The organism is Longimicrobiaceae bacterium, assembly GCA_036375715.1.
Taxonomy (GTDB): domain Bacteria; phylum Gemmatimonadota; class Gemmatimonadetes; order Longimicrobiales; family Longimicrobiaceae; genus DASVBS01.
In genome coordinates, this window is the sequence record DASVBS010000076.1 from 57,672 (window position 1) to 108,736 (window position 51,065).

Genomic DNA, 51,065 nt, shown 5'->3' on the forward strand with positions numbered 1-51,065 from the left:
AGCACCATCACCAGCCCGTGCGGCTCGAACACCTCGGCACCACGGCGGAGCACCTCGATCACGTTCGCGGTCTGGATGCCGATGGGGATGCGTCGGTCGAAGTTGCCGGGCACCACCGTCATCCACTTCGCCCCGGTCCGCTTCGCGACCTCGACGGCCTCCCGGCAGGTGGCAACGAAGTGCTCGGTGTGCTGCGGGTCACCCGTGACCGCCCAGACGTCGCTGTTCCGGTAGGCCGACACCACGAAGACGCCCATCCGCATCCCCAGGCGCGCCAGCTCGTTGCCGATGCGCTCCTGCAGCGCGGGGTCGCGGCCCATCATCCCGTTGTCCTCGATCGCACGAAATCCGACTTCGTGCATGTACCGGATCTGGTCGATCGGATCGTTCCCGGCGCTGTGCCGGAACATGCCGAAGTGGGGCGCATAGTTGAGCTTGAACGGCTCTCCCGGCCGGACCGGATCGGTGCCGGTCGCGCTCGCCACGCCGGGAACGGCCATTCCGGCGGCTCCCGCCAGGCCCGCTCGAACGAAATCTCGCCGTCGCATCGTCAACCCGCCTGCGAGGTGGCCTCGTGAGAGTGGCCGTACATCGGCCGTTCCAGCTTGGTCACCCCCGGCATCGCCACCGGCGCCATGGGCAGGTCGCCGAAGGCGACCTGGTCAGGCACGAGCTTGAGATTGGCGTTGAGGACCTGATCCCAGGTGAGGTCCTGACCGGTGTAGGCTGCCTCGCGCGCCATGATGGCGGTGAGCACACTCTCGGCAACCTGTCGGCCCTCGTTGAGCGGCTGCCCGGCGCGGATGCTCGCGATCAGGTCCGCGTGCTCCTGCTGATAGGGGTTCACCTCCTCACCGGAGTACTTCCAGGCCGTCGCTCCGCGGATCGTGTCGGCGGCGTTGGACGTGCCCCTGGTTCCGATGAAGAACTCGCCCACGTAGCCGGCCGTCCCGTCCTGCTGACGGCACATGCTCGTGATGCGCGCCCCGTTGGGGTACTCGAACTCCACGCAGAAGTGATCGTAGATGTGGCCGTATTCCGGGCCGGTGCGGACCTGGCGACCACCAACGCCGTTGGCGCGGATGGGATGGCCGCCCAGCACCCAGTTGGCCACATCGATGTTGTGCACGTGCTGCTCGACCACGTGGTCGCCGGAGAGCCAGGTGAAGTACAGCCAGTTCCGGATCTGCCACTCCGTGTCACTCATCTCCGGCTTGCGCTCGGCCGTCCACAGCCCGCCCTGGTTCCAGTAGACGTTGCCGGCCACGATGTCGCCGATCGCGCCGTCGTGGATGCGCTGGATGGTCTCGCGGTACTTGGGATCGTGCCGCCGCTGCGTCCCCGCGACGATCGCCAGGTTCTTGCTCTTGGCCAGATCCGAGGTCTCGAAGACGGAGCGCACCCCGACCGGGTCGACTGCCACCGGCTTCTCCGTGAAGACGTGCTTGCCCGCGTCGATGGCGGCCCGCAGGTGCAGGGGACGGAAGCCCGGAGGCGTGGCCAGGATGACCAGGTCGACATCGGTCGCCAGCACCTGCTTGTAGGCGTCGAAGCCCACGAAGCTGGTCTCGCCGGTGACCTTGAACTTGTCCCCGATCGCCCGGGTGAGCTGATTCTTGGAGCGCTCCAACCGGTCGGGGAAGAGATCTCCCATCGCCACCAGCTCCACCCCTTCGGAGGAGGTGACGCAGTCACGTGCTGCGCCCGTGCCCCGTCCACCGCAGCCGATCAGGCCTACGCGGATGGTTTCCGCCTGCCCAGCATAGGCGGCGGCGTAACCCGGCGACCACTGGGTCGCCAGCCCCGCCGTGGCCACCGCCGATACGCGGAGGAAATCGCGGCGGGTCAGGCTGGACAAGAAATCCTTACGATTCACGAGATGGGCTCCTGTCTGGAGGGTAGGGAGGAACGATCCCACTAGGGCTCGCGCACCAAGCGCAGGCCCACGAAAGGCGCATCTGCCAGCCACCATTCGCTCTTGGGCAGCTGGGGATCGGTGGCATTCCAGGCCGGCGTCTGCTTCTTCCCGGCGTCACAGCGGACCTGGTCGGCGGTATCGTCGTAGGAGCCGCCCATCAGGATGGGCTCGCCGTCCGCGCCGATGGCCCATTCCCCGACGTTACCGAGCATGTCGGCGAGGCCGAAGGCGTTGGCTTCCTTGCTGCCACCCGGGTGCGTCCGGTCGTTGGCGTTCTGGAAGTACCAGGCGACGGCCTCCAGATCGGCCGGCTCTTCCTGGTTGGCACGGCAGGCGTAGATCCACTCGGCCTGGGTCGGGAGGCGGTAAGTGTGGCCGGTCTTCTCCGAAAGCCAGTTGGCGAACACGGTGGCGGCGTGCGGGGTCATGGCCAGGGCCGGCATCCCGTCGTGTCCCCAGTTGCGCCCCGGCAGCACGTAAGGGCGACTCGGCCGCGATACGGCCTCCTCGCCCTTGCCCGTGGCCACCTGGGTGCCTTCATCCAGCGCGAAGACCCAGACGTCGAAGACGTCCCAGGGCACCTCCACACGGCTCATGTAGAAGGGAGCGATCTCGACCCGCTGCGTACCTCGCGGGGTCTCTACCTCGACCGTCCCACCCGGAATCGGTACCATCTCGAGACCCACGGTGGTGCCCGGGACCGATTCGGTGTACGGTTGTCCCGACCATTGCGAGTTCGCGTCGTTCGGTGGGGGAGCACCTGCATCCCCCTGCGCTCCGGCGCCGCTCGACGCGCACCCGATCGAAATCAAAGCCAGCACCAGCGCCGTCGCGATCCTGCTCATCCCCATCATGCAAAAGGTCCGTTGTCTGAGCGCGTTGTGGAGTTTGATGCTGCTGTCGTGCGTGTCCTTCGCGGCCTCGCCACGCCGTTTCGAGTACCGGCAGATCCACATGGGGGTGGAGGCTCGCCTGGTCTTCTATACCGCTGACAGCACGCGGGCGTTGAGCGCGGCCCGGGCCGCATTCGAGCGGATTGCGGAGCTCGACGCGATCATGAGCGACTACCGCGACGACAGCGAGCTCATGCGTCTTGTGGGACAACCCGCCGGAAGCTGGGTCCCCGTGAGCGAGCCGCTCTGGCGCGTGCTACAGGTCGCGCAGGAGCTGGCTCGCCAATCCGACGGGGCCTTCGACGTCACCGTCGGACCGCTGATCCAGCTCTGGCGCGAGGCCCGACGCGCGCGGGTCCTCCCCACCGCGAGCGAGCTCGAGGAGGCGCGACGCCGCACCGGCTGGCACCTTCTCGAACTGGACCCCGAGCGTCGCGCCGTGCGGCTGGCACGACCAGGCATGCGCCTCGACCTCGGCGGCATTGCCAAGGGGTACGCGGCAGACGAGGCGCTCGCCGTCCTGCGGGAGCACGGCATCGAAAGAGCCCTGGTGGAGTTCGGCGGCGACATCGTCGTTGGCGCACCCCCTCCGGGCGAACGAGCCTGGACGATCCGGCTCGACGATCCCGCGGGCGCACCTCCCGTCGTGCCGCTCGCCCACGGCGCGATCTCCACCTCCGGTGACGCGGTGCAGTACGTGGAGATCGGCGGGGTCCGCTACTCACACGTGATCGACCCACGCACCGGAACGCCGCTTCGCGGTCATTCGGCCGCTACTGTGATCACCCGAAGCGGCCTGTACTCCGACCCCCTGTCCACCCTCGCCGGCGTACTCGGAGAGGAGGCAGGGGGAGCCTTCCTGCAGCGGAATTATCCGGAGGTAACCTTCTACATCCGCCGTCTCGGGCCCACCGCCGATTTGCGTTAGCGCGGGATTATACGCCATCGCTACCGGGGTTGGCCAGAGACGGCGGCTCAACCGGCTCGACTGGCCTCGAACCGGCTCCGATCAGCCTAGAGGCTCCAGCCCTGGCGGTACTCCCGCTTCAGGTACTGGTTGGCCTCCGGCTTGTTCGTGACGGACATCGAGGCGGCATCGTATTCGATCTTGACGCCCTGCCCGGTGCGCAGCGCCACGAGCCCCAACAGCATGGTCTCCGTCAGCCGGGCAGCGTAGTCGAACGGCGAGGTAGCCTCACCGTTCCCCATCGCCGCGTTGGCCCAGTTCATCTCGTGGCTCATGCCGACGCGCGGATAGGTCTCAGGCACCCGATCCGCCTCCTCACGCAGGCTCAGCGGGAAGATCTGCGGGTTTTCGCCGTACGTCTCGTGCATGAGGATGCCGCGCTCGCCAACGAAGATGACGCCGCCACCCCGCTCCAGCGGAACGTCCTCGGGCAGCACCTCGGGACGCGGCGGCATGAGCCCACCGTCGTACCAGGTCATCTTCACCGGCGGCTGATCGCCGCGCGCCGCGAACTCGTAGTGTACCAGCGTCGCCAGCGGATAGGTCGCCGGCGTGTCGTCGACGTCGGGCCCCCAAGGGGTGGAGGTCGCCTCGATGGTGGTCGGCAGATCCAGCTTGAGCGCCCAGAACGGATGATCGATCAGGTGCGCACCCATGTCGCCGAGCGCGCCGACCCCCCAGTCCACCCAGCCACGCCAGTTGAACGGATGGTAGACCGGGTGATACTCCACGAAGGGCGATGGCCCGATGAAGACGTCCCAGTCCAGCCCTTCCGGCATCGGGAAGCTGCCCGCCATGGCCGCGGCGAACTGCGGGTTGAGATTGCGCGCGCCCCAGTTGCCCAGGTCCTCGCCGGCGAGCTCGCGCGTCGGACGGGGAACACCCTGTGGCCAGATGGGCCGGTTGGTCCAGACATGAACCTCCCGAACGGGCCCCAGCACACCGGCTTCGATCCACTCGTTCACCCGTCGAGCCGTATCCGAGGAGTGACCCTGGTTGCCCATCTGGGTGACGACACCGGTGCGACGGGCGGTTTCTTGAAGCACCCGCGCCTCGTGCACCGTGTAAGTGAGCGGCTTCTGCACGTAGACGTGCTTGCCGAGCTGCATGGCCGCGTTCGCGGCGACTGCGTGGAAATGGTCGGGGGTGGCGACGACCACGGCGTCGATGGCGTCGCCCTGCTCCTCCAGCATGCGACGGAAGTCGCTGTACTTCTTCGCCTTCTCGTACGCCGCCTTCAACTTCGCACCGACCTCGTTCACCGTGCCGTCGCGGTTCTGGGCGCGGCCGACGACGTCACGCATCACCCGGTTCATGTCGACGTCCGCCAGGGCGACGATGTTCTGCCCTCCGGCGACCAGGTTGTAAGCGTTGCTCATCCCCATTCCGCCCGCGCCGATCATGGCGACGTTGAGTGTGTCGCTCGGCGCTACGAAGCCGGGTCCACCCAGCACGTGTCGCGGGACGATGGTGAAGCCCAGGGCAGTCTTCGCCATCCCCGACACGAACGAGCGACGCGTCATCGGGTCGTTTTGCATTTTGCGCTTCTCCGCTGTGATTGAGGGAGCCCCCACCGGCTTGCAGCCTCCGTCGATCGCCGGAGTGCGGCGGACGGGCGAGGGCGGTGAGAATCACTGACCGAAGTTCGAACGGCGCTGTCACCTCCGGCGGAGCGCCGCAGCGCGACATCTTGATCGCTCCGCATGACCGCCTGGAAGTAAAGGGCTGGAACTAGGAGGAGCGCCCCGCTCACCGCTCGCCGCGACGAACGGGGCAGCCGTCACAGTATACAATGCAGAGTCCCCTGCCGGCCAGTGCGCCGGCAGGGAACGATTCCGCGATGAGCTTGCTCAATAGCCGGGGTTCTGCTCGAGCGCGGGGTTCCTCTCGATCTCCGCGCGGGGGATCGGCAGGAACTTGCGGAACTCCGAGACATCACCGCGCTGCGCAGTCTCCGGGTCGTGCTCGATCAGGGAGTTGGCCCAGTATCCGGGCTCCATCGCGTCACGCCGCACGAGGTCCCACCAGCGCTTCCCTTCGTGCGCCAGCTCCCAACCGCGCTCCATGTAGATGTCGTCCCGGGTCACCGTGGGGAGGTCGGCCGGCGCGCTCCGCGATTCGCTGCCCGTCCCCTTCCGGGCGCGAGCACGAACCATGTTCACGTACCGGGTGGCCTCCTCTACATTCCCCATCTCATACTGAGCCTCGGCGTACATCAACAGTGCCTCGGCGTAGCGGTAGAGAGGGAAATCCACGTCGGTCGGACCGCCGATGCCCCGGTTGGTAGGCCGGTACTTGTAGACGTTTGGCCAGGAGAGCTTGACGAAACCATTGTCGCCGAGGTCGGTGTTGGTGCTCCAACCCTCGGTGCGGTAGTTGACCTCGTGCCGGTAATCCCCTTCCGGGTAGCTGTTGTAGAACCACTCGGTGGGCTGTCCCAGCACCTCGCACCCACCGCCGCTGCCGAAGCCAAGCTCACGCGGCAGCCAGTTGCAGCCCACGTTGGTGCTGGTGCGTCCCTCGACGCCGGACGAAGCGACCATCCAGATGACCTCCTGGTTCCCCTTGGTCTCGGGGAGGAAGACGTCGAGATAGTCGTCCATCAGCCCCCAGTTCGGGTCGTCGATCACCTTCTTGGAGTACTCCGCCAGCTTGTCCCACTGGTCGGTACCTAGCGCGCTCGAACGCCACTGATAGAGATCGGCGAGGACCATCCGAGCGGCCGCCTTGCTGGCCCGTCCGTGCTGCTCCGGCGTGTCGGGAAGCCCCGCCTCGGCGGCGAGCAGATCCTCTTCGATCTGCGCGTGCACCTCGTCGACCGGGCTACGCGCCACCTCGTAGTTCCGGTGGTCCTCCTCGCTCACCAGCAGCGGCACGTCGCCGTACATCTTGGTGAGGAGCAGATAGGCGTAGCCCCGGATGAACTTCGCCTCGGCAGCCAGCGCTTCCTTCTCGGCGGGGTCGGGGAACTCGACCTCCTCCATCTTGGCCAGCGCCAGGTTTGCCCGGTAGATGCTGGTGTAGAGGCCGTTCCACGGCGCCTCCGCGCTCGAGGTCGTCGGCTCCCAGAGTAGCAGGCCCGGGTGGTAGGTGCCGTAGTTGGGCTCGTCCGGGTGGATGCGGACGTGGTCGGACGCCAGCTCCACGTCGATGACGAGCTGCCACTCCCAGACGTCGCCCCGGGTGATCGGTTGATAGGCGGAAAGGACCGCCGTCTCGATCTGATCGGGAGTCTTGTAATAGCTGTCGTCCGTAAGGAAATCCTTCGGATTTTCCGTCAGCATGTCGTCGCACGCACCAACGGTGAGCGCCAGCGCCACCGGGGCGGCCATCAACCATTTATTCATAGCCGGTTCGATCTCAATTCGTGAACGAGGACGCCCGCGGACCAGCGGCATTCGCCGCCGTCCGGACCGCCCCACGGATCAGAAGGTGATGTTGGCGCCGATGTTCCACGTGCGGGCACGCGGGTAAGCGCCGGAGTCGACGCCCCGCAGCCGCGAATCGCCGCCGATGCTGTTCACCTCGGGATCGAAGCCCGTGTAATCCGTGAGCACGAAGAGGTTCTGACCGGTCAGATAGAGCTCCGCGCTGCTCACCCCCGGCAGCAGCCGCTCGGGGAGCTGATAGCCCAACGTCAGATTCGACAGCCGCAGGTACGACCCGTCCTCGATGTAGGCCCCGTAGAGACGACGCGGACGGGCGTTGTTGGCGCGCGGAATGTCGGTGTCGGTGTTCTCCGGCGTCCAGCGATCGAGCACCCGCTCCGACTCGTTCAGGAACCCGGTCGCGCTCTCCGTGAAGACGCGCGAGACGTTGGCGACCTCGTTGCCGTACGAGAAGGTGAAGAACGCGTCCAGGCGCACCGGCCCCCAGGTGAAGTTGTTGGAAAACCCGCCGTAGAAGTCCGGATCGGCGTAACCCAGGATGGTGCGATCGTCGGCGTTGATCACGCCGTCGCCGTTCTGGTCCACCAACTTGTACTCACCCGGCGTGCACTCGTCCGAGTTGTTGAGATAGCATTCGTCACCCTCCTGCCACAGACCGTCGGTCTCGTAGCCGTAGAAGGTGCCAAGCGGCTCCCCGACCTTCACGATGTGGCTCTGCCCGCCGTCCAGGAACCAGCCGTAGCGCGAGCCACCGGGGTAGATGTAGTCCACCCCGCCGAGGTCGGTGACCTCGTTGCGGTTCACCGAGACGTTCAGCGTGCTGCGCCAGTTGAAGCTGGGCGTGGTCACGTTGACCGTGCTCAGGCCCACCTCGAAGCCCCGGTTCTCGACCTCACCGAGGTTGCGAAGCTGGTTGACATAGCCCGATGTCCGCGGCAGGTCGACCCAGAGGAGCAGGTCGCTCGTGGTAGAGCGATACGCGTCCAGGGTCAGGGCGATGCGGTTGTCCAGGAATGCCATGTCCAGACCCACGTTGAACTGCTGCTGCTTCTCCCACTTCAGGTCCGGATTCGGCGCCGAGCTGGAGGGGCGCAGCGTGACCACCTCGTCGTTGATGCCGATGCCGACGAACTCGGTGGACAGGCGAGACAGCGACTGATACTGCGCGACGGCCTGGCTGCCCGTGACGCCGTAGCTGAGACGCAGCTTCAGCTCGTCGAAAAGGGTCTGATCCTGCATGAAGGGCTCGTCCACGATCCGCCAGGCGAAAGCGGCGGAGGGGAAGAAGGCCCACTTGTTGTTCGCGCCGAAGCGGCTGGAACCGTCACGCCGCCCGGTGAGGGTGAAGAGGTAGCGGTCGAGGAGATTGTAGTTGATGCGGCCCAGCGTCGAGATCAGGGTCCAGTCGCTGTAGCCAGTGTCGACGCCGCGGTTCCCGGCTCCCGCGCCGAGGTCGTGCCAGGCGATCTCGTCGGTCGGGAAGCCCTGCCCCTCGGACCACGAGGACTCACTCTGGTACGTCTGGACGGAGAAGCCGCCCAGCACCTCCAGCGAGCCCGCTCCGACCTCACGCCGGTAGGTCGCGGTGTTCTCGCTGGTGAGCTGCCGGTCGTATCCGTCTCCCATCGCGGCCACACCGTTCGCCCCGTCACCGGGGGCGATGGTGCTGGGCGCGAAGTACGGGTTGCGCCAGAAGTGCGCGTTGATGCCCGCAGTGGTCTTCAGTACGAGGTTGTCGAGCAGGTCGTACTCAGCGTAGACGTTTCCGATGCCGCGGTACTCGTTCCGGACGTCCACGATTTCCATCATGTTCGCCAGCGGATTTTCCAGCTGCTCGCCGAGTACCGCCCGCTTGTTCCAGTTGCCGTCTTCGTCCTTCGGGGCCAGCGAGGGGTCGAAGTTGATCGCCGCCAGGATTCCGCGGGCGCTCGCCCCGATACCGCCGTTCTCCGACCGGTTGATCGCCTGGTGCACCCGGGCGAAGCTCAGGCTCGTGCCGGTGCGGAAGCGGCTGCTCATGTTCCGATCGAGGTTGAACCGCAGGCCGTAGCGCTCGAACCCGGTGTTGACGAGAATTCCCTCCTGGTCGACGTAGTTCCCGGAGATCAGGTAGCGGGTACGCTCATCGCCGCCCGTAAGGGTGATGGAGTGGCTCTGCTGTGGCGCCCGCTGCGTCATCAGATCGACGTAGTTGTACGTCTGCGCCGAAGCGATCTGCTCCTGCGTATAGCGGGGTTCCCGCCCGATGTTGGTGTACGCCTCGTTCACCAGCTCCATGTACTGCGGAGCCGTGAGCGGGTTGATCGTCTTACTGATCTCCTGCCACCCGTAGCTCGTCTCGACCCGCACCTGGTCGGCGCCGGACTGCCCGCGCTTGGTGGTGATCAGGATCACGCCGTTGGCGGCTCGCGAGCCGTAGATCGCGGTGGCGCTCGCGTCCTTCAGGATCTGGATCGACTCGATGTCGTTCGGGTTGATCTCGTTGAGCGGGTTGTAGGTGGGGTCCTCCGAGTTAGTCCCCTGCACGGCCGGGATGCCGTCGATGACGTAGAGCGGCTCGCTGTTGGCGCTGATCGAGTTCGTGCCTCGGATCCGCACGCTCGAGCCCGCGCCCGGCACGCCGGAGTTCGTCACCACCTGCACGCCGGGAGCCTTCCCCTGCAGCGCGTTGGAGACCGCCGTAACCGGGGTGGCTTCGGTCAGCACGTCCTCGCCCGACACGGAAGCGACCGCCCCGGTAAGGTTGCGCTGGCTGGTCGTGCCGTACCCGATCGCCACGATCCCTTCCAGCTCCACCGCGGCAGCCGACAGCGTCAGGTTGGCCGTAGCGGTCGCGCCGGCTTGCACGGTCACCGTCTGCGTCGCCTCACCGTACCCGAGCATGGTGGCTCGCACGGTGTGCGTTCCGGCCGGCACGCCCTCGAGTGTGTACCGGCCGTCAGGTCCCGTCAGCGCTGCGGCTCCCGTCCCGACGACGGTCACACTGGCCCCACTGAGCGGGGCCCCCGCATCGCTGCTCACGGTACCGCTGATCGCACCTGTCGCCTGCGACCAGCCTGCTCGGGGTAGCCCGAGCAGTACTGCGCACAACAGAACTGAGGTCCATCTCATGCTGCGCTCTCCGGATGGATGGCAATTGCGGCAGCCCCCGATGTGGGACTGCCCTGAGCGGGCCGCCGGTCGGAGCGAGTCGGAGGGTGACCCGGCGGGGCCCGCCAGAAATCGGCGTGAAATAGAGTGTTATCTGACTATTAGACGCACATCGTGCAGCGGGGTCACGAGCAGACCCCAAGTAGCCCACGGCCTTACCAGTAGACGTTCTTCCCTGTTGTGTCAAATACTGCAGCGCAGGCTTCTTCGTAGATGTCGATACAACGAATAAGCGCGGCGATCGATGACCGCCGCGCTCTCAAAGGAACGGGGCCCGCGAGAGAGACGGGCCCCGTTTGCCTCAGCTATGCTGGAACGATGCTCGGGAACTATGCCTGGGAACGGTATTCGGGAGTGAGCTCCTCCCGGACCCGCTCGAGCAGGCGTTTAGTGGCGAGGATCCCCTCCTCTTCGGGGATTTCCCCTTCGTACTCGATGCCGACGAAGCCGCGGTAGCCGGCATCCAGGACGATGCGCAGCATCCGGCGGTAGTCGATCTCGACCTCGTTCCCTTCCGCGTCGAACGCGTGTGACTTCGCGGACACTCCCTTGGCGTACGGCATCAGCTCCTGGACGCCCTGGTAGCGGTCGTACCACTCCTCCGGCTGTCCGTTTCCGCCGGAGAGGCGGAAGTTACCGAAGTCGGGGAGGGTGCCCACCGTCGGCATGTCCACCCGCTGGATCACCGCCGCCAGCCACTTGCCGTTGCTGGAGAGCCCCCCGTGGTTTTCGACGATCACGTTGATCCCCTGCTCCGCCCCGTACTCGCCGAGCCGGCGCAGACCGTCGGCCGCGAGCGCCAGCTGCTCGTCGTAGCTGCCGCGACTGGCGGCGTTCACGCGGATGGAGTGACACCCCAGGAAGCGCGCGGCATCGACCCACTTGTAGTGGTTCTCCACAGCCTCCGTGCGGCGGGCGTCATCAGGGTCGCCGAGCATCCCCTCGTTGTCGCACATGATGAGCACGTTACGGACTCCGGCGTCCTCGGCCCGCTGCTTCATCTCCCCGAGGTACGCCATGTCCCGGGCCTTGTCCATGAAGAACTGGTTGACATACTCCACGGCTCCGATGCCGAAGCGCGAGCGGGCGAGCCCGGCGAAGTCGAGGTTGTCCAGTTGCCCCGCACGCAGGGAGCGGTGCAGGGACCACTGCGCCAGAGAGATGTCGAACAGCGGCCCGGAGGCCGCGCTCTCCGCGGCTCCGCTCGCGCAGCTCATGGAAGACACCATGCTGCCGCCCAGAAGCACGGCGGCACTCGAACGGATGAATTCACGGCGATTGACCTCGGACATGGGTGGAGTGGCTCCGGTGAGGTGAAGCGATCGGCGGCCTGGGTAGCCGCAGCGGTGAGAACTCTCTCCCAGCCGGGAGAAGAAAGGGCGCGGCTCCGGGCCGCGCCCCACGGCAATCTACTTGGCAGCCAGCTCCTGCGCCGTCCACGGCGTCTTCCGGGAGGCAAACTCCTTCCGGATCGCCGCCACCACCTCCGGCGTCACCGGGCTGGCCTCGTTGCCGAAGTTACTGCGGACGTAGGTCGCGACCGCGGCAACTTCCTGATCGTTTAAGCCCCCGCCCCAAGGCGGCATCATGCCCGCGTAGACCTCGCCCCCGACGTCGATCTCGCCCGTCAGCCCGTGAAGGATGATCTTGACCAGCCGAGCCGGGTCCCCCGTGACCCACTCGCTCTCCGCGAGGGGCGGGAAGGCACCAGGAACTCCCTGTCCGTTAGCCTGGTGGCACGAAGCGCACACCGTTGCGAACACCTTCGCTCCATCCGCCTGAGCCTCCGCCCGCGTCGTTGCGAAAGCCAGAGCTGCCAGAGCGATCACCAGCGTCCCTCCCCATTGCCGCAACGGAGAGGCTCCTGCACTCAGCTTCAACACTAAATCCTCCCGAGGTGAATCAGGTTCGACGACGCCCCGCGGTTCAAGAGGAGCGGCAGGACAGAGCCGGGGCACGAACCCTCCGGAAGCACCTCGGGTGGGTGCCTCCGGAGCCCCGGCCGCGCTCCCCTTGTAGTCCCGCGGTACGGCGAGTGTTCCGATGACGGTCTAACGCGAGGTGGTCGTCACCGGCGGAGCCGCCTGCGGGGACTCGTCGTCGATCCAGCAATATCGGCTCACGTTCGAACCCGGCGCGGGCGCCCAGAAGCCGGTGAATTCGGCCACGTAGAGGCAACCGTCCGGGCCCAGCTCCATGGAGATCGGGCTCGTGCCCGTCAGCACGTCGAAGGTCTTCAGATTCGCCAGCCGCTTGGTGGGAATGCGGAACTGCCGACCGTCACTGCGCACGTCCTGTACGGTGTCGCTCTCGAAAGTCCCGTTCACGACATCGCCCCACTTGATCCACTTACGCGACCAGTCGTAGACGAAAACCTTGCCCTGGAAGATCTCCGGGAAGGCGTGCTCGCCGTCCGATCGGTAGATCGGCCCGAAGGTCGCCGACCGTCCGCCCGTCTCGTAGGTATACTCCCAGAGCGGCGGCACGTAGTTGGGGATCATCTGCGGCGTCCACTCGTTGTAGAACAGCCGTCCGGTGGCGCGGGGCCAACCGAAGTTCTCCCCTCCTTGCAGCGCCACGTCGTACCAGTCGTAGGTCGTCTGCTCGTCCGGGCCCACGATGCCGATGTAGACTCGCCCGGTCGGCGCGTCGTACTTGATGCGGTAGGGGTTACGCAGGCCGTAGGAGTAGATCTCCCAGCGTACCCCCGGCTCGCCGTAGAACGGGTTGTCCTTGGGGATCGAGCCGTCCTTGTTGATCCGCAGAATCTTGCCTCGCAGGTCCTGCAGATTCTGAGCGGTCCGCTCGGAGTCGGCCAGGCGAGACCAGTGGTAGCCCTCGAGCCTGTTCCGCTCCACGAAGGCGTTGACGGCTTCCTCGGTCAGCTCCTGCGTGGGACGGGTGCCGCTCTGCCCCGTGTCGCCGGTGGAGATGAACAGGGTGCCATCCGGGCCCCACTCCAGATCGCCCGCCTGGTGGCAGCAAGCAGGCTCCGTCGGCACACGCAGCAGCACCTTCTCCGAGGACATGTCGATCTGCCCGTTGGCGAAGGTGAAGCGGGACAGCGTGTTGATGAAGGTCTCCGGCTGCGCGTAGTAGAGGTAGACGTACGGCTCGCCGTTGTAGAAGTTCGGGTCGATCTCGATCCCGAAGAGACCGTGCTCGATGTTGGTCGGGTCGGTCGTGGGGATCTGAGCGACCTGTGTGGCCTGCCCACTGGCGGCGTCGTAGCGGAAGACCTTCCCGGTGAGCTCGACGATCCAGACGTTCCCCTGCTCGTCGATGGCAATGTCATCCGGCCAGACGCCTTCGACGATGGTCTCCTTCACCCGGTGACCCGAGAAGTCGGCCGGCTCCCTGCCCGCGGCTTGCCGCATCCCCACCAGCAGGTGCTGCAGGAAATCGGGATTCCTCCAGATATCACCGAAGTGGCCCAGCTTGGTGGCGAAGACCCGGCCCTCGCCGTAGCGGCGAATCCAGGAGATCGGGTAATCGTCACGGGTCGCGTCCGCCGACCCCACTGGCACCCCCACGCTGGGCATGTCCAGAGAGAGGAGCACGTGGCTGTTCCACCGCGGGTTCTCGTCCAGCACGTAGATCTCGTCGCGGATCCAGAACCCGTCCCCGAGGTGCTGAACGGAGGTGTTCTCGTGATCCTCCACGTTGATGCGGACGCTCCGCGTCCACGGGTGTTCCTGGAAGAGGCCTCCACCCACCATCTCCCGGTACTCGTCGAAGCCGTAGAGCGCATCGAGGCCGGCATGCGCGACCACCAGTCCCTTACCCGAGCGCACGAAATCGACGATCGCCTGCTGCTGGGCGAGGGTGACCGGGGAAGGAACGTTTTCCGTTCGTGTCTCGGCGATCGCCTCCGGCGTCTTCTCCGCCGGCTCGGCGCGCAGCGTCGAGTTGGCGAGGAAGAGTAGATCGTAGCTGGCCAGATTGGCCGGCGTCAGGACCGAGAGGTCCTCCGTGAGGTCGAACTCGAACTCGGTCGTACGCTCCAGTTCGGGCAGCACCTGGTGAATCGCCTCGATCGCCTCGGTGTGCCGGAAGCCGTGCGTGGCGGTGATAACCAGCGTACGGATCGGCTGATCGCTCTGCGCCTCGAAGAGGTCGGCGAGGGTCATCGGCGGGTTGTCCACGCTCAGCGGAGTCACCCGGATGTTCCGGAACCAGACCTTGGAGTCGTCGTCGTGGTTCTGCAGGCCGATGTAGCCCTCGCGGCCCCGGGTACCGATGAACTCGTTGACCTTCGCTCCGTTGAGGTAGATCTGATAGTGTTGCCCCCGCACTTCGATCCGGTACTCGTTCCACTCTCCGGCGGGCTTCGCCGCCAGATGCGATGCGGGAGAGAAGGTGTAGACGGCACCCGTCTGGTGCAGTGGGTCCTGCAGATCGTCGATCTGGATCTCGTAGCCGGCGTCGACCGGCACCCAGGGATCGTCGGTCTGCTCGGGGAAGCGAACGAAGATCCCGGAGTTCGCGCCTGGCGAGTTCGTCTTGTACTCGAGCTCGAGCACGAAGTCGCGGAAGGGCCGCTCCGCGTAGTAGAAGAGCCCCATCCCGCCGTGGCTGACGAGCGCACCGTTCTCCAGGGTGAAGCCACCGGGGCCGATCTGTCTCCAGCCTTCGGTGTTCTCCCCGTCGAACAGCACGATGCTGCGGCCCTCAGCGCCGCCGACGCCGCGTGCACCCCCCTGCACTCCCGCGCACCCCATGGCGAGCGCCGCGATCATGGCGACGGAGCCGAACTTCCTCCATCCGTTCATCTTCATCGGTAGCGTCTTCATTCGGGGTCAGCGGGAGCGGAGACCGGCCTTCTGGGCCTCGGACAACGCGGCGGCGAGACCGCCCTCCATCCAGATCGGCTCCACCCTACCGTTCTTGTTGGCATCCACGCCGTCGCGGGCGCGCTCGAGCAGCGCGGTCATGGCCGCGGCGTGCTCCTGCGCCTCCGCCACCTCGGTCCCGTAATCGGTCTTGATGATGTTGATCGCCTGCGCCTCGGCCTCGAAGAGCCAGCCGGTGTCTGCCGTGGAGTTCCAGAAAGCCGGCGGTGCGTCCCACATATGCGTGAGGCTGATGCGCGGCTGCACCTCGCGTCCCTTGTAGCCGCGCGTGATGTGCGTCCACCCGATCACGTCGTTGAGCGACGCCAGCGCGTTGGCCGCCGCCTGCCGCCTGTCGGCGGGCGTGTTCGAGGTGCTGTCGGCGAGCGCCTCCAGCCGGGCGCGAACCGCGCGCCCGCGGCCCACGATCCCCAATTGGGTGGGATCGGTGATGCGCGGCGGCGCGGAACCGAGCCGCTTCACGAAGTTGGGATCGAACTCCGCACCGGTTACCTGCCAGCGCTCCTTCCACCCCAGTCGGGCGACCTCGGCCGGCTCGGCGCCGGAGACCTGGGGATCGATTCCCCAGATCAGCTGCAGCACCTGCGCGGCCCCCTGCTTCACGCCCGCGACGTTCGAAGCGCTCTGCGCCTGACGGCTGGCGGCGATCGCCTGCTCCAGTAGCTGTCCCATCTCGGCGAGCAGCGCCCCGGCCTGCTGATCCGAGAGATCCTTACCGAAATCCGACATCGTCGGCCGGTCGGGAGCGACTGGCTGCTCGCCTTCCTCCTGGGCGGCGACCACGCCGGGCAGGAGTGCTACGGCGAGCAGGGAGCTCGCGAAGGCGGCGCGCCGCCTCCCGTGTCTGGAAAATGCCATGGATGAATCGCGTCCTGGTTGTCCGATGAGCCGGTCGAATGCGGACCGCCTCAGGAGAGGAGCCCGCGGAGATTCCGGTAGCTGGTGGTGATGCTCGCGATCGAGCCCCCCGGGTACTCTGCCGCGTTGTCGTGCTCCACGAAGAAATGCTCAGTCCCGGCCTGCCCCACCTGTGCGAAGATGGCGGCGAAATCCAACTCTCCCTCGCCGACGGGAACCATCGCCTGCGAGCCTGCACGATCGGCCATGTCCTTCACGTGGAAGAGGCGATAGCGGCCTGGGTCCGCGGCAAACATCGCCAGGGGGTCCTGCCCGCCGCGCACCGCCCAATACAGATCGAGCTCCAGCGCCACCAGCGCCGGATCGGTCTCCCGGAGGAGGATGTCGTAGGCGGTCGTGCCGCCCCCCAGATCCTGGAACTCAGCGGCGTGGTTGTGATAGCCGAAGCGCAGTCCGGCACGCGCCACGACCTCCCCGATGCGGTTGAACTCCGCGGCCAGCTGCCGCCAGCCCTCTGCCGTCCGCCCATTGGCGGATGGAACGATGAGGTAGTGGTGGCCGATCACCTGGGCATCGCCCATCAGGCGGTCGATGTCGCCCCGGAACTCGTTCAGACCGATGTGGGCGCTCGGCGCGGTTACGTCCAGACGGTCGAGAATGTTCCGCACCTGCGCCGCCGAGTGGTTGTAGTAGCCGGCGAACTCGAACTCCCTGTATCCAATCTCCGCCACACGGGTCAGCGTGCCCTCGAAGTCGGCCTGCAGCAGGTCGCGCACGGTGTAGAGCTGAATTCCGATCGTGCGACCGGAGATGAGGTCGATGCTGCCCCCGCGTCCTCCGGCAGCGCCGGTGGAAGCGCAGCCGGCCAAGAAGCCGCCGCCCGCGAGGAGGCCACTGTAGGCCATCGCACTGCGTAGGAAGGCACGGCGATCGATCGCTGCGAGACCCTTGTCAGGCGTCATGGTTGTCGTGGCGGTAGAGGTTCCACAGTCATCGCGAGGCGCGCGCGTGTGGAACCGGTCGATGAATCGGAATGACGAACGAGAGCCCCGACGGTTGCCGGGGCGAAGCACCGTGGGCGGCCAACCGGCCGCCCACCAGCAGCTGTGGCTCAGGGGCCGGCTTCGGTGGCAACCTCCGGCACTTTCGCCGGAGCCCCTTCGTCCACGTCGCTCTTGAAGAGCACGATGAATGCGGCCAGCACGGCCGCCGCGAAGGCCGCCGGAATCCACCAGAAGGTTGCCCAGGTCTGCATCGACTGCGAGACGTCCGCGCCGAGCACACTATCGAACAGCGCTCCGGCGATCTGCGCACCGAGGAGCATGCCCACCCCATAGGTGACGAACACCACGAAGCCCTGAGCCTGTCCGCGAATGCCCGGCTCCGACCGCTTATCCACGTAGATCTGCCCGGCGACGAAGAAGAAGTCGTAGCAGATTCCGTGGAGCAGGATCCCCAGGATGATCATCCAGGTGATCGTGGCCGGGGCGCCCAGCGCGAACAGGGCGTAGCGAGCCACCCAGGCGAGCATCCCCATCGCCAGCATCCACTTCACCCCCAGACGGGCGAAGAAGAAGGGCATCAGCAGCATGAAGAAGAGCTCGGACATCTGCCCGAAGCTCATCTTGAAGGCGGGGTCCGACACCCCCGCCGCGTTCACGAACACCGGCGCGTAGGCATAGTACGCAGACAGCGGGATGCAGATCAGCAGCGAGCTGGCGATGAAGACCCAGAAGGGGCGGCTGCTGAGCCGCGACAGCGCGTCGAGTCCCAGAATCTCCCGAGCCTTCGGCCGGGTTCCGGCGAGCGGTGGAGGCGTGTGAGGCAGGCTGAAGCTGTACAGTCCCATCAGGATGGCGGCGCCGCCACCCACATAGAAGGGGATGGGCGTCTCGTCGGCGTGCAGGATGCCGCTCACCAGCACACCCGCCACGATCCACCCGATGGTGCCGAACACCCGGATCAGCGGGAACTGCTTCTCCTGGTCGGTGACGTGGTGGAAGGCGAGGGTGTTCGCCAGTCCCATCGTCGCCGCGAAGCAGAGCGAGTGGAGCAGCAGCATGGCGATGAAGCCCGGGGGCGAACCGGCGAAGGCCGGCGCCATCAACAGCGCCACGCCGCCGATCATCTGGGTGACCCCGAGCACCTTCTCGGTCGCGAAGAACCGATCCGCCACCATCCCCAGGAAGAACGGCGAGACGATCGAGCCGATCGGGTGGACCGAGAAGGCCCAGTCGATCGTGTCGGCCATCCCGACGCTGGTCATGTAGTTCCCCACCGTGACGTACCAGGAGCCCCAGATGAAGAACTCCAGGAACATCATCAGACTCAATCGGGCGCTGAGCGTTCGATTCACTCGGATATCGGCTGGAGACTGAACGGGAAGGTTGGGAGTGGCCAGAAACTAGGCTACGGAAGCCGGGATGGAAAGGGGCGCGCGGCCCGATGCGTCATCCCGACCGCTTACGGTACTGCCGCACGGCCAGAGCGAGCACGGTGGCGCCTCCCGCACCCAGAATCGCGAGCTGCCGTGAGACGTCCGCAAGCCCTGCCCCCTTCAGCAGCACTGCGCGCATCAGGTGGACGAAATGGGCGAGTGGGTTGAGCTGGGCCAGCCACTCTGCCCAGGTGGGCATCGACCGGAGTGGGGTGAAGAGGCCGCTCATGAGCAGGTAGACCATCATCAGCGCGAAGGTCAGGAACATCGCCTGCTGCTGCGTCTCGACCACCGTCGAGATCCACAGGCCGATCCCCAGCGCGAGCACCAGGTAGACGGACGCGGAGAAGAAGATCAACAGCAGGCTGCCCCGCACGGGAACCCCGAGCACCGCCCACGCGAAGGCGAGCCCCAGCGCCAGGTCGACCATCGCAAAGGTCCACAGGGGAATCAGCTTCGCGGCGATGAAGGCCGATCGGGAAACGGGGGTGACGTTCAGCTGCTCCAGCGTGCCGGCCTCCTTCTCCCGCACGATGTTGAGGGCGGTCAGCAGACTCCCGATCAGTGTAACCAGGACGACCAGGATCCCCGGGACCATGTACGCACGGTAATCCATCTCGGGGTTGTACCAACCGCGCCGGCGCACCTCCAACCGTGGGCCGACCTCACCGAACGGCGAGCTTCTCACACCTGTCCGGTAGGTTGTCTGGTAGGCGCTCGGGCTCCGCTCCGCGGCCACTTCCATCGCGTACCGGTCGATGATTCGCGAGGCATAGAAGCCGATGACGGCCGCCGCGGCCCCGTCCTCTGCATCCAGGATCAGCTGAGCGGGCGCCTCCCCGCTTCGCACCAGCTGCGCCTCGAACTTCGAAGGGAACACCAGGATCGCGTCGGCCGCGCCGTTGAGCATCGCCTCGTCCGCCTCTACGCGCGATGCGCTCGCGCCCACGAGGTGGAAGCGGCCGGAGGCGAGGAGGCGGTCTACCAATTCCCGAGACGTCTCACTTCGGTCGTGATCGATGACGTACACTCCGGCGCTGCGCACCTCGAAGGTGACGGCGTGGGCCAGGATCAGGAGCTGCACCAGCGGCATGATCAGGATGAGCCGCAAGAGCACGGGGTCCCGCACGATCTGCAGGAACTCTTTGCGCAGCAGGAAGCGAAGGGTACGCATCAGACCGCGAGGCGTGGCCGGAAGGCGCGAACGGCGGCGAGGATCAGCACGACCAGCATCCCGGTCAGGATCAGCAGCTCCATCCAGACGTACTCCAGCCCCACCCCCTTCAGCATCACCCCGCGGGCGATCACGATGAACCAGCGCGCGGGGACGGCGAGGGTGATCAGCTGAAGCCAGTTCGGCAGGCTCGCGATCGGGAAGATCATGCCCGAGAGGAGCGCATTGGGCAGCATCGTGCCGGCCAGCGCCGTGACCATGGCGGCGCGCTGTGACGGCGCAACCGAGGCGATCACCACCCCGAGCGCCAGTCCGACGAGCGCGTACAACACGCTCGCGCTCAACAGCAGGAGCAGGCTGCCCCGGAACGGAACGTGGAAGATCAACCAAGCCGCGAGCAACGCCGTCACCGCGTTGGCAAAGGCGAGCAGCAGGTACGGCATCACCTTGCCCGTGATGATCTGCCACGGGCGAAGCGGCGAGACGAGGAGGATCTCCATCGTTCCTCGCTCCTTCTCGCGCGAGAGCGAGATCGCCGTCATCAGCGCCGAAACCATGGTCAGCACCAGCGCGATGAGGCCGGGCACGAACAGGTTCACGCTCTCGAGGGTGGGGTTGAAGCGCATCCGCATGCGGGTCTCGATGCGCAGCGGCGCTCGACCGCCCAGCTCGCGCTCGAAATCCCCGATGACCGCCGCGGCATAAGCCGCCATCGTGCTCCCGGTGTTCGGATCTGCCGCGTCCCCGACAAGCTGAAGCGCGGCACCCCGCTCGGAGGCGAGGTCACCGGCGAAATCGGGTGGGAAAGCGAGGGCGAGGTCGACCGCTCCGCGGCGAAAGAGCGGCTCCAGAGCCTGCACGGTGGGAGCGGAAGCGACCATGCGGAAGTGCCGCGTGCCCTCGAAGCGCGCGCGCAGGGCAAGCGAGGCGGCATCGGGAGAGGGATCGACGAAGGCGATGCGCACGTCCTCGATGTCGTTGCGGAGCGCATAGCCGAACAGGACCACCTGCGCGAGCGGCAGCAGCAGAAGGATCGCCAGAGTCTGCCTGTCGCGGAGCAGATGCCAGACCTCCTTGACCATGAAGGCGCGCAACGCGACGAATGCCGGACTCATGGCTGTCCTCCTGGCCGTGCCTCAACCGTGCTCATGACGAGGAAGGCGACCCGCCATTCGCCGCAGAACCGTTGCCTGTGCCGGGCCGCGCGAGCTGGACGAACACCGCGTCGATCGAGTCGGCGTTGAACCGGGCTTTCAGCTCGGCCGGTGTCCCCAATGCGGCGATCCGGCCGTCGACCATGATCGAGACGCGGTCGCAGTACTCGGCCTCATCCATGTAGTGGGTGGTTACGAAGACGGTGATGTCTTCCTCCGCCGCGGCGTAGATCATCTCCCAGAACTGCCGCCGGGTGAGCGGGTCGACTCCGCCCGTCGGCTCGTCCAGGAAGACCACCGCCGGCCGATGGATCAGCGCGACGGAGAAGGCGAGCTTCTGCTTCCACCCGAGGGGAATGGAGCCCACCAGGGCGTCACGCGCGCTGGTCAGCTCCAGCCGTCGCAGCAGCTCCTCCTGCCGGGCCTCGATCTCGTCGTCCGAAAGGCCGTAGATGCCGCCGTACAGTGTGATGTTCTCTGCGACGGTCAGGTCCTCGTACAGGGAGAAGCGCTGGCTCATGTAGCCGATGCGGCGCCGGACCTCCTCGGGCTGGCGAACGACGTCGCACCCCGCGACCGTCGCTGACCCGCCGCTCGGGGCGAGCACACCGATCAGCATGCGGATTGCCGTCGTCTTCCCCGCCCCGTTGGCGCCGAGGAAGCCGAACACCTCGCCCGGCTGCACCTCGAAGCTGATCGAGTCCACCGCCGTGAAGCTCCCGAAGCGGCGCGTCAGGCCGACCACCTCGATGGCTGCGCTCATGCGGCGGGCGCCTCCTCGCGACCCTCGATCAGTGCCAGAAAGGCGTCTTCCACGCCGGGACGAATCGGGACCACCTGGGCGTGCTCGAAACCCTCCTGGCGCAGCAGGCTGCGGATCTCCGCGGCGAGCGCCTGCGGCGTCACGCCGGTTCGGCGATCGGCATAGTGCAGCGTATCCCCGAAGGGGTGAACCGAGAGGGCATCGGGATGCTGCCGCAGCCGCAGCAGCATCCGGTAGCGTCCGGGACCGGTGATCGAGAGGAGCGGCGTGCGGACGCGGTCGCCGATCCGGCCTGGCTCGTCCACCGCCAGCAATCGGCCGGCCTGCATCAGGCCGATCCGGTCGCAGCGCGCGGCCTCGTCCATGTAAGGGGTAGCCACGAGAATGGGCAGGCCGGAGGCCTTGAGCTCGGCTAGCAGGTCCCAGAGCTCCCGGCGCGATACGGCGTCGACCCCGGTGGTCGGCTCGTCCAGCAGCAGGAGCTGCGGGCGGTGCACGAGCGCGCAGCAGAGCGCCAGCTTCTGCTTCATGCCGCCGGAGAGCGCCCCCGCGCGGCGCTCGCGAAAGGGCTCGATCTGACGATAGATGGGGGCGATGGCGGCATATCCCTCGTCCACCGTCGTGCCGAACACCGCCGCAAAGAAATGCAGGTTCTCCTCGACGCTCAGATCGGGATAGAGGGAGAAGCGACCGGGCATGTAGCCGACGCGGGCGCGGATCTCCCACAGGTGACGGCCCACGTCGAAGCCCAGGACGGTGGCCCGACCCGTATCCGGGAGAAGCAGGGTGGAGAGGATGCGAAAGAGGGTGGTCTTCCCTGCACCGTCGGGACCCACCAGCCCGAACAGCTCCCCGGCGTTGACCCGCAGCGAGATCCCATCCAGGGCGGTGTTCTCGCCGAAGCGGCGGCTGAGGTTCTCGACCACGATCGGTTCCTGCACGCTCACTCGACCGCCGCTCGCGGCGAGAGTGCTCACCGAGGACACACGGCGCCGGAAGAGGCGGCTCATGCCTCCTCCGCGGCGCTGGCAGAGTCGGCGCGCTCGCCTCGATCCCCGGCAGGGGGGACCGGCGCGGAGCCGAAGGTGACGTCCGCCGGCATCCCGATCTTCAGCCTACCCTGCGGATTGGGCACGCGGACCCGGACGGCGTAGACCAGATCGGCCCGCTCGTCCCGCGTCTGGATCGGCGTGGGCGTGAATTCCGCCGAGGGCGAGATCCAGGTGACCACGCCCCCTACTGGCATCAGCTCGCCACCTCCGGCGTCGACTCGCACGGTGGCGGGCTGCCCCACGCGTAGCTGCAGCAGCTGGTCGCCCGCCACGTAGGCACGCAGATCGAGGGTGTCGAGATCCGCGATCCGATAGAGCGGCTGGCCCGGCTGCACGACTTCGCCTTCCTCGACGTAGGTGGTGAGCACCGTCCCGCTGTGCGGATTGCGCACGACGCTGCGGGCGATCCGCTCCTCGATCTGGGCGACCCGGGCGGAAGCCGAGGCGGCCTCCAGAGCGACGCTCTCCTGCTGCGCGCGCAGCGCGTCGAACTCGGCCTGCAGCGTCCGCAGCTCTCTCTCTGCCTGGTCGAGCTGCACCGCGGTGGCGGCGGTCGCCGCGAACAGCCGCCGCGTACGCTCGTAGCTGCGACGCGCCACCTCCAGTTGCGCCTCGACGGCGCGCAGCCGCTGCGTGACCTCGACCTCGCGAAGGGTCGCGGCTTGGTGTTGGGCTTCGATCTGCCGCCGCTCGAGCGCGAGCTGGATCGTGTCGACCACCGCCGCGATGGATCCCGCGGCGATCCACATTCCTTCGTCCGGCACGAATCGCTCGAGCTGGCCCGCGCTCTCCGCCGAGACCACCACCTCGGTGGCTTCGAAGTTTCCGTACGCGTGGGGCTCCGGTGTCCGGCGGCACGCGCCGACGACGCAGAGGGCAAGCAGCAGCGATGGTGCGATTGGCCTGCCCGACAAGTGGACGATCATGGGATCGGTTGACCGATGATGGTGAGGAGCCGCGCGCGGGCGTGTGCCAGACCGATCGAATGGTTGACCCGGTCTAGCCGCGCGCGGAGAAGGTCGGCCTCGTCCTCCAGCAACTCCGCTGAGGTCACGACGGCTTCTTCGAAGCGGAGGCGGGTCTCCCGCAGGATCTGCTCGCTCAGCTCGACGATACGGTCGTCGCGGGTAAGGGCTGCCTCCAGCTGCTCGACCTCGGCGAGCTGCGCGATCACGGACTGCTCCAGCTCGCGCGTGAACGCCTCCGCCTCGGTTTTCAGGATCTCCTCCTGGAGCGCCAGCTCTCCGCGCTCGTTCCTGACCGTTCCGCGCTGCCACGGCGACCACTCCACCTCGATTCCCGCGAGCCAGTACTCCTCGGCGCGCGTGGAAAGAGGGTTGAGTCCCGGTCTGCCGTAGCCCGCGCGGCCGAAAGCCGACAGGCGGGGTCGGGCGCGCGCCGACAGAGCCTGTGCCCGTCGCTCCAGGACCTCCGCGGTCTGGCGGAAGCGCTCGTACTCAGGGCGCGTCTGCAGAGACTTCCATTCCTGCGGGGCGGCGTTCTCCAGCGCCGCAAGAGAGGGCGGCTCGAGCCGGGTCGCGCTATCGATGGGAACCCCGGTGAGCTGCTCCAGCTGGTCGCGCGCTGCCTCCGCCCTCGCACGCAGCTGATCCCGCGCCTGCTCACGGCGCAGGAGCTCCCTCTGGAGATCGGCCTCCTCGCTGGGAAGCGCCGCCCCCTCCCTTCGGCGCGCCTCGACCACCTGCAGGTGCGCCTGGATTGCCGCGATCGCCGCATCCACCTCATCGGCTTGGGCTCCCAGCAACAGAGCCGCGAAGAAGGCCTCGCTCACCCGATCACGGATCGAGTAGAGCGAGGCGTCGACGCTGGCGCGGGCCTCTTGGCCGCGCGCGGTCTCGACCCGGCGACGCGCTGAAACGGACGGGTCGTACAGGCTCTGCCGCAGGGTGACCGCGGCCTCGTAGGAGTCGCGAGGGGGCACCGGGGGAGAGAAACCTCCGGGTAGATCGAACGGAATCGAGGGGACGACGGACTGGTGCTGACCACGGGCATACAGTCCGATCGCCGGCAGCCGATCGGCGTCGATCGTGCGCAGACGCCTCTCCGTCTGCGCATCCACCAGCCCCGGCTGTGTGGAGCGCGGATCCTCCTGCAGGGCAGCCTCCAGGAGCTCCGCCAGCCGGACCGTGTCTGCAGGCGTGTTCGTCGCGCCGGTCGGTCCCGCCTGAGCGGCGCCACCTCCCGCCACAACAGCCGTCGCGAGCAAGCCAATGAAGGCTCCGCGAATCAGACGAGGGTAGCTCATGGCCGCAACGACCGGAGGATGAGGTCCGGAAGCTCCGCCCGCCTTTCATCCAGGATGCGGTCGAACGCATCGGGCTCGCCGGGCAGGACGAACGGGAGGATGGGCAGGACGAGGAAAGGAGCGGCCACGAGACCCATCACATTGAGGAGAAATTGCTCGGGCGCGATGGGACGCAAGCGACCCGCCGCCGCCTCTTCGTCCAGCTGTCGCCGCAGCAGCTCGAGCACCTCGTGCGGATCTCGACCGCGGCCACCGGCGGCATTGGCCACCAGCGCCTGAAAGCGCTCCGGATGATGGTGCAGCTCCGAGAGCACGTAGGCGGGCAGGTAGGGGGTCTTCCGCACCGTGTCGATGTAGATTTCCACCGCGCGCCGAACCTTCTGCTCCAGGGGCGCCGCGGACCCGAGGATCTCCGCCACGGCGGGCACCAGTCGCTTGGCCACCTCCAGAAAGACCGCCTCCGCCAGCCGCTCCTTCGAGCGGAAGTAGTAATGAAGTAGCGCTTGGTTCACGCCCGCTTCCTCGGCGATCTCCTGCATGCGGGCGCCCGCGGTTCCGCGCCGCATGAACACGCGTCGCGCCGCGTCGAGGATCCTCCGCTCCGTACCGCTGTCATCCGTCCGTCCCACTTCCGCCTTCGCCATTTGACGCCCTGCCGTCAATGACTGAAACCCGGATCAAGCACCTTGATCGTAGGCTTTAATCATATGGTTCAACTATTTGACCAAGTATAGGCATCGTAGTGCAAGAACGCAAGAGCGACCCTCACCGATCAGGGAAGGGCCGCTCCTTCACCGGGATGCCTGGGGCGGGATTCGAACCCGCACGGCTCTCGCCGGACCTTTTTAAGAGGTCTGTGTCTACCGCTTCCACCACCCAGGCGAGGTCCGGAAGATCTGATGTCTTGCTAACCGCTAGCCGGTGGCAATCGGTAACCGGTCACCGCCTGTTGCGTTCCACCGGCGACGCTGCCGCTCGCAGCCGGGCAATGTTGTGGCCGATATCGCCCCCGTCTCCGAAGATGGCCGAGCCGGCGACGGCCACCGTGGCGCCCGCCGCCACCACCTCCGCCACCGTCTCGCTCCGGATTCCTCCGTCCACCTCGAGCTCGACACCAGCCTGGCCACGTCGGCCCAACAGCTCCGCCATGCGCGCCACCTTCTCCCCGCTCCGCGGGATGAAATCCTGGCCCCCGAAGCCCGGGTCGACGGTCATCACCAGCACGAGATCGAGGTCCCCGGCAATCTCTGTCAAGGTCTCCACTGGAGTGGCAGGATTGAGGGCCACTCCTGCGCGCACGCCGAGTTGGTGAATACGATGCACCGTCCGGTGCAGGTGCGGAAGCGCCTCGACGTGTACGGTGAGCGAATCGGCGCCGGCGTCGACGAACGCCTGCAGGTGCTCGTCCGGATTTTCGACCATGAGGTGCACGTCGATCGGCAGCCGGGTCACGCTACGGATCGCGGCGGTCACCGCCGGCCCCACCGTCAGATTGGGGACGAAGTGGCCGTCCATGACGTCGACATGGATCCAGTCGGCCCCTGCCTGCTCGGCGGCACGGACCTGTTCCCCGAGGCGGGTGAAGTCCGCCGAGAGGATCGAGGGAGCGATCTTCAGGGGCATGTCAGACGGAGGCGCCAGCCCGGGAAAGGACGCGTATCTCGTCGTTGGAGGCGACCACCACGTGATCGGCCAGGCCCACGAAGAGCCCGTTCTCGACGATCCCCGGGCGATTGTTGAGCTCCCGCTCGAGCGCGGCCGCATCGTCGATGCCGTCGGGGAACCGGCAGTCCAGAATGTAGTTTCCCCCGTCACTCACAAAGGGCACGCCGTTCGCAGTCCGACGCAGCTCGGGAATGGCCCCGAGGGACCGTAGGAAATCCGGCTGGATCGCGGCTCCGAACGGGTCAACCTCCACGGGCAGCGGCATCCGCGTACCCAACTTCGCCACTTCCTTCGAGGCGTCGGCAATGATAACCCTCAGGCGGGACGCGGCCGCGACGATCTTCTCCCGCAGCAGCGCGCCGCCCCGCCCTTTGATGAGGTCGAGCCGCTGATCCACCTCGTCAGCACCGTCAATGGTGACGTCCAGGACTGGCTCCTCATCCAGAGAAACGAGGGGAATTCCGAGCTGACGCGCCACTTCCTCCGTCTGCCGCGACGTGGGGACGCAGCGAATGCCCAGCCAACGCCCTTCCCTACGGCCTTCGGCGATGACGTCGAGAAGGTGTCGCACCGTGGAGCCGGTACCGAGCCCGACCACCGCATCTTCTCCGATCCAGCGCGCCCCGTGAATCGCGGCCCTGCGCTTCTGCTGCTCCTCGTCCACCTAGGGTCTCCCGGCTCCGGTTCAATGTGAGCGGGAAAGATAGGAAGATCGACGCCCCGGCGCGAGGCAGACTGGGAGCCAGTGCCCGCCGGTCCGCCGCGGAAACCAGCACGAAAAAAAGGGGCGCCCCGAAGGGCGCCCCCGCCTGCATTCCTGCTTTCGCAGCTTCGATCAGCCGCGCGGCCGGAGCACAGCGCGCTGCTCGTACGGCTGGAATTCGCAGCCCGGACGGACCGGGACGTAGATCACGCGGTACGGCGCCTCGGCCGAGGCCTCACCGAAGACGGTGATGCCGTTGACCGTGCCCGCGGCCGTCAGCTGCGAGGGGCTGACCATGCGCGTCACGCCGTACTTCACGTACTGCTGATCGTTGTAGGTCACCGAGTCGCTCTGGATGAACCAGGATTCGTTCGCCGCATAGTTCGGAGCCGATGTCGGATACGCGGTCGCGAACGGCTGCCCGTTCACCGTGGTGTCACCCGTCGCCGGATTGAACGTCGCGGTCACCTCAGACAGCGCGCCATTCTGCACTACGCACACCGAGATCTGCCGGGTGGCAGGGGGCGGCGGAGGCGGCGGCGGCGGCGGAGGCGGCGGCGGAGGAGGAAGGACGATCTCCTCCGGAGCACCACCGAAAGCGAACTTCAGGCCCAGCGTACCCCGCGGGGTGAAGGTGAACTTGTCCTCGGCAGCGCCGCTGTCACCCACATGCGCGGGCGAGTCATACCCGTGAACGGCCACCTCCGAGAAGATCCCGATCGAGTTCGACAGGCTGACCCAGTCCCAACCGATACCGACGTTCCCCTGACCGACAGTCGAATAACCCGGATTGTGCGAAACGCAGGTATCCTCGTAGCCCTCGACGCAGGTGATCTGATCCTCGTCGCCACCCGCCACGTTCGCCCAGGCGGCACCACCGCCGAGGAACAGATACATCGAGGACAGCATCCGGCTGGTGCTGTTCAGGAACGGCCGGAAGGCCAGGTTCAGATCAGCCAGATAATTGTTTACCGGATAGTCGGACTCGCTCGCAGACTCGTCGTCGGCCTCGGGCAGCCCGGTCGGGAAATACCCACCGTGCAGCCGAACGCCGATCGCCGGAGTCGCCCAGAAAGTCGCCTGGGCGCCGAAGATCGGGCCGAAGCCGGTCTTGAACCCCTCATCTCGGATCTCGAACCAATCGCTCGTGTACTGAATACCTCCGTACAGTCCGAGATCAAACACGGACGGTGTCTGCGCACTTCCGTCACTACCCGTCCCCGCCACCAAAAACATCACAGTAGCGGCGGATGCCAGTAATCGTTTCATCGATTCCCCTCCGTACGAGGTGGTAGTTTACCGCCTCCCCCCAATGGAAGACGAACACCAACGCGGCCCGCCTTCAGTCAAGAAAAATGCCAGGCCGTCCCACGGGTCCTACTCACAAGGGATGCAACGGCTTATCACCTCCCTTCCACTCGCGGTGCACGACCCGGGACGGTTCCGCCAACCGCACCACCCCCGCGGGGATCATTCGGCGTGCGGTCTCGGACCCGCCTCCTACAAACCCCCGAGCCCTTGCGCAGGGGACCCAACCCCCGCGCCGGGGCGCACTTATCATACCAAATGACGAGAGCGCCGCGGCGCTCGCGCGCCGTTCGGCACTCCCCACTACATTACTCGAATTGAATTCGTTTGTGTACGCAATGTACGGTCCCGCCCAACCCCGGCCGAGCTCCGCAGGAGCCGACCCACCCCTGGCGATTCCATCGCCTTCCGCAACGGCGGCAGAGACAGGTAGCCAACCTGTCCGCTCGACGTTCGTCGGACCAGTCACCCGCACCGCCGTGGCCGCTTCCTCCTCACACCGCCCGACCAATGGCCACGTCCGCACGTCACCTACCCCGGCCCAGGTGCTTCCCCTCATCCTCCTCCTTAATCCAATCGGGCGATCCCCTGCGGGAGAACGCCCATGGACACGGTATGCTTACAAATCGCGCTGGTACACGCAGGAAAAATGCCGTATAGACTTCCTGCCAGCCGAACCTGCTCGCAACCGATGCCTTTTATCCTGAACCGCCATCATTGTTCCGGAAGCGGGGTAATCCGGAGCGTACTCACGTCGATCCGGGGAAGCTCCTCCTGCTCCTCGCCTCCGGGCAGCGGCGGCAGCACCTGCTCGGCAATGATGCTCAACGCCCGATTGTATATGACGTCCGCCACGCCTTCGGGAAGCATCATCGTCTCCAAATACAACTCGATCGACTCGGAGACGGAAAGCTCGCTGGACAGCGCGCGCGCGAATGTGAGACTGTTGTGTACGTGGGTCTGGAGGATCCCATCCTCCGTCCGGGCGGCCGCGAGATTGATCCGTTCTCGCAATTCGTCCTGTACACGTCCACGCACGCGCCGACGAAGCCGTGCGAGCAGCGCATCCGAACGCCCCGAGCGACCCTCGCCGCGATCTTCCTCTTCGGGCTCCCGCTCGGCGCTTACCGCCGAGTCGGCGAGCGTCGCCCCGCCGACACTCCCTCTCCGCCCCAACTCCGCCAGCGCCCGACTACCTACATTCCGAGCCTGTTCCGGAGTCAGCCGCAGGATGCGTACGTAGATATCGAGCGCATCATCGAACGGCATCCGATCGGCCACGAGATCGACCAGGGCGAGCACGTGTCGAACGTGCGTCGAGAGGAGGCGCTCCTGGCAGACAGCGGTCGTGAGATCGACCTGCCGCTGCAACGACCGCGACATACCTTTGATGAGGGCCACTGGCGCGTCCTTCCCGGCGATCCGGGGCGTGAAAGCGAGAGCATCTTACCGCATTAGCGGCCCTTGTCAATGTTTGGGGCCGACCTCGCGAGGCGCAAAATCCATTCCGATTGCCCCCTCAAAAAAAGGCGCCCCACAGAGTTGCAAGGCGCCTGCTCTGGCCGATCCTAACCGGAAGCGTCGCTTACTGCTCGCCCTCGAGGGCACCCGACCCACTCGGGGCGCCGCCGCCGCTCTCATCACTCGACGCCCCTTCGGAAGCGCCCGCCTCGCCCCCGGCCTCGCCAGAGGGCTGCAGCGGCGCGACCTCCGACGTCGTCGGAACGGTGGGCGATGAGGCCGGGGGCTGCAGCCCCTCCCGCAGGATCGAGCTCGAATGGGTGGACCCTCCCGACATCAGCGAGAGCACAAAGCAGAGGACCAGGAAGATCCCCCCTGTCCACCACGTAGCTTTCGTCAGCAGCGTGGTCGCCTGACGGCTGCCAAAAATGGAATCCGTCCCGGCTCCCGCCGCCCCCATTGCGGCCAGGCCTCCGCCCTTACCGGCCTGCAGGAGCACGACCGTGGCCAGCAGGAACGCGTCCAGGACCAGCAGCGTCAGCAGCAGATAGTACACAGAACCTCTTCGCCTCGAGTGATACCGACGGTAAGCTGTCTACTGTAATGGGGGCCGCCGGGACGGTCAAGCAGGAACCGCGCAGATGCGAGCAAATCCTTGCGGATCCAGGCTGGCACCCCCGACCAGGAGGCCGTCGACCCCGTCTTCGGCGAGCAACTCGGCCGCGTTCTCCGGCTTCACGCTTCCGCCATATAGAATCGGGATGCGGGCGGCCAGGTCCTGATCGTAGCGGCGGGCCAGGTAACCTCGCACCGCTGCGTGCATCTCTCGAGCGTCGGACGGCGCTGCGGTGCGTCCGGTTCCGATCGCCCAGACCGGCTCATAGGCGATGACGACGCGGGCCGCATCGCCAGCCTCCAGGTCTTCGTAGACGGCGCGGAGCTGCTCCTCCACAACCGCCACGGCCCGGCCGGCCTCGCGCTCCTCCAGCAGCTCCCCCACGCACAGTACCGGTGAGAGGCCCGCCTGCAAGGCGGCGCCTACCTTCCGGCGCGTATCCTCGTTGGTCTCGCCAAAGAGATGTCGTCGCTCACTGTGACCCACCAGGACCAGCCGAGCCCCGGCTTCCGCCGCCATCGGGGCGGACGTCTCGCCGGTGAAAGCTCCCTTTGCTTCCCAGTGGATGTTCTGCACCCCGAAGACGATCTCTCCGCGGCCGCTGGCCGCCGCGATCGCGGCGCCGAGGGAGATCGCCGGGGGAAAGAGCGCCACCGTGCGGTCCCTCGTGCCGGGATACGCCGCCAGGAAGGCGGAGATGAAGCTCTCCGCCTCCCGGGGCCCCATGTGCATCTTCCAGTTCCCCGCGATGATCGGCGTCCGTAGCATCAGCGGGGCCCCTCGTTGCGCGGGCTCAGCGCCGCCACACCCGGCAGGGTCTTCCCTTCCAGAAACTCGAGCGAGGCACCGCCACCGGTGGAGACGTGGGAGACCTGGTCCGCCAGGCCCAGCTCCGCGATGGCCGCGGCGGAGTCACCGCCCCCAACTACTGTGGTCGCGCCCGCCCGGGTCGCCTCCACCAGGGCATTGGCGACGCGCTCGGTGCCGCCGCGGAACTCCGCGATCTCTGCGACCCCCATCGGCCCGTTCCACAGCACCGTTCCACCGTCGCGAATGATTGCCGCAAAACGCTCCGCCGTCTCGGGCCCGATGTCGAGGGCCATCCAGCCCTCCTCCACGCCGTCGACCGGCACCACCCGGGTTTCGACGCCCGGCTCCATGGCGCGCGCCACAACCAGGTCGCTGGGAAGGACCAGCTTCTCTCCGGAGCGCGCCAGCAGGTCGTTCGCCATGGACAGGCGCTCCTCCTCAACCAGCGAAGAGCCGGTGCTCTTCCCCTGAGCGCGGAAGAAGGTGTTGGCCATCGCGCCGCCGATCAGCAGGCGATCCACCTTGGGAAGGAGCGCTTCGATCACGTCGATCTTTCCGGAGATTTTTGCCCCGCCCAGGATGGCCACGAAAGGCCGCCGCGCGTTCTCCAGCGCACCGCCGAGGTAGGCTAGCTCGCGCTCCATCAGCAGGCCTGCTGCGGCCCAGCCTCCCCGCTCACGGATTACCTCCGCGATGCCGGCGGTGGAGGAGTGCGCCCGGTGCGCCGCCCCGAAAGCGTCGTTGACGTATACGTCGCCGAGATCGGCGAACTGGCGCGACAACTCCGGGTCGTTCTTTTCCTCGCCCGCATGAAAGCGCGTATTCTCCAGCACGAGGATATCGCCGTCGCGGAGCTCACGGGTCGCCTGCACGGCCCCCTCGCCCACCGACTCACCAAGGAAGTCGACCTTCTGACTCACCAGCGAGGCCAGCCGCTGCGCCGCGGGCCGCAGCGACATTTCGGGCACGGGCCTCCCCTTCGGGCGGCCGAGGTGCGAGAGGAGCACCACTCGGGCGCCGCGCGAGGTCAGCCACTCGAGGGTCGGGAGCGTGGCCCGGATGCGGGTATCGTCCGTCACCTCCTGGCGGTCGTCCAGGGGAACGTTGTAGTCCACCCGGACGACCACCCGGCGACCCCGGACCGCGCTCTCATCCAGGTCCTTCAGGGTCAATCGGTCCATGCGCGTCTCCTCAGAGCCGCTCGGCCACGTAACGGGCGAGGTCGACGCACCGGTTGGAATAGCCCCACTCGTTGTCGTACCAGGCCATGACCTTCACCAGCCCCGCCACGACGTTCGTCGACGGACCGTCCACGATCGCCGAGTTGGCGTTGCCGATGAAGTCCACCGAGACAAGCTGCTCATCGGTGTAGTCGAGGATGCCCTTCAGGTGCCCCTGGGCAGCCGCCTTGAACGCCTGGTTCACATCGTCGATGGTGACGTCCTTCTCCAGCTCGCAGGCGAGGTCGACGATCGAGACGTCGGGCGTCGGGACGCGCATCGACACGCCGTCCAGCTTCCCCTTCACCTCGGGGATGACCAGCGAGGTGGCCTTCGCCGCACCGGTCGTGGTGGGGATGATCGACAGCCCCGCCGCGCGCGCACGACGGATGTCCTTGTGCGGTAGATCGAGGATCTGCTGGTCGTTCGTGTATGAATGAACCGTCGTCATGAAGCCGCGACGGAAGCCGAATTCGTCCAGCAGGACCTTGACGACGGGCGCCAGGCAGTTGGTGGTGCAGCTCGCGTTCGAGATGATGTGATGATTGGCCGGGTCGTACTTCTCCTCGTTGACCCCGAGCACGATCGTCACGTCCTCGTTCTTCGCGGGCGCCGAGATGATGACCTTGCGCGCGCCGCCCTCCAGGTGCTTGGCGGCGTCCTCCCGCTTGGTGAAGCGGCCGGTCGACTCGATCACGATATCTACGCCCAGGTCCTTCCAGGGAAGGCTGCCGGGATCCTTCTCCGCGAAGACCCGGATCTCGTCCCCATCGACGGTCAGCGAAGATTCACCCGCCTCGACCGTGCCCGGATAAGCGCCGTGCACGGAGTCGTAACGGAGAAGGTGCGCCAGCGTGCGGGGATCAGTCAGGTCGTTGACGGCAACGAAGTCCAGATCCGTCACCCCTGCCTTCTTAGCGGCCCGCAGGATGTTCCGGCCGATGCGGCCAAATCCGTTGATTGCAACACGTATCGCCATAGCGAGCTCCATGCTCTGAATTTGTAGAAAACCGCGGGAAGGCTCCCGCAGTCCCGATCACCGGCGCAGCTCTGGCAGCGCTCTCGCAAAGGTGAGCACGCTGACTGCGCGGGCTCCTGCCCCGAGTAGCGCATCCGCGCAGGCGAGAGTGGTTGCCCCTGTCGTCCACACGTCGTCCACCACGAGGAGGTGCCGCCCCCGGATCGCTCCGACGCTCTCCGCAGGGACCCGGAAAGCGCCCGCTACGTTAGCCCGGCGTTCTGCCGGATGCAAGGTCGTCTGGGACTCGGTGGACCGGCTTCGCACCAGCACATCCGGCCGGCACTGGAGGCCCCGGATTCGGCAGACTACCTCCGCCAGCAGCCCAGCCTGGTTGTACCCCCGCTGCCGCAGTCGTACGCCGCTCAGCGGCACCGGCACGAGCATCTCCACCTCCTCCTCCGTCTCACGTCCGAGCCACACCGCGGCCATGCGACCCCCCATGAGCGAGGCCAGGCAGTGCCACCCCCCGTATTTGAGCCCGTGAACGAGGCGGTGGGCCGGTCCTTCGAGGACGAACGCGGACCGCAACGACCGGACCGCGGGAGGAAGCAGATCGCAGGTCGAGCAACCCTCCCGCGCGAGGGCCACGGAGGCGGCAGGAGGTCGTGGCGAATCGCACCGGGGGCACCGCGGGCGAGGGATCTCCCGGAGTCGGGTACGGCAGGCGCCGCATAACCGCCGCTCGCTGGCGGACGTCGGGACGAGCGCCCCGCAGCCCAGGCAGACAGGCGCGAAGAGGAGATCGGCAAACCCCGCGAGCAGGGTGCGAGCCGCCGGGTGAAGGAAGGCGCGCATTCGCGGGGCTTGTGGCTACGCCAGGGTGCGTGCGGGTGCTTCAGAGAGCCCGCGTGGCCGCCTCGATCGCCGCACGCATCACCTCCAGGGGCGCGGGAATGCGCCACCAGCGCTCGAACGCGGCGGCGCCCTGCCAGAGGAGCATCTCGCGGCCGTCCGCGGCGGGAATCCCGGCCGCCTGCAGCCGCCGCACCCATTCCGTGCCCCCGTTGCGATACACCATGTCGAAGCCGGCGCGCAGACGGTCGATAAGCCTGTCGGAGAGCGGAAGAGAGTCCCGGGCGTGCAGTCCGAGCGGAGTGGTGTTGATGGCGAGATCGAAGCTTCCGTCCGGAAGCTCCTCCTCCCGCTCCGCGACCCTCGCCCGGAAGGGGGCATCGTGGAAGAGGGCCGCGAGCGCCTCGGCCCGGCCGCGCGTGCGGTTCAGGAGGACGACCTCGCCGGCGCCGCCGTCCGCAAGCGCGGCCAGGGCCGCCCGCGCCGCGCCGCCGCTCCCCACCAGGAGAACGCGGGCGCCCGCGGCCGAGCCCCCCAGCAGTGCCTCGATGGCGCGAGCCGAGCCCACCACGTCGGTGTTGTCGCCGCGGATGCGGTCGCCCTCGGACCAGAAGGTGTTGCAGGCGCCCGTCCGCCGCACCGCCTCGGTCGGCTCATCGACGGCCTGGGCAGCCACCTCCTTGTGCGGCACGGTGACGTTGCCCCCTCCCCCGGCCAGCGCGATCCCTCGCAGCAGCCCGGGAACGGCGGCCCCTTCGCAGCGCAGCGCCAGGTAGACGCCGTCGACGCCGGCGTGGCGGAAAGCGGCGTTCTGGAAGATGGGGGAGATCGAATGGGCGACGGGATTCCCGAGCAGGGCGATCAGGCGCGTCGCCGAAGTGGGGAGGTCCGTCACGGGTGGAGAATCGGCGCCAACCGGTCGAGTGAGCTGGAGACGAGCCGCTCGAGCTCGCGGATGGTCTCCTCGTAGACCTCCTCGGAGCCTCCGAACGGATCGAGGACCGGCGCACCCGCCCCCTCCTCGCCCGCGGCGAAGTCGCCGAGCAGGGCCACCTTCGACCCGCCGCCGAGCCGCTCCACCGCTTCGTAGTGCGAGAGGCTCATCACCAGGATCAGATCCGCCCATTCCACCAGCTTCTCATCGAGCTGAGTGGAGGCGTGCGGGGCAAGGTCGATCCCGCGACGCGCCGCCACCGACACCGCCGGCGCAGCGGCTGCTGCGCCCGGCTCCGCGCTCGTTCCCGCCGAGGCGACCTTCACGTGGGTCCAGCCGCGCCGCTCGAGCTCCGCCCGTGCCACCGCCTCCGCCATGGGCGAGCGGCAGGTGTTCCCCGTGCAGACGAACAGGATGTTGTACGATGTTCCTGGGGAGAACGTGCTCGATCGGGATTCCATATCTTTCGCCCTTCGTCTCCCTTCAGGGTCCGCGAGCGTCGTCGACATCGTGCGCACGCCTGGCGATCGCCTCGGCAATGGCGAGGTCTTCGGGCCGCGTGATCTTGAGGTTGTCGCGCTCACCGTCCACGACCACGACCGGCAGCCCACAACGTTCGAAGATCGCGGCGTCGTCGGTCTCGGTCCAGCCCTCCCGAGCCGCCCGCTCATACGCGCTGACCAACATCCGGCGGGGAAACCCCTGTGGCGTCTGCGCCTGCCAGATCTGCGCCCGTGGCAGCGTGGCCACCACCCTTCCGGATTCGTCCACCCGCTTGATCGTGTCCGTGGCGGGGAGGGCCGCCACCACACCGGTCGAGCTCGCCCGCTGCAGGACCCGGTCGATCAACACCCGGGTCGGAAAGGGCCGTGCACCGTCGTGCACCAGCACCACATCGACTTCCTCCGGCAGCCGCGCCAGCCCACTACGTACCGAGTCGCCGCGCTGGGGACCGCCGCGAGCGAACAGAACCGGCAGGCCCTGGAGCCAATCGGGTGGCGAGTCGACGTCCTCGGCGGGCAGCACCACCACTACGGGGCCGATCCCGGGATGCTCCACGAAGGGCCGCAGCGCCCGCAGCAGCACCGGTTCTCCGCACAGCTCGAGGTACTGCTTCCGCACCCCTCCCATGCGCCGGCCCGAGCCGCCTGCCACGATCACCGCCGCGGCAGTCGCCGGCTCAGGGGAAGAGGTGGTCGATGAGCTCCCGGACATCCGCCGTTTCCATGATACGCAACCCCTCCGGTGCTCCCCTCGGACGACCGCGCGCCGCCACATAGGCGCTGGTGAAGCCCATCCTCGCGGCCTCCGCGAGGCGACGCTCCACCTGTCCCACCGGGCGCAACTCGCCTCCCAGCCCCAGCTCCCCGATCACCACCGCTTCCGGCGGCACGGCCCGGTCGAGCACGCTCGAAGCCAGCGCCGCGGCAACCGCGGCGTCCCCCGCCGTCTCCACGATCCGCATCCCTCCCACCACGTTGAGAAATACGTCCAACTGACCGAAGCCGATCCCCGCTCGCTTCTCCAGCACCGCCAGCAGCAGGGCGAGCCGCTTGTGGTCGAAGCCGGTGCTCACCCGCTGCGGGGCACCGTAGGGGGCGCGGGTCGCCAGCGCCTGCACCTCCACCAGCAGGGGCCGCGAGCCCTCCATGGCGGCCACCACCGCCGACCCCGACCCGCCCCGCGCGCGATCGGAGAGGAACAGCTCCGAAGGGTTCGACACCGGAATCAACCCCTCGGGCGCCATGCGAAAAACGCCGATCTCGTCGACGCTCCCGAAACGGTTCTTGGTCGCGCGCAGGATGCGGTGATCCAGCGAGCCCGCTCCCTCGAAATACAGCACGGTGTCCGCGATGTGCTCGAGGGTGCGAGGCCCGGCGATTCCTCCGCCCTTGGTCACGTGGCCAACGAGGAAGACGGTTGTCCCCGTCTCTTTGGCAAAGCGCTGCAACCGGGCGGCACACTCACGTACCTGCCCCACGTTGCCGGGTGCCCCTTCGAGGTCGGGAGTATAGACCGTCTGGATGGAGTCCACCAGCAAACATCGGGGACTCAGCTCGGCCGCGCGAGCCAGAATGGCTTCGAGCTCGGTCTCGGCAAGGATGCGGACCTCCCCCGCCCCGTCCCCCAGCCGATTCGCTCGCAGCCGCACCTGGAGGGCGCTCTCTTCCCCCGACACGTACAGCGTCGGGAGCCCCGCGGCCTCCAGCCGCGCCGCCACCTGCAGCAGCAGGGTGGATTTCCCGATCCCCGGCTCGCCGCCGACGAGTACCACCGAGCCGGGCACGATCCCGCCGCCGAGCACGAAGTCGAACTCCGCCAGCCCGGAGCTCCAGCGCTGCTGGTCGATGCCTTCCACCTCCCGCAGGCGGACGGGTGCCGGCCGGGATCCTCCCCCGCGCCGGGCGCCGCGACCGCGCCCCCGCTCGGCGCGGGGGAGCGCCTCCTCCACCAGCGTGTTCCACTCCCCGCAGGCCGGACACTGTCCCTGCCACCGCAGGGTGTCGTTCCCGCATTCGGTGCAGAAGAAGCGGGTGCGCGTCTTCGCCATCAGGCTGCCCTCCGGGTGATCGCTGCGACTGGCTGCCGATACCCGAAGAGGTTCAGCCGGTGCCCGACCTCGCCCTTACAGTGACCAATGCATCTCCTCCCGGCGCCCTGAACACCGGCGACCTGTGCGCCGCCGTCTTGCCTGCGGGTCATCAGGGCTCGTCAGTCCGGTAGGAGAAGCTCTCGAAGCGCGTGTATTCCTTATGGAAGACGAGGGGAACCACACCTGTCGCCCCGTTCCGCTGCTTGCCGATGATCAGCTCCGCGCGACCCTCGAGGCTGTTCCCGTCCTTGTCCACGGGGCCGAAGTAGTACTCGGGGCGGAAGAGAAACATGATCAGGTCCGCGTCCTGCTCGATCGCTCCCGACTCGCGCAGGTCGGACATCATCGGGCGCTTGTCCGGGCGCGACTCGACGGCACGGCTGAGCTGCGACAGCGCCACCACCGGCACGTCCAGCTCCTTCGCCAGCGCCTTCAGCCCCCGTGAGATCTCGGACACCTCCTGCTGCCGGTTCTCCATGCGGGTCCCGGTGGTCATGAGCTGGAGGTAGTCGACGATGATCAGCGCCAGGTCCGGGCGATCGGCCTTCAGCCGCCGCGCCTTGGCGCGCATCTCCAGAATCGAGATGCCCGCGGTGTCGTCGATGTAGACGGGCGCCGTATTCAGCAAGCCGGCCGCCTGGGCCAGGCGGGGGTAGTCGTCGTCGCGCAGTCTTCCGGTGCGCACCCGGCTGGCGTCGACCCGCGCCTCGGAGGTGAGCATCCGCTGCACCAGCGCTTCCTTGCTCATCTCCAGCGAGAAAAAGGCGACCGCCTTCTGCGCTCCGATGGCGGCGTGCTGGGCGATGTTGAGGGTGAGGGCGGTCTTTCCCATCGACGGTCGCGCCGCAACGATGATCAGGTCGCCGCGCTGGAATCCCGCCGTCAGGTGGTCGAGATCGGGGAATCCGGTGGGAACGCCGGTGATCGCCGAGCCCGACTGCGACAGGATCTCGATCTGCTCCATTGCCGGCCAGAGCAGCTCCTTGATCCACACGAAACCGCGCCGCTCGTGGACCTGCGCGATCTCGAAGATGCGCTGCTCCGCCTCGTCCAGCAGCTTATCGACGTCTCCCTGGTTGGCGTAGGTGTCCTGGATGATCGACGTCGCGGTGTCGATGAGCCGCCGCAGTACCGCCTTTTCCCGGACGATCTTGGCGTGGTACTCCAGGTTCGCCGCGGTGGGGACGTAGTCCCAGAGCTGCGCCAGGTAGGCGGCACCCCCCACCATGTCGTAGTCCCCCGTTGCGCGGAGGTGCTCGGCCAGGCTTACCGGCTCTATCGCGCCACCGGTCTCCCAGAGGCGCACCATGGCCCGATACAGCCGGCGGTGCGCCTCCCGGTAGAACATCGTCTCGTCCAGGATCTCGATGGCGCGGACGATGGCGTTCGGGTCGATGAGCATCCCGCCCAACACCGACATCTCCGCCTCGATGGAGAAGGGTGGCCGCCGTTCGGGCGCGGGAGGGGCCGGTGCAATCGAAGAAATGGACTGCATGGGGTTTCTCAGGCTTGCCTTCCGGCGAGAAAAAGCAAAACGCGCTCAGGCGTGCGCCGCGTCGCCGTCGAGAACGGAACGGAGGCGCTGGAGGTCTTCCCACACCGGCCGGATCCAACCCGGGTTACGGAGGAGCGCGGCCGGATGGAAGGTGGGGATCAGCGGCCTCCCCCGGTACTGGTGCACACGCCCGCGCAGACGATTGATCGGTTCACGCGTGCCGAGCAGGGTCTGAGAGGGGAAGGTGCCCACGGTGAGGATGACACGCGGGGCGATCAGCTCGACCTGGCGGTGGAGAAACGCACTGCATGCTTCGATCTCGTCCGGCTGAGGATCGCGGTTCCCCGGCGGCCGGCACTTGAGAACGTTGCAGATATAGACGGACTCCCGCGGAAAACCGACGGACGCCAGCAGCAGGTCGAGCAGCTGACCGGCCCTACCCACGAAGGGTCGACCAGTCCGGTCCTCCTCCGCCCCCGGGGCCTCGCCCACCACCATCACCTCGGCCGTCTCGCTCCCCTCACCGAAGACGACCCGTTTGCGCGTCTGTGCCAGCCGGCAGGCCATGCAACCCATCGCCGTCTGCCGCACCGAGTCCAGCTCTCCCAGACGGATGATGTGCTCGGCTCGGTGACCGGGAGCCTCCACGTCTGTCGCGTTGGTCAATCGATCGGCATCCGCCACCGCGGCCTTCGCTGGTACACCGGCGGTCTCCGCTCCGCGGCGGCTTCGGTTGGGCACGCTGACGGAAGCGCGCTCCTCCTGCCGCCCTGACTGCCGCGCAGAGCTTAGCCTCTCGACCAGTTCAAGCAGCTCGACGGCGGTGAGCCGGTCGAGCACCCATTCGCTCTGCCCCAGCTCGCGCGACTGGCGCAGGTGCCGCCGCAGCAGGTCCGTCGGAGAGGTCACGGGGTCGCCCTCTCCAGATACGCCGCCACCCGGTCGAGGATCTCGTCCGCGACCTCGTCCTTGCTCAGGAGCGGAAGATCCGCCTCATTCCCGTCCCGGTCCAGAATAACCACCCGGTTGGTGTCCACCTCGAATCCTGCGCCCGGCTCGGTGGCGTCGTTCACGACCAGCAGGTCGAGCCCTTTCTTCTGCAGCTTCTCCCGGCCGTTCTCGACAGCCGATTCGGTCTCCAGGGCGAAGCCCACCACGACGCTCCCCAGCCGCCGCCTGTTGCGGGTGACGAGCAGGATGTCGTCGTTCGCCTCCAGCGGGATCTCCGGAGGGGCCTCCCCTTTCTTGATCTTCTGCGGCACCGCGCGGGCGGGCCGAAAATCGGCCACCGCCGCCGCCATGATCAGTGCGTCGGCGGAGGGGAGCTCTTCGGCCACCGCGTCGCGCATCTCCGTTGCCGATTCCACGCGAACCAGGCGCACGCCGGTCGGAGGTTCCAGCGCGGTGGGTCCGGAGATCAGGGTGACCTCCGCCCCACGTCGCCACGCCGCCCGCGCCAGCGCATACCCCATCCGACCGGACGAGCGATTCCCGAGAAAGCGCACCGGATCGAGCGGCTCGCGCGTGGGTCCGGCGGTGACCAGCACGCGCCGCCCGCTCAGCGGATTGGGCGGCTCGAGGGCGCGTGCGCAGTGCTCGAAGATCTCTTCCGGCTCGGGCATGCGACCGCGACCCTCCCCTTCTCCCCAGGCGAGCGGCCCCAGAGCGGGCTCGATCAGCGTGTAACCGAGCTCCCCCAGGCGCTGCAGGTTTCGCTGCATCTGCGCATGCGCGTACATCCGGTCGTTCATGGCCGGAACGAGCAGCACGGGGGCTTCGGTGGCAAGCAGGATGGAGGTGAGCAGGTCGTCGGCCATGCCGGCCGCGGCGCGCGCGAGGAAGTTGGCGGTGGCAGGCGCCACCACCACCAGGGAGGCCTCACGTGCGAGCCGGATGTGGGTAACCGCCTCGCCGGGCGCGTGGGAAAGGGTACGCACCGGCCTCCCGGTCAGCGCCTCGAAGGGGAGCGGCTGTACGAACTCCAGCCCACCCCGGGTGATCACCACGTCCACCTCCGCGCCGGCAATCGTGAGATCGCGCGCGAGCTGGATCGACTTGTACGCGGCGATCCCCCCGGTGACACCAAGCACGACGCGGCGCCCCACGAACGGGCGCCGCGCGGCACGTGGGCGGGCCGGCATCGCGGTCAGCTCTCGTCCCGGCGGCGCTCCACCAGCTGAAAATCGACCGAGCCCTGAGCCACCTCCCGCAGGGCGATGGTGGTCAGCTTCTCCGGTGGCTCCTGCCCGGGGACGGGCTCCTCGTAGACTTGCCCGCGACGAAACTCGTTCATCGCGCGGGCGTACTTCGCGGCCACCAGCACGCCGAGGTACTTGCTCCCGGTGTGTCGGGCGATCTGCCCGGGGGTGATGACCCTCATTGCTCCTCCACTGCTCTCGGGAAAGCGCGCGCGGCCAGAGGCCGTCACTCGCGCGCAAGAAATTCATCCACGTCCGAAGCGAGCCACTCCACGAAATCGGCCAGACCGTCGAGCCGGCCGACGCGACGCCGTTCCGCGGCCAGAATCTCGAGCACTGACTCGACCGCGGCGTCCAGATCGTCGTTGACGATCACGTAATCGAACTCGCTCGCCGCGGCGAGCTCGTTGCGGGCGGCCTGCAGGCGACGCCGCTGCACCTCACGGCTCTCACTGTCGCGGCCGATCAGCCGCCGCGCCAGCTCCCGCCCCGAAGGGGGCAGAACAAATATGGCGACGGCCTCTGGCACCTGGCGGCGGACCAGCCGGGAGCCCTGCACATCGATGTCGAGCAGGAGATGACGTCCGTGCTCGGCCGCGCGCTCGAGGTTCCGCCGGGGAGTTCCGTACAGGTGGTCGTGCACGACCGCCCACTCCAGAAGCTCCCCTCGATCGATCATGGCGCGGAACTCTTCTTCAGAGTGGAAGAAATAATCCACTCCGTTACGCTCCCCCGGCCGCGGGGCCCGGGTGGTGGCGGAAATGGAGAACTCTACATCGGGGCGCCGATCTCGCAGAGCGCGCGCGATGCTCGTCTTCCCCGCCCCGGACGGAGCCGCGAAGATCACGGGAAAGACCCCGCCGACCAGCGACTCCTCCCTGCTCGTCACTCGATGTTCTCCACCTGCTCTCGAAGCCGCTCCACTTCTTCCTTGATGGCCACTACGCGATGCGCAATTCCCGCGTGGTTGGCCTTGGAACCGATCGTGTTCGCTTCGCGGTGCATTTCCTGGACGAGGAAGCCGAGGCGCTTGCCCACCCCTTCCGACCCGTCGCCAGCGAGCAGGTCACGAGCCAGAGCGAGGTGTGAGCGGAAGCGTACCAGCTCCTCGTTGATGTCCCAGCGCTCCGCCAGGATCGCGATCTCCTGCGCGAGCCGGGCCGGGTCGACCGCGACCCCTTCCGCCAGCTCCTGGATCGCGTTGCGAAGCCGGTCGCGTTCCGCCTCCAGCCGCGCCGGCGCCAGCTCTGCGATCTCGTCCAGCGCCGTCCCGATCGCCTCGAAGCGCTCCTCGAGGTCGACCTGCAGCCGGCGCCCCTCCTCGGCGCGCATCGCCGACACCGCTGTAGCCGCGGCCTCCACCGCTCGCCGCAGGTCCTCGCCGGAGACGTCCACCGCCTCCGACTCCGGCTCCTCCCGGATGAAAATATCGGAGAACCGGGACAGGACCGCGAGATCTGCCTCGCCGCCGAGGGCGAACCGATCCTGCAACTCCTTGAGCAGCTCGACGTAGGCGGTTGCCCGATCGAGGTCGAGACGCAGACCCGCCGCCCCCGAACCCGGCTCACGCTCCAGCCGCACCGTGCAGTTCACATGACCGCGAACGAAGTGGCCGCGCAGCCACTCGCGGATCTCCGGCTCCCAGCGCGCGAGCGCGGTGGGTAGCCGTGCATTCACGTTCAGGTAGCGGTGGTTGACGGTCCGCAGTTCGACCCTCAGCCGTCCCGCCGGCACCGCGATCTCGGACTCGCCGAAGCCCGTCATGCTGCGGATCATCGCCCCCTCCGGAGTTGCCAGAAACTACCGGCGCCCGGGGCCCTCGTCAACGGAAGCCCCTCCCTCGCACTCAATTCCGGAAGGTCCATCGCAACCCGTAGTAGAACCGTCCTGCCGGCAGGGGGCGGCCAGCGAAATCCATCGCCGTCTGCACGTTCGTCACGTTGTCCCACACGAAGAAGGCGCGCACGTCCAGGATGCGGATTTCCAGTCGAAAATCGAGCATGGAGTACGCGGGCGCCACCGAGCTGGCATCCTCGCCGAGAAGCTGTGTGGGGCCCCGCTGCACCGCTTCCACCCGCACAGAGGGCTCGAGGTCCCCGCCGTAGAAGATGCCGTGGCCGGTCAGCGCGACTCTACCTTCGTACTCCGGCACATAGGGACGCCCCCCGAGCTCCGACCACCAGGTGAACCAGCCGTCGAGGCGCACATACTCGCGCGTCCCCGGCACGGGGAGGGACCCGTAACCCTCCAAGCCGCGCGCCTCGCCGACCTCGACCGCCTCGCTCCCCCAGTCGAGTGCGCCGCGAAGGCCGAACGGTGCGGAGACCCCGTCCGGCAGCAGCACGGCCGCCCCACCGAGGTTGCCGTTGACCAGCTGCCAGTCCACCCCTACCCGCAGCCCCGCCGCGCTGGCGGAGACGGCTGAAAAGCGCGGCTCGATGCGGTTCTCGCTGCGTCCCTCTCCCGGATCACCCACGGGCACCGAAACCGTGGTGTCGCGCCCGAGCACGAGCGGCTGCTCGCCGAAGCCTAGTGTGGCGAAACCCGTCATCCCCGCCAGCGGCCCCAGCCGCCCGGTAACGCTGCCGCGCGTGCCACCCACCCCCACCACGCTCCCCGTCCGCACCTCGGCCTCACCGGACAGCCAGGGGAGGAGCAGGACGCCAGCACGGCCCTCCAGCTCGGTTCCAGCCAGGCCGAGCGCATCGGCATTGGAGTGGAAGCGCGCCTCGCCCTCTAGCCAGAGACGGCCCGGATCGAACGCCGCCCGCACCGCCCCCTGAGTGGAAGATAGATCCACGTCGAGCGAATCGCGGTCAGCGGGCCGCCGGCGGCTGCTGCCGATCATCGCGTCGAGGGTGAGGTACGGGAGGATCCGCGACCTGGCTCGCAGCAGCGTGGTCCGGCGGTTGGCGTCGACGGGAACCGCCTGGGCGCCCGATTCGGCGTTCTCCGAGCGGATCTCGGCCTGAAGCCCGCTGTTCTCGCCCAGGGCGTAGGCGACGGAAGCGCGGGCGGAATTGAAGCTGAACGACTCGTCGAACCCGACGCCGCTGGAGCTGGCCTGGTCGAAAGCCGCCATGATGGTCGCCTTCCCACCCACGCCGCGCATCAGCATGCCACGCAGCAACTTGGTGTCGTACACTCCGGTCGCGGCTTCGACCGAAGAGAGCGGTCGCGGGTCGGGAAGCCGCATCGGCACCAGGTCCACCCGCAGGCCATCCATCCGGCGCTGCACCCGTACGCTCTCGAGGTCACCGAGAGGGATCTGCTGCAGGTCATGCGCGGTCGCGCCGAGCGGAACGATCTCGAATCCGTCCAGGTAGACGCGGACGCGACCGCCGGCACCCCCCAGCGTGGAGATACCCACCGGTTGACCGAAATCGCCCAACCTCAGGGCATGGAACCCGGGCACCTGCCGTAGCAGGTCCAGCAGGGAGAGGGAGTGATAGCGAAGCAACTCCTCGCGGTTCCACTCTCGCCTGCCGGTGCTCCAGCCGGAGAGTCCGGTGCGTCGGTAGCGGGGGAACTGCGGAACCGCCACGAGCGAGTCCTGGGCGAGGGAATCGTCGGGAACGGTGTCCCGCGCCATCGCCTCCGGCGGGATCTGCACCTGCACCGTATCGACCCCGGCCGTGTCCGGCGCGGCGATCGGTGGCTGCGCCTGCTCCGGCTGGGGGATGCCCTGGACGGGCACGGTGTCCGCGGGCGCGGTATCCGGGGGGACGGTGTCGGGCACCTGGGCCTCCAGTCCCCTCGGCGCGGCGACGAGGAACAAAACGACGAGCCAGCTCCAGAAATAGGGGCCGGCTCGCCGGGCGAAGCGGACGACGGTCATCTCACGGCGTACGCGCGCGAACCCATTCGACGAACAGCCGGGTGGGCGCGCCGGTGGCGCCCTTCACCTGGTAGGAGAGCTTGCCGTCGCCGTAGGCGGTGCCCGCGATATCCAGGTGAACCCAGGGGAAATCGCCGACGAACTCGCGCAGGAACCAGGCGGCCGTGATGGTACCCGCCGGACGCCCCCCCGAGTTCTTCAAATCGGCGTAGTCGGACTTGATCTGCTCGCGATACTCCTCGAACATCGGCAGGCGCCACACTCGCTGGCCGACTCGCTCTCCCGCCGCCTCGACCTCCTTCAGGAGCTCCTCATCGTTGCCCATGGCCCCGCTGGCGTGGTGTCCCAGCGCGATCACGCAGGCACCGGTAAGGGTGGCCGCGTCCACCACCGCAGCGGGCTCGAAGCGACGCAGGTAGGAGAGCGCGTCGGCGAGGATGAGGCGCCCTTCGGCGTCGGTGTTGACCACCTCGATGGTCTTGCCCAGGTGGCTCCGGAGGATGTCTCCCGGCTTCATCGAGGAGCCGGAAAGGAGGTTCTCGCTCGACGGGACCACGCCGACCACGTTGGCGGGCAGATCGAGCTCGCCGATCGCCTGCATTGCCCCGAGCACGGCCGCTCCCCCGCACATGTCAAACTTCATCTCCTCCATCCCCGCAGCCGGCTTGATGGAGATGCCCCCCGCGTCGAAGGTCAGTCCCTTCCCCAGCAGCACCAGCGGCTTCCCGTCGGGCGGACCCTTACGGTGCTCCAGCACGATCAGCCGCGGCTCCGCATCCGATCCGCGCGACACGGCGAGGAGTGCGTGCATCCCTTCCTTCTCCAGCTCGGCCGGCCCGAGAATGGTGACCTTCATCCCGTAATCGCCGGCGATGCGCTCCGCCTCGCGAGCGAGGTATTCGGGAGTCACCACATTTCCCGGCAGGTTGCCGAGCGTGCGGGCGAGGTTCTCCCCGCGGGCGAGGGTCGCGCCCACGCGAGCGCCCTCCTCGATCGCCGGGATCTTGTCGGCGCTTTCCTCCAGCACGGTGAAGGCCTGCACGTGAACGGGGGCTTCGCCGTTGTCCTCCTCCTTCTTCGACTTCAGCTCGTCGAAGACGTAGGCGCCAAGGACCGCGCCCTCCGCCACCGCGCGGCCGGCCTCGGCGGCCGCGATCGGCGAAGTGGCGAGCTCCGCGTGGTGCAGCGTGGAGGCGAGGTTGGCGAGCCGCAGCCTGGCCGCCTGCTTTACGGCCGTGGCCGCGGCGCGGCGCAGTCGCTCGGTGTCCAGCTCCGCCGCCTTACCCGCGCCGACGAGCAGCACCCGCTCAGCGCCGATAGCTCCCGCCGGAGGATAGACCATCGCCGTCTCGCACAGCTTGCCGCGAAAGTCTCCCCGCTGGATCAGGCGCGACATCTGGCCGCCCAACCGCTCGTCCAGCCGCGCAGCCGGGCCGACCAGGTCGTTGGCACCTTCCAACACCATGACGGCGAGGAGCGGCGTCTCGAACGCGGTGACGTCAGTACGGGCGACGGAGATCTTCATTGAATGCCTGCGGTATCCCGCGGTGCCGGGGTGAGGGCAGAGCGTGGTGCCTCCGGAGAATGCGCGCGGGGCGTGACGACGTGCCACGCCCCGGCAAAAGGCTTCCTGCGGATCAGCGCTGGTCGATGGGCTGAACCCGCAGGCCGCGCGGCCCCGTGTACTGCGCTTTGGGGCGGATCAACCGGTTGTTCGCGTACTGCTCGAAGAGGTGCGCGGTCCACCCGGTAACCCGCGACATCGCGAAGATGGGGGTGAACAGGTCCTTGTCGATTCCGAGGGTGGTGTAGACCGAGGCGGAGAAGAAGTCGACGTTCGGATAGATCTTCTTGCCGCGTGCCTCCATCTCCCTGGCCATCGCCGCGCGCACGCGGTCTGACAGATCGAGCCAGCGCGTTTCCCCCGCCCCCTGCATGATCGTGTCGGCGAGCTCACGCAACACGATGGCGCGCGGGTCCACCGCCTTGTAGACGCGGTGACCGAAGCCCATCACCCGCTCCTTGCGCTCCAGCGCCTCGTGCACCCACTGCTCCGGATCCTGACCGCTGGCGTCGATCGCCTCCAGCGTCTCCATCACACGCGTGTTGGCGCCACCGTGAAGCGGCCCCTTGAGCGTGCCGATCGCGGAGGTGATGGCGGAGTAGATGTCGGACAGGGTGGCGGCGGTGACGCGGGCGGAGAAGGTGGAGGCATTCATGCCGTGCTCGGCGTGGAGCGTGAGCGCCGCGTCGAAGGTACGCACGCGGAGCTCGTCGGCCTCCTCCCCGGTGAGCATGTACAGGAAGTTTGCGGCGGTATTGAGATCCGCTCGGGGAGCGACCACCGGCTTCTGCTTCCGCGCGCGATCGAAGGTCGCGACGATGGTGGGCATCTTCGCCGTGAGCTTGATTGCCTTCCGGCGATTCGCCTCGTCCGAGTTGTCGTTGGCCTCGGGGTCGTACAGGGCGAGGGCGGACACCGCGGTGCGCAGCGCCGCCATGGCGTCGCTGTCGGCGGGGAACCCCTGGATCAGCTGGAGGATCGGCGCCGGAAGCTCACGCTCGGCAACCAGCTGCTGGTTGAGCCTGTTCAGCTCGTCGCGGTTAGGAAGCTTCCCGTTCCACAGGAGGTAGGTGACTTCTTCGAAGGTCGCATTACGGGCAAGGTCGGCGATGTCGTAGCCGGCGTAGATCAGCTCGCCCTTTTCGCCATCGATCGCACTCAAACCGGTCTCAGCGACAACGACACCTTCGAGCCCGCTGTTCAGCATGTCTTCTTCCTTTAGCCCGAGTCATGTTTTCCTCCGGCGGACGGGGCCTGTTGTCGTGCCACCGGGGTCCCTCCGCGGGTGCGTGAGTATAAGCCACCCCCCATTGGCAGGCAAGGGAAAATCCGGGCTTTCGGAAGCGTGATCAGCTCTCCAGGGTGCGCTGGCAGTCGGCGCAGAGGGTCGTCTCCGGAAGGACGCGGAGGCGCTCGTAGCCGATGTCGCCGCCGCACCGCTCGCAGCGGCCAAACGCTTCGGGATCCGAGTAGAGCCGTCGGAGCGCCTCATCGATCTGGTAGAGGCGCTCCCCTTCCTTGCTCGCCAGTAAGAATTGCTGCTCTCGCTCCATCGCCTCGGAGCCGATATCCGCCATGTGAAAGCGATAGATGCTCAGCTCTCCGGAGTCGTCGCGGAGGTTGTCCGCGTTGGCCTTCTGGAAATCGCCGATCGCCTCGAGCGCGCGCTCCCGCTCTCGTAGCAGCAACTGCTCGATCGTCTGTCGTTCCTCTGGGGTCAACATGCTGGGGTCAACATCGCTCCCTGGTCACTCGACTCCGTGGATCCCCTGCGGGGCACTGTCAGAATGCTTCAAGGAGCATGCCCCGTGAGGACCGATCGGCCCAAGCGCGAGAGCCCCGACGACGCGCAGTCGTCGGGGCTCTCGTTCATGCCGGGAGGGGGACTCGAACCCCCATGCCTTGCGGCGCTCGATTTTGAGTCGAGTGCGTCTACCGGTTCCGCCATCCCGGCCCGCCTTACTTGTTCGGCGGTAAGCTGAAAAAGATAACCGGGTGAACGGCCCAGTTCAAGCAATCAGCAGGAGTATTCGCCGCAGGGAGCGCGCGCTTCGGCGGGGATCGCGGGCTCGGGCATTCCCTGGCCGTCGGCGAGCTGCAGCGCATACACGGCCGCCTGCACCGCCCGCAGCGGCGTCCCGTGCATCAGCTCCTCGCGGGCACTGCGCACCAGATGCTCGATCCGCTCGGCGTGCGGCCCGTCCTTTCCTCGCTCCCCGAGTGATGCGACCGCCCGATCGAGCACCCGCAGCGCCACCCCCTGGGGTGACCATTCGCGCACCCGGTCCGCGGCCCGCGTCAGCAGCAGCGCCGCCGTGCGGGCATCTCCCCGCAGGTACGCGTCGCGGGCGCTCTCGCGCTCACGCGCGACGAGCTCTACGGCGAAGGCAAGCTCGGGGGCCCGCTGCAGGTCGACCTCGGACCGAACCGTACGGTCCCACTCCTCGAGAGCGGCCACCGCCGACAGGAAGGGGCGGGGTCCGGGATCGCTGGTCATGGAGCGCACCGCGCGCGCCGCGGCCTCCGCGAGCAGCTCCTGCGCCCGCTGCGAGTCCCCCTCGATCCGGGCGCGGGCCGCCTCACTCTCCAGCGCCGCGACCTCCGGAGCCGCCGTCGGATCCTTCCCGTACGCCAGCCAGCTAGCCGCGGTGGGGAGATCGCTCGGCGCCACCACCGCCGTCCACAGCTGACCATCCGCTTCGAGTTGGAACGAGTCAGTGCCGGTGGGAAGATCCTTGCAACCAGCCGTCACGCTCACAGCGAGACAGATCGAAACGGCGCATGCCGACCGGTGGGAGAAAAGCGGGATCATGCGTGCCGGGATGTGAACACGACAACGAAGGGGGATGGTGAAAGAATATCGGCTCGTCCTGCCGTGCGTCAAGCTACTCTTCCGCGACTTGACAGCGATTCCGCTCGATCCCTACCTTGAACCTTCAAGCCCGACCGCCTCTTAGCATCCGATTACAGCCCGTTCAGGCGGGACCAACACACCCGGATAGCTACGCATCACAGCGGTACCTTTTCCGCTGGCGCTGGAGGCGCCGCGTTTTTTTTCGCCCGGAACGGCCCCCGATTATGTCCCAAGGCCGCACCGCCTACGACGCGAAGCTGGAGAGCATTCTTCGGGCCGCAGCCGTCGTCTTCGCTGAGAAAGGCTACCACCAGGCGAGCATTCGTGACATCGCCCGGGCCACCGGTGTCAGCCTCGCCGGGCTCTACTACTACTTTCAGAGCAAGGAAGAGCTGCTCTTCCTGATCCAGCACCACGCCATGAGTCGGCTCATCGCGGGCCTGGAGCCCCGACTCCGTTACGCCCGTGACCCGCGCGAGAAGCTCCGCATCCTTATAGATAACCATCTCCGCTTCTTCGTTGACAACATGGCGGAGATGAAGGTGCTCTCGCACGAGGCCAAGTCGCTCACCGGCGAGTTCCGGTCCCACGTCGAGTCGCAGAAGCGGCAACTGACCAACATCGCCCGCCAGATCCTTCGCGAGGTGGAGCCGAACAGCACCCTCGATGAGAGAGTCTCGGCGTTCGCCCTGTTCGGGATGATGAACTGGCTGTACGTCTGGTACCGCCCCGGCCGTGACGCCGACGTGAACCGGCTGGTGCACGACATGACCGAGATCTTCATGGGCGGCTTCGTGCGCAGCCGGGGGCGAAACCCCGAGCTACAGCTGGCCGTCGGCACGGGCTGATCGCATGGGACGTGACGAGGCGGGAGCGGTGGTGCTCCGCGGCGTCCTGCTGGTGTTGGCGGTCTGCGTGGCCGCGCTGGGCCTCGGCTTCGTGGTGGGTTTCTGGTTGGGAAGCTAGCAGATTGTTGGGAAGCTAGAAGATTTGAGAGCGAGCAACGACAGGGGCCCCGGCAGCCATTCTGCCGGGGCCCCTGTGGATTCTCGCTCGGACAGCTCAGGCCGGAATGACCGCCACCTGCTTGCGCTTGCGGTCCTTACGCTGAAACTGGAC

The 51,065-nt window shown here is 67.4% G+C and carries 45 protein-coding genes and 2 tRNA genes (1 of these 47 only partly in view); 2 read left to right on the plus strand and 45 right to left on the minus strand.

The window, feature by feature from the left end; translation table 11 throughout:
- The 3 genes in view from VF167_16190 to VF167_16200 are tightly spaced (at most 59 nt apart) and all read right to left on the minus strand, a layout consistent with a single transcriptional unit that may run on beyond the window.
- A protein-coding gene (locus VF167_16190) for a TIM barrel protein (protein HEX6926965.1) crosses the window boundary here: on the minus strand, positions 1–548 show its 5' portion. 373 nt of this gene lie to the left of the window's left edge; the window shows 548 of its 921 coding nt (coding positions 1–548); it begins with the start codon at positions 546–548; its stop codon lies off the left edge, out of view.
- 2 nt (positions 549–550) lie between these two features.
- Positions 551–1,858 carry a Gfo/Idh/MocA family oxidoreductase gene (locus VF167_16195; GenBank protein HEX6926966.1) on the minus strand — a complete coding sequence of 436 codons (1,308 nt, stop codon included), beginning with the start codon at positions 1,856–1,858 and terminating at the stop codon, positions 551–553.
- 59 nt (positions 1,859–1,917) lie between these two features.
- Positions 1,918–2,763, minus strand: a complete 846-nt coding sequence (locus VF167_16200) for a formylglycine-generating enzyme family protein (GenBank protein ID HEX6926967.1) — start codon at positions 2,761–2,763, stop codon at positions 1,918–1,920.
- A gap of 46 nt (positions 2,764–2,809) precedes the next feature.
- On the opposite strand from VF167_16200, the gene VF167_16205 reads away from it, so the two are divergent.
- Complete coding sequence (locus VF167_16205; protein HEX6926968.1) at positions 2,810–3,739, plus strand: FAD:protein FMN transferase; 930 nt, start codon at positions 2,810–2,812, stop codon at positions 3,737–3,739.
- Between the two features lie 86 nt (positions 3,740–3,825).
- Here VF167_16205 and VF167_16210 read toward each other — a convergent pair whose 3' ends face one another.
- From VF167_16210 to VF167_16415, 42 genes are all read right to left on the minus strand, one after another.
- The gene (locus tag VF167_16210; protein HEX6926969.1) at positions 3,826–5,316 is read right to left on the minus strand and encodes a Gfo/Idh/MocA family oxidoreductase; all 1,491 of its coding nucleotides are present in this window, start codon (positions 5,314–5,316) and stop codon (positions 3,826–3,828) included.
- Positions 5,317–5,628: 312 nt separating this feature from the next.
- Entirely contained in the window at positions 5,629–7,125 is a 1,497-nt protein-coding gene (locus tag VF167_16215) for a RagB/SusD family nutrient uptake outer membrane protein (protein HEX6926970.1), read from the minus strand.
- A 78-nt stretch (positions 7,126–7,203) separates the two neighbouring features.
- The gene (locus tag VF167_16220; protein ID HEX6926971.1) at positions 7,204–10,278 is read right to left on the minus strand and encodes a TonB-dependent receptor; all 3,075 of its coding nucleotides are present in this window, start codon (positions 10,276–10,278) and stop codon (positions 7,204–7,206) included.
- A 368-nt stretch (positions 10,279–10,646) separates the two neighbouring features.
- The gene (locus VF167_16225) at positions 10,647–11,609 is read right to left on the minus strand and encodes a sugar phosphate isomerase/epimerase family protein (GenBank protein HEX6926972.1); all 963 of its coding nucleotides are present in this window, start codon (positions 11,607–11,609) and stop codon (positions 10,647–10,649) included.
- Positions 11,610–11,726: 117 nt separating this feature from the next.
- On the minus strand, positions 11,727–12,197 hold the full coding sequence (locus tag VF167_16230) for a cytochrome c (protein HEX6926973.1): 471 nt from the start codon (positions 12,195–12,197) through the stop codon (positions 11,727–11,729).
- Between the two features lie 171 nt (positions 12,198–12,368).
- Positions 12,369–15,110: a family 16 glycoside hydrolase gene (locus VF167_16235; protein ID HEX6926974.1), complete on the minus strand. Its 2,742-nt coding sequence runs from the start codon at positions 15,108–15,110 to the stop codon at positions 12,369–12,371.
- 6 nt (positions 15,111–15,116) lie between these two features.
- Complete coding sequence (locus tag VF167_16240; GenBank protein HEX6926975.1) at positions 15,117–16,028, minus strand: hypothetical protein; 912 nt, start codon at positions 16,026–16,028, stop codon at positions 15,117–15,119.
- A 50-nt stretch (positions 16,029–16,078) separates the two neighbouring features.
- Positions 16,079–16,990, minus strand: a complete 912-nt coding sequence (locus VF167_16245; protein ID HEX6926976.1) for a sugar phosphate isomerase/epimerase — start codon at positions 16,988–16,990, stop codon at positions 16,079–16,081.
- Positions 16,991–17,139: 149 nt separating this feature from the next.
- Positions 17,140–18,384 carry an MFS transporter gene (locus VF167_16250; GenBank protein ID HEX6926977.1) on the minus strand — a complete coding sequence of 415 codons (1,245 nt, stop codon included), beginning with the start codon at positions 18,382–18,384 and terminating at the stop codon, positions 17,140–17,142.
- Positions 18,385–18,478: 94 nt separating this feature from the next.
- Complete coding sequence (locus VF167_16255; GenBank protein ID HEX6926978.1) at positions 18,479–19,639, minus strand: ABC transporter permease; 1,161 nt, start codon at positions 19,637–19,639, stop codon at positions 18,479–18,481.
- Positions 19,639–20,754, minus strand: coding sequence for an ABC transporter permease (locus VF167_16260; GenBank protein HEX6926979.1), 1,116 nt, complete (start codon positions 20,752–20,754; stop codon positions 19,639–19,641). Before VF167_16260 ends, VF167_16255 begins: the two co-directional genes overlap by 1 nt.
- Positions 20,755–20,785: 31 nt before the next feature.
- Positions 20,786–21,556 (minus strand): ABC transporter ATP-binding protein, encoded by a 771-nt coding sequence (locus VF167_16265; GenBank protein ID HEX6926980.1) that lies wholly within the window; start codon positions 21,554–21,556, stop codon positions 20,786–20,788.
- The gene (locus VF167_16270; GenBank protein ID HEX6926981.1) at positions 21,553–22,566 is read right to left on the minus strand and encodes an ABC transporter ATP-binding protein; all 1,014 of its coding nucleotides are present in this window, start codon (positions 22,564–22,566) and stop codon (positions 21,553–21,555) included. The genes VF167_16265 and VF167_16270 overlap by 4 nt, the downstream gene beginning before the upstream one ends.
- Positions 22,563–23,534, minus strand: coding sequence for an HlyD family efflux transporter periplasmic adaptor subunit (locus VF167_16275; GenBank protein HEX6926982.1), 972 nt, complete (start codon positions 23,532–23,534; stop codon positions 22,563–22,565). Before VF167_16275 ends, VF167_16270 begins: the two co-directional genes overlap by 4 nt.
- Positions 23,531–24,874, minus strand: coding sequence for a TolC family protein (locus VF167_16280; GenBank protein HEX6926983.1), 1,344 nt, complete (start codon positions 24,872–24,874; stop codon positions 23,531–23,533). The genes VF167_16275 and VF167_16280 overlap by 4 nt, the downstream gene beginning before the upstream one ends.
- On the minus strand, positions 24,871–25,518 hold the full coding sequence (locus VF167_16285; protein HEX6926984.1) for a helix-turn-helix domain-containing protein: 648 nt from the start codon (positions 25,516–25,518) through the stop codon (positions 24,871–24,873). Before VF167_16285 ends, VF167_16280 begins: the two co-directional genes overlap by 4 nt.
- 156 nt (positions 25,519–25,674) lie before the next feature.
- Positions 25,675–25,756 (minus strand) — tRNA-Leu (locus VF167_16290).
- Between the two features lie 57 nt (positions 25,757–25,813).
- A complete protein-coding gene (gene rpe / locus VF167_16295; protein HEX6926985.1) occupies positions 25,814–26,497 on the minus strand; it encodes a ribulose-phosphate 3-epimerase in 684 nt (227 codons plus the stop codon).
- Position 26,498: 1 nt separating this feature from the next.
- Positions 26,499–27,203, minus strand: coding sequence for a ribose-5-phosphate isomerase RpiA (rpiA, locus tag VF167_16300; GenBank protein HEX6926986.1), 705 nt, complete (start codon positions 27,201–27,203; stop codon positions 26,499–26,501).
- Positions 27,204–27,374: 171 nt separating this feature from the next.
- A complete protein-coding gene (locus VF167_16305) occupies positions 27,375–28,511 on the minus strand; it encodes a hypothetical protein (protein HEX6926987.1) in 1,137 nt (378 codons plus the stop codon).
- A 753-nt stretch (positions 28,512–29,264) separates the two neighbouring features.
- Positions 29,265–29,951 carry a hypothetical protein gene (locus VF167_16310; GenBank protein ID HEX6926988.1) on the minus strand — a complete coding sequence of 229 codons (687 nt, stop codon included), beginning with the start codon at positions 29,949–29,951 and terminating at the stop codon, positions 29,265–29,267.
- Between the two features lie 184 nt (positions 29,952–30,135).
- Positions 30,136–30,567 carry a preprotein translocase subunit SecG gene (secG, locus tag VF167_16315; GenBank protein ID HEX6926989.1) on the minus strand — a complete coding sequence of 144 codons (432 nt, stop codon included), beginning with the start codon at positions 30,565–30,567 and terminating at the stop codon, positions 30,136–30,138.
- Between the two features lie 66 nt (positions 30,568–30,633).
- The gene (tpiA, locus tag VF167_16320; GenBank protein HEX6926990.1) at positions 30,634–31,395 is read right to left on the minus strand and encodes a triose-phosphate isomerase; all 762 of its coding nucleotides are present in this window, start codon (positions 31,393–31,395) and stop codon (positions 30,634–30,636) included.
- Entirely contained in the window at positions 31,395–32,618 is a 1,224-nt protein-coding gene (locus VF167_16325; protein HEX6926991.1) for a phosphoglycerate kinase, read from the minus strand. Before VF167_16325 ends, tpiA begins: the two co-directional genes overlap by 1 nt.
- Positions 32,619–32,628: 10 nt before the next feature.
- The gene (gap, locus tag VF167_16330) at positions 32,629–33,636 is read right to left on the minus strand and encodes a type I glyceraldehyde-3-phosphate dehydrogenase (protein HEX6926992.1); all 1,008 of its coding nucleotides are present in this window, start codon (positions 33,634–33,636) and stop codon (positions 32,629–32,631) included.
- A gap of 57 nt (positions 33,637–33,693) precedes the next feature.
- Positions 33,694–34,206, minus strand: coding sequence for a ComF family protein (locus VF167_16335; GenBank protein HEX6926993.1), 513 nt, complete (start codon positions 34,204–34,206; stop codon positions 33,694–33,696).
- A 307-nt stretch (positions 34,207–34,513) separates the two neighbouring features.
- On the minus strand, positions 34,514–35,365 hold the full coding sequence (locus tag VF167_16340; GenBank protein ID HEX6926994.1) for a shikimate dehydrogenase: 852 nt from the start codon (positions 35,363–35,365) through the stop codon (positions 34,514–34,516).
- Positions 35,362–35,865: a low molecular weight protein arginine phosphatase gene (locus tag VF167_16345; protein HEX6926995.1), complete on the minus strand. Its 504-nt coding sequence runs from the start codon at positions 35,863–35,865 to the stop codon at positions 35,362–35,364. The genes VF167_16340 and VF167_16345 overlap by 4 nt, the downstream gene beginning before the upstream one ends.
- A 22-nt stretch (positions 35,866–35,887) precedes the next feature.
- On the minus strand, positions 35,888–36,619 hold the full coding sequence (gene ispD / locus VF167_16350; GenBank protein HEX6926996.1) for a 2-C-methyl-D-erythritol 4-phosphate cytidylyltransferase: 732 nt from the start codon (positions 36,617–36,619) through the stop codon (positions 35,888–35,890).
- Positions 36,585–37,955, minus strand: a complete 1,371-nt coding sequence (radA, locus tag VF167_16355) for a DNA repair protein RadA (protein ID HEX6926997.1) — start codon at positions 37,953–37,955, stop codon at positions 36,585–36,587. Before radA ends, ispD begins: the two co-directional genes overlap by 35 nt.
- A gap of 151 nt (positions 37,956–38,106) precedes the next feature.
- Positions 38,107–39,492, minus strand: coding sequence for a replicative DNA helicase (gene dnaB / locus VF167_16360; protein HEX6926998.1), 1,386 nt, complete (start codon positions 39,490–39,492; stop codon positions 38,107–38,109).
- 45 nt (positions 39,493–39,537) lie between these two features.
- On the minus strand, positions 39,538–40,401 hold the full coding sequence (locus VF167_16365; GenBank protein ID HEX6926999.1) for a uracil-DNA glycosylase: 864 nt from the start codon (positions 40,399–40,401) through the stop codon (positions 39,538–39,540).
- Complete coding sequence (gene coaBC / locus VF167_16370) at positions 40,398–41,633, minus strand: bifunctional phosphopantothenoylcysteine decarboxylase/phosphopantothenate--cysteine ligase CoaBC (GenBank protein HEX6927000.1); 1,236 nt, start codon at positions 41,631–41,633, stop codon at positions 40,398–40,400. The genes VF167_16365 and coaBC overlap by 4 nt, the downstream gene beginning before the upstream one ends.
- Before the next feature lie 5 nt (positions 41,634–41,638).
- Positions 41,639–41,872 (minus strand): DNA-directed RNA polymerase subunit omega, encoded by a 234-nt coding sequence (gene rpoZ, locus VF167_16375; protein ID HEX6927001.1) that lies wholly within the window; start codon positions 41,870–41,872, stop codon positions 41,639–41,641.
- 44 nt (positions 41,873–41,916) lie between these two features.
- A complete protein-coding gene (gmk, locus tag VF167_16380) occupies positions 41,917–42,579 on the minus strand; it encodes a guanylate kinase (protein HEX6927002.1) in 663 nt (220 codons plus the stop codon).
- A complete protein-coding gene (locus VF167_16385; GenBank protein ID HEX6927003.1) occupies positions 42,576–43,466 on the minus strand; it encodes a YicC/YloC family endoribonuclease in 891 nt (296 codons plus the stop codon). Before VF167_16385 ends, gmk begins: the two co-directional genes overlap by 4 nt.
- 70 nt (positions 43,467–43,536) lie before the next feature.
- Positions 43,537–45,528: a Plug domain-containing protein gene (locus tag VF167_16390; GenBank protein ID HEX6927004.1), complete on the minus strand. Its 1,992-nt coding sequence runs from the start codon at positions 45,526–45,528 to the stop codon at positions 43,537–43,539.
- 1 nt (position 45,529) lies between these two features.
- Positions 45,530–47,053: a leucyl aminopeptidase gene (locus tag VF167_16395; protein HEX6927005.1), complete on the minus strand. Its 1,524-nt coding sequence runs from the start codon at positions 47,051–47,053 to the stop codon at positions 45,530–45,532.
- Positions 47,054–47,165: 112 nt separating this feature from the next.
- Positions 47,166–48,299, minus strand: a complete 1,134-nt coding sequence (locus VF167_16400) for a citrate/2-methylcitrate synthase (GenBank protein HEX6927006.1) — start codon at positions 48,297–48,299, stop codon at positions 47,166–47,168.
- Positions 48,300–48,441: 142 nt separating this feature from the next.
- Positions 48,442–48,816: a TraR/DksA C4-type zinc finger protein gene (locus VF167_16405; GenBank protein ID HEX6927007.1), complete on the minus strand. Its 375-nt coding sequence runs from the start codon at positions 48,814–48,816 to the stop codon at positions 48,442–48,444.
- A gap of 148 nt (positions 48,817–48,964) precedes the next feature.
- Positions 48,965–49,046 (minus strand) — tRNA-Leu (locus tag VF167_16410).
- A gap of 63 nt (positions 49,047–49,109) precedes the next feature.
- Entirely contained in the window at positions 49,110–49,850 is a 741-nt protein-coding gene (locus tag VF167_16415; GenBank protein HEX6927008.1) for a hypothetical protein, read from the minus strand.
- A gap of 320 nt (positions 49,851–50,170) precedes the next feature.
- Here VF167_16415 and VF167_16420 point away from each other — a divergent pair, with 320 nt between their 5' ends.
- A complete protein-coding gene (locus VF167_16420) occupies positions 50,171–50,794 on the plus strand; it encodes a TetR/AcrR family transcriptional regulator (GenBank protein HEX6927009.1) in 624 nt (207 codons plus the stop codon).
- Positions 50,795–51,065: the final 271 nt, after the last annotated feature.

Excerpts from the sequence above, each read along its gene's own strand:
- VF167_16305 (HEX6926987.1), bottom strand. The coding sequence starts at position 28,511 with ATGAAACGATTACTGGCATCCGCCGCTACTGTGATGTTTTTGGTGGCG.
- VF167_16390 (HEX6927004.1), bottom strand. The coding sequence starts at position 45,528 with ATGACCGTCGTCCGCTTCGCCCGGCGAGCCGGCCCCTATTTCTGGAGC.
- VF167_16345 (HEX6926995.1), bottom strand. The coding sequence starts at position 35,865 with ATGGAATCCCGATCGAGCACGTTCTCCCCAGGAACATCGTACAACATC.
- VF167_16280 (HEX6926983.1), bottom strand. The coding sequence starts at position 24,874 with ATGAGCTACCCTCGTCTGATTCGCGGAGCCTTCATTGGCTTGCTCGCG.
- coaBC (HEX6927000.1), bottom strand. The coding sequence starts at position 41,633 with ATGCCGGCCCGCCCACGTGCCGCGCGGCGCCCGTTCGTGGGGCGCCGC.
- VF167_16205 (HEX6926968.1), top strand. The coding sequence starts at position 2,810 with ATGCTGCTGTCGTGCGTGTCCTTCGCGGCCTCGCCACGCCGTTTCGAG.
- VF167_16255 (HEX6926978.1), bottom strand. The coding sequence starts at position 19,639 with ATGCGTACCCTTCGCTTCCTGCTGCGCAAAGAGTTCCTGCAGATCGTG.
- VF167_16240 (HEX6926975.1), bottom strand. The coding sequence starts at position 16,028 with ATGGCATTTTCCAGACACGGGAGGCGGCGCGCCGCCTTCGCGAGCTCC.
- dnaB (HEX6926998.1), bottom strand. The coding sequence starts at position 39,492 with ATGCAGTCCATTTCTTCGATTGCACCGGCCCCTCCCGCGCCCGAACGG.
- radA (HEX6926997.1), bottom strand. The coding sequence starts at position 37,955 with ATGGCGAAGACGCGCACCCGCTTCTTCTGCACCGAATGCGGGAACGAC.
- tpiA (HEX6926990.1), bottom strand. The coding sequence starts at position 31,395 with ATGCTACGGACGCCGATCATCGCGGGGAACTGGAAGATGCACATGGGG.
- VF167_16225 (HEX6926972.1), bottom strand. The coding sequence starts at position 11,609 with ATGTCCGAGGTCAATCGCCGTGAATTCATCCGTTCGAGTGCCGCCGTG.
- VF167_16400 (HEX6927006.1), bottom strand. The coding sequence starts at position 48,299 with ATGCTGAACAGCGGGCTCGAAGGTGTCGTTGTCGCTGAGACCGGTTTG.
- VF167_16325 (HEX6926991.1), bottom strand. The coding sequence starts at position 32,618 with ATGGACCGATTGACCCTGAAGGACCTGGATGAGAGCGCGGTCCGGGGT.
- VF167_16245 (HEX6926976.1), bottom strand. The coding sequence starts at position 16,990 with ATGACGCCTGACAAGGGTCTCGCAGCGATCGATCGCCGTGCCTTCCTA.
- VF167_16270 (HEX6926981.1), bottom strand. The coding sequence starts at position 22,566 with ATGAGCCGCCTCTTCCGGCGCCGTGTGTCCTCGGTGAGCACTCTCGCC.
- VF167_16275 (HEX6926982.1), bottom strand. The coding sequence starts at position 23,534 with ATGATCGTCCACTTGTCGGGCAGGCCAATCGCACCATCGCTGCTGCTT.
- gap (HEX6926992.1), bottom strand. The coding sequence starts at position 33,636 with ATGGCGATACGTGTTGCAATCAACGGATTTGGCCGCATCGGCCGGAAC.
- VF167_16260 (HEX6926979.1), bottom strand. The coding sequence starts at position 20,754 with ATGAGTCCGGCATTCGTCGCGTTGCGCGCCTTCATGGTCAAGGAGGTC.
- VF167_16220 (HEX6926971.1), bottom strand. The coding sequence starts at position 10,278 with ATGAGATGGACCTCAGTTCTGTTGTGCGCAGTACTGCTCGGGCTACCC.
- VF167_16265 (HEX6926980.1), bottom strand. The coding sequence starts at position 21,556 with ATGAGCGCAGCCATCGAGGTGGTCGGCCTGACGCGCCGCTTCGGGAGC.
- VF167_16395 (HEX6927005.1), bottom strand. The coding sequence starts at position 47,053 with ATGAAGATCTCCGTCGCCCGTACTGACGTCACCGCGTTCGAGACGCCG.
- rpoZ (HEX6927001.1), bottom strand. The coding sequence starts at position 41,872 with ATGAGGGTCATCACCCCCGGGCAGATCGCCCGACACACCGGGAGCAAG.
- VF167_16215 (HEX6926970.1), bottom strand. The coding sequence starts at position 7,125 with ATGAATAAATGGTTGATGGCCGCCCCGGTGGCGCTGGCGCTCACCGTT.
- VF167_16200 (HEX6926967.1), bottom strand. The coding sequence starts at position 2,763 with ATGAGCAGGATCGCGACGGCGCTGGTGCTGGCTTTGATTTCGATCGGG.
- VF167_16210 (HEX6926969.1), bottom strand. The coding sequence starts at position 5,316 with ATGCAAAACGACCCGATGACGCGTCGCTCGTTCGTGTCGGGGATGGCG.
- VF167_16235 (HEX6926974.1), bottom strand. The coding sequence starts at position 15,110 with ATGAAGACGCTACCGATGAAGATGAACGGATGGAGGAAGTTCGGCTCC.
- VF167_16385 (HEX6927003.1), bottom strand. The coding sequence starts at position 43,466 with ATGATCCGCAGCATGACGGGCTTCGGCGAGTCCGAGATCGCGGTGCCG.
- rpe (HEX6926985.1), bottom strand. The coding sequence starts at position 26,497 with ATGCCCCTGAAGATCGCTCCCTCGATCCTCTCGGCGGACTTCACCCGC.
- VF167_16285 (HEX6926984.1), bottom strand. The coding sequence starts at position 25,518 with ATGGCGAAGGCGGAAGTGGGACGGACGGATGACAGCGGTACGGAGCGG.
- VF167_16420 (HEX6927009.1), top strand. The coding sequence starts at position 50,171 with ATGTCCCAAGGCCGCACCGCCTACGACGCGAAGCTGGAGAGCATTCTT.
- ispD (HEX6926996.1), bottom strand. The coding sequence starts at position 36,619 with ATGTCCGGGAGCTCATCGACCACCTCTTCCCCTGAGCCGGCGACTGCC.
- VF167_16405 (HEX6927007.1), bottom strand. The coding sequence starts at position 48,816 with ATGTTGACCCCAGAGGAACGACAGACGATCGAGCAGTTGCTGCTACGA.